Consider the following 57,039-nt stretch of genomic DNA (forward strand, 5'->3'; position numbering starts at 1 on the left):
AGCCGCAGTGCAGCGTGGAGAGCGCGATAATGCTCCGACTTCCACTTCGCCATCGGCCACGCAGCATGACGCACGAACAGTTCGCAGCCCTCCGGGCCGCATTCCTCGCCCATGCCGAAGCCTGTCCCGGCGAGCGCGCGGAGGCGGAGCTGTTCGTCGAACTCCTGCGCGAGGGTGCGCACGGCTTCGTGCGTGACCGCCTGGAGGGGCACTTCACCGCCTCGTCCTGGCTGGTCAGCGCCGACGGGCGGCGCGCGCTGCTGACCCACCATCGCAAGCTCGATCGCTGGCTGCAGCCCGGCGGCCATGCCGACGGCGACAACGACCTGGCGCGCGTGGCGCTGACCGAAGCGACCGAAGAAAGCGGCCTGCCGGACCTGCGCGTGGAGGGCGGGATCTTCGACCTCGACCGCCACTGGATCCCGGAGCGCAAGGGCGTGCCCGGTCACTGGCACCACGACGTCCGCTACGTGGTGCGCGCCGGCGCGAGCGAAGCCTTCGTGGTCGGCGAGGAGTCGCACGATCTCGCCTGGCTGGACGTCGAAGCCATCGCCGCCGACGAGGCCATGGATCCCTCGCTGCGGCGCATGGCCCGCAAATGGCTCGCCCGCTAGTAGAGGATGCGCGTGCGCAGGGTGCCCGGCACCTCGGCCAGTTCGGCGCGCAGCGCCTGCGCCTGTCCGGGCGTGGCGCCGACGTCGATGACCACGTAGCCGACGTTGGCGTCGGTGCGCAGGTACTGGCCGTCGATGTTGAGTCCGGCCTGCGAGAACACCTCGTTGATGCGCGACAGCACGCCCGGCACGTTGCGGTGGATGTGCAGGATGCGCTGGCTGCCCTCGTGGCCCGGCAGCGTGACCTCGGGGAAGTTGACCGCGGACAGCGTGCTGCCGTTGTCGCTGTAGCGCACCAGCTTGGCCGCGACCTCGAGGCCGATGTTGTCCTGGGCCTCGAGCGTGCTGCCGCCCACGTGCGGGGTCAGGATCACGTTGTCGAAGCGGGTCAGCGGCGACTCGAAGGCCTCGTCGTTGCCCTTGGGCTCGACCGGGAACACGTCGATGGCGGCACCGCCGACGTGGCCGCTCTCCAGCGCCGCGGCCAGTGCGTCGATGTCGACCACCGTGCCGCGCGAGGCATTGATGAGCTTCGCGCCGGGCTTCATCGCCCCCAGCTCGGTGGCGCCGATCATCATCCGCGTGGCCGGGGTCTCGGGCACGTGCAGGGTGACCACGTCGGCGCGCGCGAGCAGGTCGTCGAGGCCGGCGGCGGCGCGGGCGTTGCCCAGCGACAGCTTGCTCTCGATGTCGTGGAACAGCACGCGCATGCCCAGTCCCTCGGCCAGCAGTCCGACCTGGGTGCCGATGTGGCCGTAGCCGACGATGCCGAGCGTCTTGCCGCGTACCTCATGGCTGCCGGTGGCGGACTTCAGCCAGCCGCCGCGCAGGCAGGCGGCGTGGCGCGCGGGCACGCCGCGCATCAGCAGGATGATCTCGGCCAGCACCAGCTCGGCCACGCTGCGGGTGTTGGAGTAGGGCGCGTTGAACACCGGCACGCCGGCGCGCGCGGCGGCCTCGAGGTCGACCTGGTTGGTGCCGATGCAGAAGCAGCCGATGGCCATCAGCCGTCGGGCCTCCGCCAGCACCTCCGCGGTCAGCTGGGTCCGCGAGCGGATGCCGACGATGTGCGCCTCGCGGATGCGTTCGCGCAGCCGGTCTTCGGACAGGGAGCCGGCGTGGGTCTCGATGTCGGTGTAGCCGGCTTCCCGGAAGACGGCCACCGCGCTCGGGCTGAGGCCCTCCAGCAGCAGCACGCGGATGTCCTTGCGGGGGTAGGAGGTCGGCTTCATGGCGTCGGCACGGGGCAGGGGTCGCCGCCAGTGTGCCAGCGACGCCGCGATGTTGCACCGCAGCGCTGGACGCTCGCGCGCCGCGCTGGCAGGCTGCAGGCACCCCCACGGCGAGGCCGAGATGAGCGATCCCAGACTCGAGTCCCTGCGCGCGGCCGCGCCCGGCCTGCGCCTGGCCACGGCGCCCGACGAGCTGCTGCACTACGGCCGCGACTGGACCCGGCGCTGGACGCCGGCGCCGCTGGCCGTCGCCCTGCCCGCGACCGTGGACGAGGTCCAGGCGGTGCTGCGCTGGGCCAGCGCCGAAGGCGTGGCGGTGGTGCCCTCCGGCGGACGCACGGGCCTCTCGGGCGGCGCGGTGGCCGCGAACGGCGAGCTGGTGCTGAGCCTCGAGCGCATGCGCCGGGTGCTGGCCTTCGATCCGGTCGACCGCACGCTGACCGTCGAGGCCGGCGCCCCCCTGGAGACGGTGCAGGAGGCGGCGCGCCAGCACGGCCTGCAGTATCCGGTCGACTTCGCCTCGCGCGGGTCCTGCACCATCGGCGGCAACATCGCCACCAACGCCGGCGGCATCCGCGTGCTGCGCTACGGCAACACCCGCGAGTGGGTGGCCGGACTGAAGCTGGTCACCGCGTCCGGCGAGCTGCTCGACCTCAACCGCGGCCTGGTCAAGAACTCCAGCGGCTACGACCTGCGCCACCTGGCGATCGCCTCGGAAGGCACGCTGGGCGTCGTGGTCGAGGCCACGCTGAAGCTCGCGCCTCCGCCGCCGCCGGTGGCGACCCTGCTGCTGGCGCTGCCCTCGTTCGAGGTGCTGATGCAGGTGTTCCAGGCGCTGCGCGGGCGGCTGGCGCTGGAGGCCTTCGAGTTCTTCACCGGCACCTGCCTGCGCCACGTCGTCGCGCACGGCGCGCAGGCGCCGTTCGAACGCGAATACCCCTACTACGTGGTGCTGGATGCCGCCGCCGAGGGTCCGGACGACGAGCGCCTGCTGGAGGCCTTCGGCCACTGCGCGGAGCAGGGCTGGGTCGAGGACGGCGTGGTCGCGCAGTCGCAGGCGCAGGCGGCGCAGCTGTGGCGCCTGCGCGAAGGCATCACCGAGGCGCTGGCGCCGCACCTGCCGTACAAGAACGACGTCGCGGTGCGGGTGTCGGCGATGCCGGCCTTCCTCGCCGAGGCACAGGCGCTGCTGGCGGCGGAGTACCCGGAGTTCGAGGTGGCCTGGTTCGGCCACATCGGCGACGGCAACCTGCACATCAACGTGCTGAAGCCGACGGAGCTGGGGCAGGAGGCGTTCGTGGCGCGCTGCGCCGAGGTGACGGCGCACCTGGCCGGACTGGTCGAGCGCCACGGCGGCACGATCTCCGCGGAGCACGGGATCGGCCTGGTCAAGAAGCCATACCTTGGCTGTACGCGCAGCGCAGCGGAGATCGGGATCATGCGCGCGCTGCGCGCGGCGCTCGATCCGGCGGGTATCCTCAACCCGGGCAAGCTCTTCGATCCCCCGGAACGGTAACCGCGCATGATCCGTCTCGCAGTCGTCTTCGCGTTCGTGCTCGCCATGGCCCCGGCGGTTGCCGTCCATGCCTCGAGTTTCGCCGGCACCAGCGCCGGGGCGGGATCGGCCTCCAGCGGGGCGACATCGGGCTCGACCTCGGGCAACGACAAGGTGGTGCTGCAGGCGCGTGAGGATGCCGCGGGCTTCGTGGCCAGCGACGGACGGATCCGCGGTGCCCGGCTGGAGGCGGCGCTGCGGGCGCTGCGGGAGGATTCGGCACAGGCGCGCTCGGCGAGCGACATGGAGCTGGCGCGGGCGATCCTCGCGCGTTGAACAACTGCCTGGGCATGGCGGGGGCGGCGCTCCCGGTACGCTGCGTGGTGAGGCGGCGGCTCTTTGCCTGGGCGGTTTCGTGGCTGCTGCTGGCGGGATTCCTGCCCGCCGCACAGGCGGGGCTGCGGATCGAACTGGAGCAGGGCCTGTCCGCCGGAGACGAGAGGGCCGCGCGGGAACTCGTGGATGCGGTGCTGTGGCGGTTGCCACCGCGCTGGCGAGAGGAGGAGACCGTGCTGCGGCTGGGCTGGCGGGACGATCTGCCGTCCGGGGTGCATGGGCGGATCCGGGGCGGGCGGATCGGGCTGTCGCGGACCTTGCTGGACCGTGCTGCCGCGTGGCCCTCGGACGAGGCGGTGGCCGCGCTGGTGCATGAACTGGCCCATGCCCGGGACCGGACGCATGGGCTTTCGCGGGATCCGCGGCTGCTCGACCTGGCGGGATGGCAGGTGCGACCGCTGTGGCCCGGGCGCTCGGGCCGCAATGCCTTCGCCTCGCGCAGTCCGGACGTCTACGAGCTGCATTCGCCCGCGGAGTTCGTGGCCGTGAACCTGGAGCATTACCTGCTCGATCCCGACTACGCCTGCCGCAGGCCTGCGCTGCACGCATGGTTCGCGGAGCACTTCGGCCAAGCGCCCGGGGCGCCGGCATGCGGGAGTGCGCTGCCGTTCGTGGACGCGGGTGCGCTGTCGGACGCCGCCGCGGCGCCACTGCTGGAGCTCGATCCCGCACGCGTCGCCGGCGTGGACTATCTGCTGGCGGGCGAGGGCGACGCGGTGATGAGCCGCTGGGGCCACGGCATGCTGCGCCTGGTGGTCTGCGCCCCGGGCCGCAGCCCCGGACCCGACTGCCGGCTCGACCTCGACCACCACCGCGTACTCTCGTTCCGGGCCTTCGTCGACGACCTGCAGCTCTCGAACTGGCGCGGGCTTGCCGGTGGCTACCCCTCGCGGCTGTTCGTGCTGCCGCTGCAGCAGGTGGTCGACGAGTACACGCGCGTGGAGATGCGTCCGCTGGAGTCGATCCCGCTGCGGCTTTCGCCCGATGAGATCGGCGCGCTGCTGGAGCGCGCGGCGCGCGTGCACTGGAGCTACGACGGCCGCTATCGCTTCATCGACAACAACTGCGCGGTGGAAACCTGGAAGCTGCTGCATGACGGCCTTCCGCGCGCCGCGGCGGCCAGGCTCGACAGCATCACGCCCCGGGGTCTTTTGCGCCGCCTGCGCCGCGCCGGTCTCGTGGACGCCGCCGCCCTGCCCGCCGATCCCGGCGAGGCGCTCCGGCTGGGCTTCCGCTTCGAACCCTGGAGCGCGCACTACCAGGCGCTGTACGAGACCGCGCGTGCGGACCTCGGTCTGGCCTATGGCGATGTCGAGGACTGGCTGCGACTGCCACCCGCGCAGCGCGCGCCCTGGCTCCGGCGCGGCGACCTGCGCGCATCCGCGGCCCTGCTCCTGCTCGAGGAGGCGGCCCTGCGGCGCGAGGAACAGCGCGCTCGCGACATGCTCAAACGCCTGCTGTTCCGCCCCGGCGATCCGCTGCTGCCGATGTTCGCCGAAGCCCGGCGCGATGGCGCGGCTTTCGCAAGCCCCTCGTCCCTGCTGCCGCTGCCCGGTTATGGCCTGCCGCTGGCTGACGAGCGCGGCCAGGCCCGCGCCGGTGCCGGCGAGCACGCGGCGCGCACGCGCGCGCTCCACCGGCGCCTGCAGGCCGCGGCCCGCGACCGGCTGCCGCGGGCGACACGTGATTCGCTGGAGCAGGCGGAAGCCAACGTGGCCGCCCTGGGCGCCCACCTGCGTGAGCTCCACGAGGCGCGGGGAGGGCTGCGTTCCAGGAGCGCGGGGGCCGCGACAGTTCTCTGATGTCGCCGCGGCGATGATGCCGGGCTCAACGCGCGCAGGCGGCCGCATGAGCCCTTCCAGCCGAGACATTCGCGATCGCAGCGCATGGGGGCTGGCGCTGCTCTGCCTCGTGCTGGCGTTCGCGTTCCTCGGCAGCCGCGGCCTGTGGGATCCCGACGAGGGGCGTTACAGCAATGTCGCGCTCAACATGCTCGACAGCGGGGACTGGCTCAATCCGAAGCGCAGCAGCGACGTCGGCCACTGGACGAAGCCGCCGCTGACCTACTGGGTGATCGCCGCGAGCGTCGGCCTGTTCGGCAAGACCGCCGCCGCGGTGCGGCTCCCGGCGACGCTGTCCTACCTGGCGTGCATCTGGCTGGCCTGGCGCATCGCCCGGCGGCTGGTGCCGGGCGGCGAGCGCACGGCTGCGCTCGCCTACGCCACCATGCTGTTCCCGTTCGGGATGTCGCAGCTGGTCACGACCGACTTCCTGCTGGCGGCCTTCGAGACGCTGGCGGTCTGGGCCTGCCTCGAGGCGCGGCTGTCGGGCCGGCATGCGGGGGTCTGGGACGCCCTGATGTGGGTGGGGTTCGCCCTGGCATTCCTGACCAAGGGGCCACCGGGGCTGTTGCCCTTGCCCGTGCTGCTGGCGGCCGACTGGCTGGTGTGGCGTCGGCGCGCCCGGTTCGTGGTGCCGGGACTGCTGCTGTTCTGCCTGCTGGCGTTGCCCTGGTATGTCGCGGTCGTCGCGGACAACCCGGGCCTGCTGGAATATTTCATCGGCGACGAGGTGGTGCACCGCGTGGCCACGGACAAGTTCGGCCACAACGGGCAGTGGTACGGATGGCTGGCGGTCTATCTGCCCACCCTGGTGCTGGGGACGATGCCGTGGTCGCCCGCGCTGTGGCGCTGGCTGCGCGCACTGCCGCGCGATCTGCGACGCTGGCGCAGCGCCGAAGGCCGGCAGGCGGACGCGGCCGCGCTGTTCCTGGCGCTCTGGGTGCTGCTGCCGCTGCTGGTGTTCTGCCTGGCCAGGTCGCGGCTGCCGTCGTACCTGCTTCCGCTGTTCGTGCCCCTGGCGCTGCTGGTCGCGGTACAACGCCGCAGGGAACGACGGCCGTTGCCGCGGTGGCCGTGGCGGGCCGCCTGGGTCGTCGTGCTGCTGGCGCTCAAGCTGGCCGCGAGTGCCTGGCCCACGCACAAGGACGCGTCGCAGTGGGCGGTCGCGATCCGGGAGCGCACCGCGGTGCCGGTGCGCGAAGTGATCTTCGTCGAGGACATGACGCGCTACGGACTGCGCCTGCACCTCGATGCCGAGATCGAGAAGATCGGCCTGGATCCGGCTCCGGACGGGGTCGGTGCGCGCTTCAATCCGGTCAACGATGAGGACCTCGCCACCGAGCTGGCGGAGGCCGCCGACCAGGCGGGGGCGATCTGGATCTGCAAGCAGTCGCGATGGCCGGAGATACGCGGGCGGATCGAGGCGCTGGGTTTCGTGGCCACCCCGCTGGGGACGCCCTATCGCGACCGCATCATCTTCCAGACGCGTTCCGCCGCCGCTCCGCGGTGAGCGGCCGGCGCGCCGTCAGTCGGCCCGGCCCGAGAACTCGCCGCTGGTGGTGTTGACCAGCACCCGCTCGCCGTTGGCGATGTACTCGGGCACCTGGATCTCGATGCCGGTCGACAGGCGCGCAGGCTTCGGACGCTTGGTCGCGGTGCCGCCCTTCAGCTCCGGCGGGGTCTCGACCACTTCCAGCACGACGGTCTGCGGCAGCTGCACAGCCACCGGCGCGTCGTCGATGATCTGGACGAAGCAGCCGGCCAGGCCGTCGGTGATGTAGCCGGCGGCCTCGCCCACCACGTCGGCGTCCAGGGTGTACGGCGTGTAGTCCTCGTCGTCCATGAACACGAAGGCATCGCCGTCCCTGTAGGAGAAGCTGGCCTGGCGGCGCAGCAGCTCGACCTCCTTCAGCTCGTCGTCGGCGTCGAACGAGGCGTCGGTCTTGTTGCCGCCGGGCACGCTGTACATGGTGAAGCGGAAGCGCACGTTGCCGCCGCGGCCCTGCGGCGAGCTGCGCTCGATGTCGCGCACCTGGTAGACGGTGCCGTTGTGCTCGACCACGTTGCCCTTCTTGACGTCGTAAGCCTTCATCGGGTGTTCCTCAGCGGGGGGCCAGGCGCACGGCGCCGTCCAGGCGGATGGTCTCGCCGTTGATGTAGCGGTTGCCGGCGATGTACGTGACCAGGTCGGCGAATTCCTCCGGCCGGCCCAGGCGCGACGGGAAGGGGATCGAGGCCGACAGCGACTGCTGCACGTCCTCCGGCATGCCGTCGACCATCGGCGTCCAGAAGATCCCCGGGGCGATGGTGTTGACGCGGATTCCGAAGCGCGCGAGCTCGCGCGCCATCGGCAGGGTCATGCCGACCACGCCGCCCTTGGAGGCGGAATACGCCGCCTGTCCGATCTGGCCCTCGTAGGCCGCGACCGATGCGGTGTTGACGATCACGCCGCGCTCGCCGTCCTCGCCCGCCTCGTTGTGCTGCATCAGCGCGGCGCCGGCCTTGGCGACGTTGAAGCTGCCCACCAGGTTCACCATCACCGTGGTGGAGAACGTCTTCAGCGGCATCGGCGCCTCGCGGCCGAGCACGCGGCCGGCACCGAGGATCCCGGCGCAGTTGACCACCATGTTGAGGCCGCCGAGGAAGTCCTTCGCCGCCGCGACGTTGGCCACCACGGCGTCCTCGCTGGTGACGTCGGTGGCGAAGTAGCGCGCGTTCGCGTCGCCGAGCGCCGCGACCGCCGCCGCGCCCTTGTCGTCGTTGACGTCGAACAGCGCGACGCGGCCGCCGTCGGCGACGATGCGGCTGGCGACGGCGAAGCCGAGGCCGGAGACGCCGCCGGTGACGACGGCGCGGATCGAATCTGCTTGCATGGCGTTCCCGAGGGAGTGCGGAAAGCCCGGTATTTTACCGGTTTCCCTGTCCCGCGCCTCGCAGGCGATGGGCGAAGTCCGCCGGCGCCAGGCCGGGGGCGAACAGGAAGCCCTGGCCCACCCGCACTCCCAGCTCCAGCAGGAAGCGCCGGTGCGCCTCGGTCTCGATGCCTTCGGCCACCAGCCCCAGCCCAAGGCTGTGCGCGATGCCGGCCACGGCCCGGCAGACCGCGACGTCGGACGGGTTGCCGGGCACGCCGTCGACGAACATCTGGCTCAGCTTCAGGCCCTGGATCGGAAGCCGCCGCAGGTAGTTGAGCGCGCTGTAGCCCTCGCCGAAGTCGTCGATCGCGAGGCTGACCCCGAGCCCGCGCAGCGTCTCGAAGTTGCGCAGCGTCTCCGGCGCGTCCTCGATCAGCACGCGCTCGGTGAATTCCAGCTCCAGCGCTTCGCCGGGCAGGTCGAAGGCATGCAGCAGCCGGCGCACGGCGGCGGTCAGGTCGCTGGCCAGCAGCTGGCGGTAGGAGACGTTCACCGCCATGCGCACCACGCCCAGGCCCGCGTCGCGCCAGGCCGCGGCCTGCCGGCAGGCCTCGCCCAGCACCCAGTCGCCGATGCGCACGATGTCGCCGGTGCCCTCGGCCTGGGCGATGAAATGGTCGGGGCGCATCTCCCCCAGGCGCTGGTTGCGCCAGCGGATCAGCGCCTCGGCGCCCACGGTGCGGCCGGTGGCCAGGTCCACCTGCGGCTGGTAGACGAGGGTGAACTCGCCGTTGTCGGCGGCATGGCGCAGCTGGGTCTCGAACTGCAGGCGGTCGCTCTGCGACTGCTCCAGCGCGGGCGTGTAGGCGAGCCGGCCGTTGCGCGTGCGCCGCTTGCTTTCGTCCATCGCCGCGTCGGCGTGCTGGATCAGCAGGCGGGTTTCGGCGCCGTCCTGCGGCGCGCGCGCGATGCCGATGCTGGCGGTGACCGCGAACTCGTCCCGGTCGAAGCCGAAGCCGACCGCGAACGCCTCCAGGATCGCGTCCGCGAGCCGCTCCGGCCGCCCGGCGTCGTCGCCGCAGTCGCAGGCCACCAGGAACTCGTCGCCGCCGAAGCGCGCGATCAGGCCTTCGTCGCCGACCGCCGCGCACAGCCGCCCGGCGGCCGCGGCGAGCAGGCTGTCGCCCGCGGCATGGCCGAGCACGTCGTTGACCAGCTTGAAGCGGTCGAGGTCGATGTAGAGCACGGCGACCTGCCGCCGCCGCGGCGGGGCCAGGCACTCGTCGAGGTGCGCGAGCATCGCATCGCGATTGAGCAGTCCCGTGAGCGGATCGCTGCGTGCCCGCACGCGCTGGCTCTGTTCGCCGCGCTTGGCGGCGGTGATGTCCTGCAGGGTGCCGGTGATGCGGGCGTCGCGGGCCTCTCCGATCCCGCTGCCGCCGATCACGCGCACCCAGAAGGCACCGCCGTCGCCGCGCGCGCCCTGGAGATCGAGTTCGAAGCCGGTGCCGCCGCCGGCCGCGTCGAGCGCCGTCCGCAGGCGTCGGCCGTCCCCGGGCTGCAGGCAGGCGAGCAGGGCGTCCATCGAGACCGGCCGCCGCGCCTGGGCCAGGATGCGCGCCGCTTCGTCGGTGAGATGGAGATGGCCGCTCGCGCGGTCCCACTCCCAGCCGCCGATGCTGGCCAGGGACTGCACGCGGTCGAACAGCGCGCTGTCGCGCTTGAGCTCGGTGACGTCCGAGAAGATCGACAGCACCTGGTCGGGATGGTCGCCGTCGGGGGCGAAGTGCGGGACGGCGGTGACCGTCAGCCAGCGCAAGCGCCTGCGCGCGCGATGGTAGAGGCCGACCAGGGTGCTGCCCACCGGCCGTTGCTCGCGAAGCGCACGCAGGGCCGGGAATTCGGACCGCGGCATGGCGGTGCCGTCGGCGCGCAGCAGGGCCCAGTCGCTGGTCAGGTCGCCGTCGCGCGGGAAGCGGTCGCCGTGGGACGGGTCGAACATGCGCAGGGCCGCGCCGTTGGCATGCAGCAGGCTGCCGTCGGCGGACTGGATGACGACGCCCCGGTCGATCGCTTCCATCAGGTCGTGGCAGCGGGCCTCGGCGGCGGCGGCCCGGTGCAGCAGGGCGCGTGCGGTTTCGGGAAGCGAAGGGTCGAACGCTGCGACGCCGGGCCCCGCCAGGATCCGCGCAGCCTCGCCGCCGTCGGGCGGCTGCAGCAGCGGATCCGGCGGCGGCGATCCGGTCACCGCGAGGCCAGCGCCCTTCCGACCCTGCTGCCGCTCCCGCGGCCGAGAATGCCCGAGAGCCAGGTGCCGGTGTCGGCCAGCATCCCGAGGTCGACCCCCGTCTCCACCCCCAGGCCGTGCAGCATGTAGACCAGGTCCTCGGTGGCCAGGTTGCCGCTGGCGCCCCTGGCGTAGGGACAGCCACCGGTGCCGGCGACGGCGGCGTCGACCACGGCCACGCCTTCCTCGAGGCAGGCCAGCACGTTGGCCAGCGCCTGGCCGTACGTATCGTGGAAGTGCACGGCCAGCGCCGGCATCGGCACGTCCGCGGCCACGGCCAGCAGCATCGTCCGCGCCTTGCCGGGCGTGCCGACGCCGATGGTGTCGCCGAGCGAAATTTCGTAGCAGCCCATCGCGTGCAGCGCGCGCGCGACGCGCACGACGTCGGCGAGCGGGACCTCGCCCTGGTACGGGCAGCCGAGCACGGTCGACACGTAGCCGCGCACGCGCACGCCGTCGGCGGCGGCGCGCTCGAGCACCGGCGCGAAACGCTCCAGCGACTCGTCGATGCCGGCGTTGGTGTTGCGGCGGTTGAAGGCCTCCGAGGCCGCGGTGAACACCGCGACCTCGTCCGCGCCGGCGGCGCGCGCGCGCTCGTAGCCCTGCAGGTTGGGCACCAGCACCGGGTAACGGACGCCCGGGCGACGGTGGATGCCGGCATACACCTCGGCGGCGTCGGCCAGCTGCGGCACCCACTTCGGGCTGACGAAGCTGGTGGCCTCGATCGTCTCCAGCCCGGTGGCGGAGAGCCGGTCGATCAGCTCGATCTTGGCCGCGGTGGGAACCGTCGCGGCCTCGTTCTGGAGGCCGTCGCGCGGCCCGACCTCGACGATGCGGACCCGGTGTGGGATCGCCACCTCATTCCTCCAGGGTCACGAGCACGGCGTCGGCATCGACGAAATCGCCCTCCTTCGCCAGGAGTTCGGCCACCACCCCGTCACGCGGAGCCTTGAGCGCGAGCTCCATCTTCATCGCCTCCATCACCAGCAGCTCCTGTCCCTCGCCGACCCGGTCGCCGGGACGCACCCGGGTGACCACGATCCGGCCCGGCATCGGCGCCGCGACCCGGTGGCCACCCCCGGTGCTGGCCGTGGCCGCCGGTTCGTAGGCGGCGATCCGCTCGAAGTTCCAGCGCCGCCGGCCATCGTGGACGAGCACGGCGGAACCCTCGGCATCGATCCCGAAACGCAGACCCCGGGAATTGAAACGCGCTTGCAGGACGCCGCCGGCCATCGTGGCGCCGGCCACGTCCAGCGGCGCGGCGTCCTCGAATCCGATCCGGTAGTCGCCGCCTGCGCCGTGCGCAACGGCGATGTGGCGTGCGGCGCCCTCGCCGAGCACGACCCGGCGCAGGCCGGCGTGGCCCAGGCGCCAGCCGTCCGCGATCGCCCACGGCGAACCCGGGTCGGCGCTGGTCGCGGCGGCGGCGCGCGCCTCGGCCTCGGCCCGGAGCAGCATCGCCACCGCGGCCGCGGCCCGGGCTTCGGCATGGCCGTCGGCGTGGACGCCATCGCCGCCATCGCCGTCGCCGACGAATTCGTCGAGGTGGCGGTCGAGGTAGCCGGTATCGATCGTGCCCGCGACCACCGCCGGATGCCGCGCCAGGCGTTCGAGGAAGGCGATGTTCGACTTCGGCCCTTCGACCACGCATTCCGCCAGCGCCGTGCGCAGGCGGGCGAGGGCGGCGGGCCGGTTGCCGGCGTGGACGATGAGCTTGGCGATCATCGGATCGTAGAAGATGCTGACGGTGTCGCCCTCGACCACGCCGGAGTCCACGCGCACGCCCTCCGACGCCGCCGGCAGGCGCAGCCGCTGCAGGCGACCGGAGCCGGGAAGGAAGCCGGCATCGGGATCCTCGGCGTACAGCCGGACCTCGATCGCATGGCCCCGCTGCAGGATGTCCCCTTGGTCCAGCGGCAGCGGCTCGCCGGCGGCCACGCGCAGCTGCCACTCCACCAGGTCGAGGCCGGTCACCATCTCGGTCACCGGGTGCTCGACCTGCAGCCGGGTATTGATCTCCATGAAGAAGAAGCCGCCGTCGGGCGCGACGATGAACTCCACGGTGCCCGCGTTCTGGTAGCCGATGGCGCGTGCGGCCAGCACCGCGGCCTCGCCCATGCGCCCGCGCAGTTCCGGGGTCAGGAAGGGCGAGGGGGCTTCCTCCAGCACCTTCTGGTAGCGACGCTGCGCGGAACATTCGCGCTCGTCGAGGTGGATGGTGTTGCCATGCGAGTCCGCGAACACCTGGATCTCGATATGCCGCGGCGACCCGATATAGCGTTCCAGCAGCACGCGGTCGCGGCCGAAGGCGTTGCGCGCTTCGCGCTGGCAGCTTTCCAACGCCGGCAGGAAATCGTCCGCGGAGCGCGCGATGCGCATGCCCTTGCCGCCGCCGCCATGCGCGGCCTTGATCATCAGCGGATAACCGATGCGGTCGGCTTCGCGCTGCAGCAGCTCCGGCGACTGGTCCTCGCCGGTATAGCCGGGCACCACCGGCACGCCCGCGGCGGCCATCAGTTCCTTGGCGCCGGCCTTGCTGCCCATGCGACGCATGGAGTCCGCCTTCGGGCCGATGAAGACCAGGCCGGCGGCCTCGACCGCGTCGGCGAAGTCGGCGTTCTCGCTCAGGAAGCCGTAGCCGGGATGCACCGCCTGCGCGCCGCTGGCCAGCGCGGCCTCGATGATGGCGTCGCCGCGCAGGTAGCTGTCCTGCGGCCGGGGCCCGCCGATCGGCCAGGCCTCGTCGGCCAGCCGCACATGCTGCGCATCCGCGTCGGCCTCCGAATACACCGCCACCGTGGCGATGCCCAGGCGGCGGGCGGTGCGGATGACGCGGCAGGCGATTTCGCCGCGGTTGGCGATCAGGATCTTCGAGAACATTCTCTGGCCACGGATTTGCGCGGATGAGCGCGGATCTGCACGGATAAGCAGGGGAAGTCTAAGAGAAAACGCGGCGGCGGAATTCAGGGCGGGGACGCGGGTACGTTCCGCGGAAGTTCCCCGGAGTGCGGGCCGCCCGCGGCGGGCACGACCTTTGGTCGTGGTCGGGAAGAGGACCTTTTATTCAGGTTCTTCTCCAGACTCCGGGGGTGACGGCGTGCAGTTGGCGCGCTTCTGGCGCAGCGTCGCGCCCGGGAGTCGCCTCGTTGGGGTCCGCGCTGCCCGTCCCGCGCACAGGGGGTGTGCTCCCCCGGCAGTCTCCGCGTCCTGCTGCCACTGCCGGCCGCCGGCCATCCATGGCCGGCTGTCCGCACACCCCCTGTGCGCGGGACGGGCTCCGGCGTTCTCCGGCTTCGGGAGGGAAGATCAAGAGCGGCGGAGCCGGGCTGCTCCCGGTCATGACGCTCTCCGTTTGGACGTCGACATCGCTCTTGAAAATCTTCCCGACCGCGACCAGAGGTCGTGCCCGCCGCGGATGCAGGGGGGATGCCCAGAGCCGGCCATGGATGGCCGGCGGCCGGATCTGGGAGCAGGACGCGGAGAATCCGGCTGGGCATCCCCCCCTGCGTCCGTGGCGGGCGGCCAGGACTTGAACGGAGCGTCCCCTCGATCGGGAGAAGAACCTTTATTCAACCCACGAAGCCGGGCGCTTGTCGAGGAACGCGGCCAGGCCTTCCTGGCCTTCGGGGGAGACGCGCAGGGCGGCGATGAGGGCGGCGTTGTCGGCGTCCAGGCGGTCGCGGTCGGTGGCCGCGGCGACGTCACGGACCAGGCGCTTGGCGTCGGCCGAGGCGAAGGGCGCGGCCCGGAGGAGAAAGCCGACCTGGCGATCGACCGCGGCATCGAGTCCCTCCGCGGCCACCACCTCGTGCAGCAGCCCGATGCGCAGCGCCTCGCCGGCATCGAAGATCTCCGCGGACGCGAAGTAGCGCCGCGCGTTGCGCGCACCGATCGCGGCCACGACATAGGGCGAGATCACCGCCGGCAGCAGGCCCAGGCGGCTCTCGGTCAGGCCGAACTTCGCCTCCGGAACGCCGATGGCGATGTCGCAGCAGGCCACCAGGCCGACGCCGCCCCCGAAGGCCGCGCCATGCACCCGGGCGATGGTCGGCTTCGGCAGCTCGTCCAGGGTGCGCATCAGCCTGGCCAGGCGCAGCGAGTCCTCGCGGTTGGCCTCCTCGCTGGCCGCGGCCATGCCGCGCATCCAGTTGAGGTCCGCGCCGGCCGAGAACGAGGCGCCTGCGCCTTCCAGCACGACGACGCGCACCGCCGGGTCGCGGCCAAGCGCCTGCAGCGCATCGGTCAGGCCGGCGATCAGGGCGTCGTCGAAGGCGTTGTGCAGGGCGGGGCGGTCGAGGCGCAGGCGCGCGACCGCGCCCGTGCGGGACAGCGTGAGGTTTGCCGACATGGAGGGCCCCGGAGCGATGGAGGCCGAATGATAGCGCCGGCCTCAGTGGCGGGAGCGCGAGTTCGGGCGTTTGGGCATGCGCCGCATGTCGCTGGTCGGCATGACTTCGACGGCGAGGGTGAAGGTGCGCGCGTCGCCCGGATGGATGGCGCCGACGCCCACCACCTGGTGCGAGATCTCCGTGCCTTCGTCGTCGCGGATGGTCAGGACCACCGAATACTCCCAGGCGCCGCCCTCGAGCGGGTGGCGGATCTCGCCCTCCACCTGCAGCGCGCGGGTGACCTCGGCGGGGGCGGCCGCGTCGTCGAAGCGCAGGTAGTGGCGGCACGACGGGCAGACCGTCGCGCTGTCGAGGATCGTGGCCTTGCAGTGCGGGCAGGTGCGCGTGGCACCTGCCGCACCGGGACGGGCGCTCACGGAACGACGTCGAGGCCGGTCTTGTCCTTGCTGTCCTTCGCCCGGTCGCCCTTGCCCTGGGCGGCCGGCGTGGAGGCTTCGTCCCAGCCGCACTCGACGTGGCCGCGGATACGGGAGCCGGAGGACACGATCAGGGTGCCGGCCTTGACGTCGCCGATCAGCACCGCGGAGGGCTGCAGTTCGACGCGCTCGGCGGAGTCGATGTTGCCCTCGAGCTCGCCGGCCACGTTGACGCGCTTGGCGCGGACGCCGCCGTTGAGGCGGGCGCCGCCGTCGATGGTCAGGTCGCCCTCGACGTTGACATCGCCCTTGAACCTGCCGGCGATGCGGATGTGGCCGCTGCCGGAGATCTTGCCCTCGATGGTGAGGTCGGAGGCGATCACCGATTCCTTGGGCTGCGGCACCTGGGCCGGGGTGCGGGCCGGCTGGAACGGGACATCGGCGGGCTGGAAATCGGCGATGGCCGGGGTCGGCTCGCGCCCCGCGGGGCCGTCCTCCCTGGCGAAGGAGGGGGTGGCTTCTTTCCTGGCGGAGCTCTGCGGGAAGATGGACATGGCGCGCTGCGTTCCTCGGTGCGGACAGGGGGGCGGGGGAAGGCCGACCTTAGCACGCGGATACGTCCACACGCCTGTGACGCGGCTCACCGAATCCGAACCGCGACAATGACTTACGGCTGCAACCCGGCGGCGCTACGTCGCGCGGGGCCTACATCCGGAAGACGCCGAAGCGGGCCGCTTCGATGGGCGCGTTGAGCGAGGCCGATACCGCCAGCCCGAGCACCCGGCGGGTGTCGGCCGGGTCGATGATGCCGTCGTCCCACAGTCGCGCGGTGGCGTACCACGGGCTGCCCTGGTGCTCGTACTGCTCCCGGATCGGCGCCTTGAACGCCTCCTCCTCGTCCGCGCTCCACTCGCCGCCCCTGGCCTCGATGCCGTCGCGGCGCACGGTCGCCAGCACGCTGGCCGCCTGCTCGCCGCCCATCACGCTGATGCGCGCGTTGGGCCACATCCACAGGAAGCGGGCGCCGTAGGCGCGGCCGCACATGGCGTAGTTGCCGGCGCCGAAGCTGCCGCCGATGACCACGGTGAACTTCGGCACGCTGGAGCAGGCCACCGCGGTGACCATCTTCGCCCCGTCCTTGGCGATGCCGGCGTTCTCGTACTTCCGCCCCACCATGAAGCCGGTGATGTTCTGCAGGAACACCAGCGGGATGCCGCGCTGGTTGCACAGCTCGATGAAGTGCGCGCCCTTGAGCGCCGACTCCGAGAACAGGATGCCGTTGTTGGCGACGATGCCCACCGGGTAGCCGTGGAGATGCGCGAAGCCGGTGACGAGCGTCCTGCCGTAGCGCGCCTTGAACTCCTGGAACTCGCTGCCGTCGACGATGCGCGCGATCACCTCGCGGATGTCGAAGGGGCGGCGCGTGTCGCGGGGCACGATGCCGTACAGCTCCTCGGCCGCGAACCGCGGCTCGACCACCGGCCTGGTCGCCACCGGCAGCACCTTGCGGCGGTTGAAGCCGCCGACGATGTCGCGCGCGATCTGCAGCGCGTGGCGGTCGTCCTCGGCGAAATGGTCGGCCACGCCCGACACGGACGTATGCACGTCGGCGCCGCCCAGCGATTCGGCGTCCACCACTTCGCCCGTGGCCGCCTTCACCAGCGGCGGGCCGCCGAGGAAGATCGTGCCCTGGTCCTTCACGATCACGCTCTCGTCGCACATCGCCGGCACGTAGGCGCCGCCCGCGGTGCAACTGCCCATCACCACCGCGACCTGCGGGATGTTCTCCGCGCTCATCCGCGCCTGGTTGTAGAAGATGCGGCCGAAGTGGTCGCGGTCCGGGAACACCTCGTCCTGCAGCGGCAGGAAGGCGCCCCCGGAGTCGACCAGGTAGACGCAGGGCAGGTTGTTCTCGCGCGCCACTTCCTGCGCGCGCAGATGCTTCTTCACCGTCATCGGGAAGTAGGTGCCGCCCTTGACCGTGGCGTCGTTCGCGACCACCACCACTTCCTGGCCCATCACCCGGCCGATGCCGCAGACCATGCCCGCCGCGGGGGCGGCGCCGTCGTACATCTCCTCGGCGGCCAGCGGCGCGATCTCGAGGAAGGGCGAGCCCGGATCGAGCAGGGCGGCAATGCGTTCGCGCGCCGGCAGTTTGCCGCGCGACGTGTGCTTCTCGCGCGCCTGCTCACCGCCTCCGTCCGCGGCACGCGCCAGGCGCGCATCGAGTTCGTCGACCAGCGCACGGTGGAAGGCGACGTTGTCCTGGAATTCCGCCGAGCGCGGATCGAGGCTGGAAGCGAGTACGGGCATGCGGGGCGGCGGCAGTCTGGAAGCCGCCCAGCATACCGCTCAGTCGCCCTTGTCCTTGTCTTCGTCGTTGTAATCGCCCTCGAGCGCGTCGGCGGCCTGGGGAGCCCGGTCGTACGGATTCACGCTGTCGTCGCGGGTGGCGGCCTCGGCACCGGCCACGTCGGAGGCGGCGGCATCCCGGGCGCCCTGGCCGGTGGCGTCGATGGCGACGCTCTCGGCTTCGGTGGCATGGGGGCCGCTACCGGCGGTGCCCGCGGCAGGAACACCGGCGGTACTGCCCGTGGCGTCGCGGTCCTGGCCGCCAGTGGCATCGGCGGGCACCGTCGGCGCGTCGTCACCGACATCGCCGTCGGCGACCGGCTCGGGGTTGTTGCATGCGGCCAGGGCGAGGCCCAGCGGCAGCAGGAGCGAAAGCGGACGGATGTCCATGGTGTCGGGCCTCGCGACGGTCTGGCGCCTCAGTCGCGGACGTCTTCGGCAGCGCGATCGGCGGCTTCGGAAGTCTTCTCCAGCGCGTCGGACGTGGCCTCGCGGGTGCGGGCTTCGGCCTCGTCGGCGGCGGCGCGGGTCTCGTCCGCGGCCCTGCGCGCGGCGGCTTCGGCGTCGGCAGCGGCGGCCTGTGCCGCGGCATCGGCTTCGGCGGCGGCCTCGGCGGTGGCGGCGGATGCGGCTTCCCAGCCCGATTCGGCCGCTTGTCCTGCCGCAGCAGCGGCGTCGCGGGCCTCCTGCCCGGCCTGTTCCATCGCGGCGTCGGCCTCGGCGGCCTTCTGCTCCGCGGTGGCCGTGTCGTTCCGGCATCCGGCCAGGGCCAGGGCCAGGCTGCAGGCGCCAAACAGGAGGGCGGTCTTCGTCTTCATCGATCTGTCCTCATCGCGGAAAAAGGAAAAGCCGCTGGAATTCCAGCGGCTTTCCCCGTAACGCGTTGTGAAGCCAGGTTGCGGACCGGAGATTACTGGTCCACGGCCTCGTCGGCAGCCTCGGCAGCAGCCTCGGCGGCGTCGGCGGCTTCGCCGGCCACGTCGGCGGCGGCGTCGGCGGCGTCGCCGTCAACGGCAGCGGCGGCATCGGCAGCGGCGTCGGCGGCGGCGTCGGCGGCAGCCTCGGCGCTGGCGGCAGCGGCGTCGGCGGCGTCGGTGCCGGCGACCGCGGCGTCGGCGGCGGCCTGGTCAGCGGCTTCGGCGGCGTCGGCGGCGGCGTCGGCAGCCTGGTCCTGGTTCGAGCAGGCAGCCAGGCCCAGGCCCAGCACCAGCGCGATCAGCAGCTTGTTCATGCTCATTGATACGTTTCCTCGTCGTGGATAAAAGCAACGCACACACGTGCGCCGCGTAGATGATGACAAGCCCCGAACGACTGTCAAGCGGTAATTTGAATGGGCCGGTGTAAAAGGAGTGTAAACGGCTCAGGCCAGCTCCACGGCGAGCGCGGTGGCCTCGCCGCCGCCGATGCACAGCGCGGCAACCCCCCGCTTCCCGCCGCGCGCCTGGAGGGCGTGCAGCAGGGTCACCACCAGCCGGGCGCCGCTGGCGCCGATCGGGTGGCCGAGCGCGCAGGCGCCGCCGTTGACGTTCAGGCGGTCGTGCGGGATGCCCAGGTCCCGCATCGGCGCCATCGCCACGCAGGCGAAGGCCTCGTTGACCTCGAACAGGTCCACGTCCTCCACCTTCCAGCCGGCCTTCTCCAGCACGTTGGAGATGGCCTGCACCGGCGCGGTCGTGAACCACTCGGGCGCCTGCGAATGGGTGGCATGGGCGACCACGCGGGCCAGCGGCTCCAGGCCGCGGGCCCGGGCCTCGTCGGCCGACATCAGCACCGCGGCGGCGGCGCCGTCGGAGATCTTCGAGGACGACGCCGCGGTCAGCAGGCCGTCCTTGCCGAAGGCCGGGCGCAGGGTGGGGATGCGGTCGAGCGCGATCTTCCCGGGCTCCTCGTCGGTGTCGGCCACGACCTCGCCCTTGCGGGTCCTGACGGTCACCGGGACGATCTCGGCCTTGAACGCGCCGTCGGCGATCGCCTGCTGCGCGCGGCGCGCGCTCTCGGCCGAGAACGCGTCCAGCGCCTCGCGGGTCATGTCGTACTTCGCGCAGGCGGCGTCGCCGAACACGCCCATGGCCTGGCCGTCATAGGGATTGGTCAGGCCGTCCCAGGCCATGTGGTCCAGGAATTCCGCGGTGCCGTAGCGGATGCCGGTGCGCGAGCCGTTGAGCAGGTGCGGGGCGTTGGTCATCGACTCCATGCCGCCGGCCACGACCACCTTCGCCGAACCGGCCTTGATGATGTCGGTGGCGAACATGATCGCCTTCATGCCCGAGCCGCAGACCTTGTTGACGGTGGTGGCGCCCGCGGCGTCGGGGATGCCCGCCGCGCGCGAGGCCTGGCGCGCCGGGGCCTGGCCGAGGCCTGCCGGCAGCACGCAGCCCATGATCACCTCGTCGACCTGGTCGGCCGCGATGCCGCCGTGTTCCAGCGCGCCACCGATCGCGGCCGCGCCGAGGGTGGGGGTGGGGACGCCGGTGAACTGGCCGAGCATGGAGCCGATGGCGGTGCGCTTGGCACCGACGATGACGACGTCGGTCATGGGGGACCTCCGGTTGGGTATGTGCGGCCATTATCCCACTGCGGCGCGCCTCCGCCATCGGACGTTGGTCCGGGGCCGGACTGTGTCCCCGTCCGCGTTGCGCGCATCCGCCCCTTGGCCTTGCCATCGGTTTCGCGTAATCAATAGGGGGTCCACAGTCCGGGGAAGGCTGTCATGCCGCACACCATCGTCCGCGGAGCGGTCCGCGCGCCCGCCGCGTCCATCCTGGCCATCGCGCTGTCCAGCGCCCTTCTCGCGTCCTGCGGCGGCGGGGGCGGGGGAAGCGGCAACCTCCGTCCGGATCCGCCGCCGGCCGCACCTCCGCCGCCCCCGCCCGTGGTCGGTACTCCCGACCCCGCGCACAGCGCGCACCTGGCCAACACCAATACCGCACCGGCCCACGCGGCCGGCCTGACCGGCGCCGGGATCCGCATCGGCATCGTCGACAGCGGCGTCAACCGCAAGCATCCCGCCCTCGCCAACCGGGTCGTCGCCAACCTCACCTACATCAGCGCGAGCGGGAACAACCTGGCGGTGGACGACGTCGTCGGCCACGGCACGGCGGTGGCGCAGGCCGCCGCGGGCCGGCCCTTCGGCACCTGGCCCGGCGGCATCGCGCCGGGGGCGGAGATCGTCTCGGCGCGCATCATCAGCGACAAGCCGCCCAAGGACGACGGCTCGGGCCAGGGCAACGAGGTCAGCGGGCCGCTGGGCCTGGCGGGCATCCATCGCGACCTGATCAGCCACGGCGTCCGGATCATGAACAACTCCTGGGGCGGTCTGTACTGGACCAACCCGAACGCCACGGTCGGCATCGCCTCGGAGTACCGCCCCTTCATCCGCGACAACGACGGCCTGGTGGTGTTCTCCACCGGCAACTCGGGCTTCGCCGACCCGTCCGACATGGCGGCGCTGCCCAGCCAGCCCGGTCCCGAGGGCAGCCGCCCGGCCGCCGACCTCGAGCGCGGCTGGATCGCGGTGGGGGCGCTCGATGGGGATGACCCGACGCGGCTCGCCGAGTACTCGAACGCCTGCGGCATCGCCATGGCCTATTGCATGGTCGCGCCGGGCACGGTGGTGGTGACCGGCACCGACGATGCACCCGATGCGCCGAAGTACTGGCGCTGGTCGGGAACCTCGCTGGCGGCGCCGCTGGTGTCCGGCGCGGCGGCGCTGGTGTGGGAGGCCTTCCCGTACTTCGACAACGACGCCGTGCGGCAGACGCTGCTCGGCACCGCCACCGACCTCGGTGCGCCCGGCGTGGACGCGGTGTTCGGTCACGGTGCGCTGGACGTGGGCAAGGCGGTGCGCGGCCCGGCGCGCCTGGACTGGGGCGACTTCACCGCCAGCTTCGAGAGCGGGAGTTCGGCCTGGGGCAACGACCTCTCGGGCGCCGGTCGCCTCGTGAAGCGCGGCGCCGGCACCCTGGTGCTGGATGCGGATGCGGGCAACGCCGGCGGCGTGCGCGTGACCGGGGGCAGCCTGCAGGTGAACGGTGCGGTTTCCGGCGAGGTGCGGGTGGACGCCGGAGGCAGGTTCCTGTTCGGCACGGCCGTGGGCGGCAGCGTGGTCAACGCAGGCCGCGTCGACGTGCGCGCGCTGGAGAGCGGCGATACGGTCGGCACGACCACGGTGGGCGGCGACTACGTGCACCGCCAGGGTGCGACGTTCGCGTTCGACGTCGGCCAGCGCCTGCAGGTCGCCGGTACGGTCACCATCGAGGGCGGCGACCTGCACCTGCGCGGCGTCAAGACCGGCTACACGCACCAGCGCCGGGAAGAGGTCATCGTGGCCATGGGTGGCCTCACCGGCACCTTCAACGGGCTGACCACGGCCGGCAACATCCTGCTCGCAGGCACGCTGGGCTATGGGGCGCAGAACGTGTGGCTGGACATCGCGCGCCTGGACGTCGCCGCCGTGGCCGCCTCGTTCGCGGGCATCACCCCGATGGCGCTGTCTTCGGCCGAGCGCGTGGAGCGCGCCTTCCAGCGGCTCGATGCGCACCAGGACGGCGCGGGCGGCGCCGCGGGCGACGGCTTCCTGCGCCGCGCCGGCGAGCTGCAGCAGGTGGGCAGCGAGGCCGAGGCCGCGCGCGCACTGGCGAGCCTCTCGGGCGAGCTGCACGCGAACGCGGTGGCGATGACGCTCGACAGCATCGACATGGGCCGTCGCGCGCTGTCGGCGCGCATCGACGCCTTCGAGGGCGGCGTGCACGACGCCGGCGTCTGGAAGCGCGCGCTGGGACGCGGCGGCAGCGGCGGCTTCGCCGGCAACGGGTTCGCGCTGGACGGCTGGATGATCGGCCGCGACGGGGATCTCGGCGGCGGCCGCATGGCCGGCTTCGCCTTCGGCGAGACGCGCGCGCACGGCCGGGTCGATGGCCTGGGTGATCGCTCGCAGGACCGCCAGACCTCGGCCGCCGCGTATGCGGGATGGACGCGCGGCAATGCCCATGTGTTCGGCCAGGCCGGCACGGGCCGCTTCGATCGCGACGTCGAGCGGCGCCTGCAGGCAGGCGACGATCTGTCCAGCGTGGCCAGCCGCTATTCCGGCGACTACGCGAGCGCGAGCGTGGAGGCGGGCTGGCGCGTCCGCGCCGGCGGCATGGCGGTCACGCCCTATCTGGGTGCGGAACACGTGCGCCTGCGCAGCGAAGGCTTCCGCGAGGGCGGGGCCGACGGCTTCGGCCTGCAGGCCGCGGCCTGGGACGCACGCCGCAGCCAGGCCATCGCCGGCCTGCGCATGCAGGGTGGCTGGAAGGGGCTGGCGCTGTACGGCTACGGCGAGTGGCAGCAGACGCTGTCGGCCAGCGGCTTCGACCTGCAGGCGAGCTTCACCGGCGTCGAAGCCTGGTCGCCGCTGCCGGGCGGGCATGCGGCGCGCTCGGGCGGTGTGTTCGGCCTGGGCACGCAGGCCTGGCTGGGCCGCGGCGCGGCGCTGGGCCTGGGCTTCGACCAGCGCTTCGGGCCGCGCGGCAGCGACCGCATGCTGTCGCTGCGCTTCCTGCAGGAGTTCTGAGGGGCGGACCGGCCGGGGCGGGCGCTCGCGCCCCGGCGGTCGGTCCGTGTCGGGGCCAGCGCGCTCAGTCCCGGCCTTCGAACAGCTCGCGGCCGATCAGCATGCGGCGGATCTCGTTGGTGCCGGCGCCGATGGCGTAGAGCTTGGCGTCGCGCAGGATCCGCCCGGTCGGGTACTCGTTGATGTAGCCGTTGCCGCCCAGCGCCTGGATGCCTTCCAGCGCCACCTGCACCGCCGCGTCGGACGCATGCAGCAGGCAGCTGGCGGGGTCGATGCGCGAGCGGTGGCCGGCGTCGTAGTCGCGCGCGACCTGGTAGGCGTAGGCGCGCGAGGACTGCAGCGCGGTGTACATGTCGGCGATCTTGCCCTGCATCAGGCCGAAGGTGCCGATGGCGGCATCGAACTGCTTCCGCTCGCGCACATAGGGCAGGGCGGCGTCGAGCGCGGCCTGCATCAGGCCGATCGGCCCGCCGCTCAGCACCAGGCGCTCGGTATCGAGGCCGCTCATCAGCACCTTGACGCCCTGGTCGACCTCGCCGAGCACGTTCTCCGCCGGGATCTCGCAGTCCTCGAACACCAGCTCGCAGGTGTTGCTGCCGCGCATGCCGAGCTTGTCCAGCTTCTGCGCGGTGCGGAAGCCCTTCATGCTCTTCTCGACGATGAAGGCGGTGATGGAACGGCTGCCGGCCTCCCTGCCCGCCGTGCGCATGTAGACCACCAGCACGTCGGCCTCGGGGCCATTGGTGATCCACATCTTGCTGCCGTTGGCCACCCAGGTGCCGTCGCGCAGCTCGGCGCGGCAGGCCATCGAGCCGACCACGTCCGAACCCGCGCCCGGCTCGCTCATCGCCAGCGCGCCCTTCCATTCGCCGCTGCACAGCTTCGGCAGGTATTTCTCCCGCTGCGCCTGCGTGCCGTTGTGATGGAGGTTGTTGACGCAGAGGTTCGAATGCGCGCCATAGCTCAGGCCCACCGAGCCCGAAGCGCGCGAGATCTCCTCCATCGCCACCAGGTGGGCCAGGTAGCCCATGTCGCTGCCGCCGTACTCGGCGGGCACGGTCATGCCCAGCAGGCCCATCTCGCCGAGCTTCGGCCACAGGTCCTGCGGGAAGGCGTTGTCGTGGTCGATGGACTCGGCGCGCGGCGCGATCTCGGCGTCGGCGAAGCGACGGACCGCGTCACGCAGGGCGTCGAGTTCTTCTCCCAGCGGGAAGGTGCGCATGTCGGAACCTCCGGTCGTTGCGCCGGCGCCCTGCGCCCTGCGCGGAATCTTCAAACAACGACGGGGCCACAGGCCCCGTCGTCGGTGTGCATCGGCCAGCGCTTACGCGCCGCCGCGGATGCGGCCCTGGAAGCGCGGCACGGTGCGGCCCATCGGCAGCTTGAGCTTGCCCATGACCTCGATCCGCTCCTCGGCCATGCGGTCCGCGGCCTTGTACGTCGGGATGCCGTCGCGCTTGGCGATCTCGAAGATGCGCGTCAGGTTGTGGTAGATCGTGCGCATCTGGCGCATCGCGCGCTCGCGGTTGTAGCCGGTCATCTCCAGCGCCACGTTCATCACGCCGCCGGCGTTGACCGCGTAGTCCGGCGCGTAGAGGATGCCGCGCTTCTCGACCTCGTCGCCGACCGCGTTGGTCGACAGCTGGTTGTTGGCCGAACCGCAGATGACCTTGGCCTTCAGCCGCGGCAGGGTCTCCTCGTTGACGGTGCCGCCCAGCGCGCAGGGCGAGTAGACGTCGGCGTCGACGTCGTAGATCTCGTCCAGGCCCACGGCCTCGCAGCCGTACTCGCTCACCGCCTTGTCGACCAGCGCCTGGTTGATGTCGGTGACGAAGATCTTGGCGCCGCGCTCCTTGAGCAGCTTCACGTATTCCATGCCGACGTGGCCCAGGCCCTGCACGGCGTGGCTGTACTTGCCCACTTCCTCGTCGCCGAACTTCGCGTTCAGCGCCGCCATCAGGCCCTGCAGGGTGCCGTAGGCGGTGAACGGCGAGGGGTCGCCGGAGCCGCCGTGCACCTGGTGCACGCCGGTCACGAACTCGGTCTCGCGGTACACGTATTCCATGTCGTTGACGTCGATGCCGACGTCCTCGGCGGTGATGTAGCGGCCGCCCAGCGACTGAACGAAGTGGCCGAAGGCGCGGAACAGCGCTTCGGACTTGTCGGTGGCCGGGTTGCCGATGATCACGGCCTTGCCGCCGCCGATGTCGAGGCCGGCCACGGCGTTCTTGTAGGTCATGCCGCGCGACAGGCGCAGCACGTCGTTCAGCGCCTCCTGCTCGGTCTTGTACGGCCACATGCGGGTGCCGCCCAGCGCCGGCCCGAGCACGGTGTTGTGGATCGCGATGATGGCCTTCAGGCCGGCGTCCTTGTTGTGGCAGAACACGACCTGCTCGTGGCCGTAGGTGTCGAGGTGCTCGAAGATCATTCGGGACTCCGCAGCCGGCGGCCAGGGTCGCGCGGGGCGCGGCCGGCGGCCGGTGGTATGGGTTGGGTGGCTGGTTGTGGGGTGCCGCAGGGGCCGCCGGCGGGAGCACGGCGGCAGGCGCGGCATTCTACGCCGCCGCGGTGGCGAATGCAGGGCAGGCCATGCCGCAACGCAGCATCCGCCGGCCTCCCCGGACCGCTCCTACAGCTGGGATTCGACCGGCAGCCAGCGGAACACGGTGGCCTGGATGCGGCGCCAGAGGCTCGCCGCGGGCTCCCTGCGCAGCAGCTGGGGCTCGGGGCCGGCCGCGTCCAGCCAGTAGAGGTCGCCCCCGGCGTCCAGCCCCACCTTCCAGCTCATCGCCGGGCCGGCCAGGTGCAGGTATTCCGCGCGCAGGTCGGCGGCGAGGCCGGGGTCGTCGAAGAACACGCCCATTTCGGTATTCAGGTACGCCGAGCGCGGATCCAGGTTGTAGGAGCCGATGAAGCCGCGCGCGCCGTCCACCAGGAAGGCCTTGGTATGCAGGCTGGCGCCGCTGCTGCCGGTCGGGCCGGCGCGCGTGCGCATCTCGCGGGCGTGGCGGGCGCCGCCGGTGGCGCCGTCGGCGGCTTCCGGCCGCAGCTCGTACAGGTGCACGCCGCCGGCCAGCAGGCGCTTGCGGTAGCCGGCGTAGCCGCCGTGCACCGCGACCACGTCGTTGGCCGCCAGCGAATTGGTCACCACGCCGACGAGGGCACCGCGACCGGCCAGCCCGGTCAGCAGCGCGCTGGTGTCGTCGCCGGGCACGAAGTAGGGCGACACCAGCAGCGCCGATGTGCGCGCGCCGCGCAGGGCACCTTCGATCCGTTCGACCAGCCAGCCCGTGGTGTCGTCACCGGGGCGCTTCAGCGGCGGGTCGGAGACGATGCGGATCCGGTCGCTCCAGCGCGGCGACAGCGACTGCCGCAGGTAGGCCTGCACGCTGGTCGAGGACTCCACGCGCTCCAGATAGCGCCGCGCATCCGCGGAGCCGGCCTCGTCGCCGATGCGCCCCACGATCGCGCGGATGTCGTCCATGTCCAGCCGCCGCAGGTCCGACAGCGGCACCACCGCCCCGCTGTTCCAGAAGGCGTCGAAGATCGCGCCGGCCTGCGCCACTTCCGGCCCGAACAGCAGCAGGTCGAGGTCGTGGAAGTTGCTGCTCTCCGAGGCGCTGAAGTATTCCAGCCCGACGTTGCGCCCGCCCACGATCGCCACCCGGCCGTCGGCGATCCAGGCCTTGTTGTGCATGCGGTGGTTGAGGCTGAAGCCGCGCTGCAGCATTTCCAGCAGCCGCGCGATGCCCTCGCGGTTGCGGAAGGGGTTGTACAGCCGGACCTCGATGTTGGGATGGCCGTCGAGCACCAGCAGCGGCCGGTCCTTGCCGCCGGCGTTGATGTCGTCCAGCAGCAGCCGCACGCGCACGCCGCGCTCGGCCGCCAGCCAGGCCTCGCGCGCCAGCAGGCGGCCGGTGAGGTCGTCGTGCCAGATGTAGTACTGCAGGTCCAGGCTGCGCCCGGCCTGGCGCGCCGACATCGCGCGCGCGGCGAAGGCGTCGATGCCGTCGACCAGGGTGATGGCGCCGGTCATGCCGGGATTGCGCGCGAGCAGCGGGGCGAGTTCGCGGTCGAGCGGCGTGTGGTCGTGCGCGACCGGCAGCGCGTACGAAGGCGTGCCGGTATTGGGCGGCGTCAGGCGGTCGGCCAGCAGCAGGCCGCTGGCGACCAGCGCCACCACGGCGAAGCCCCCCCAAAGGACGATGCGTCGTGCGCGGCCGATCACGTCCTCCCTCCCTGCATGTCGTTCCCGCCCCCGCTCCCCCCGCCCCCCAGCATTGTAGGAGCAACTGTCTTTTTTCAGACCGAGGCTGGCTGCCAGGGTTTGCCATCCCTGAGCATGGCGTTGATCTGCCCGAGGAAGGCGCGCATGCAGGCAACCAGGGCCACCTTGGCGCATTTGCCGCGGCTCCTTAGAGCCTCATAGCGTCGCTTCAGGGCGGGCTGGGCGCGGATGGCGCTCCATGTGGCCATGTACAGCACGCGCCGGATTCCGGCACGGCCGCCCTGGATGCGCCGCAAGCCGCGCTTGCCGCCGCTGTCGGCGTTGTAGGGAGCAACGCCGACCAGGGCGGCGATCTGCCGGCGTTCGATCTGCCCCAGCTCGGGCAGGAAGGCGATCAGGGTGGCGGCGGTCACCGGGCCGATCCCGGGTACGGCCCGCAGTTGGGCGGAACGCTCGCTGTCGGCGTCAGCCACGGCTTGGGTGATGGCCTTGTCCAGCAGCGCGATCTCCGCCTGCTGCGCGCGCAGCAGGCGCTTCAGGCTGGCCACCACCAGCGGCTGGCCCTGTACCTGCTGCAGCCGACGCCGATCGTCGTCGCGTTGCTGCACCACCTGCGCACGGCGTTGCACCAACGCCTGCAGCCGCTGCTGTTGCGGCGTTTCCGCAGCGGCCGGCGGCATTTCGGTCACCTCCGCCATATGGGCCAGCATGGCCGCGTCGATCGGGTCGGTCTTGGCGGTCCGGCCCATCGCAGTGGCAAACGAGCGCGCCCGGTGCGGTGGCACGCGCACCACCGGCCATTCATCCTGCAGGGCAGCCATCACCGCCCGCTCGTAGCCGCCGGTCGCCTCCAGCAGCACCCGTTCCACCGGCAGCTTCCGCAGCCGCTGCGCCAGCGACCGGTGCCCGGCCGAGCTGTTGGCCACCTCGAACACCTCTCCGTTGGGCCGCAGCGCCACCGCCAGCGTGGCCTTGGCCACGTCGATCCCCACGAACACAGACATCTGCTTCTCTCCTAGACTGGACGGGAGAGCACTCTTGCCGGCCCATGCTTGTGCAGTGCGAGCTGCTGACTCGTTCAACTGTTCGGGCTCTGGCAAGAGCGTGGAGTGCGGGCGCCCTGGCTCCTACACGTGCTTCAGGGCACCCCAGCTTGTCGGCGTCCCGCACTCCGCTCTCACCTGCACGCTAGGCCAAAGCGAAGACACAAGCAGCTACAGCTGCGACCACGCGCCTGCGGCAACAGGACGTCGTGAATCGCGGCCCGGCTACATGGCGGGTCGCAGCTGTAGCTGCTCCTGCAGGCGGGCCGGGCGGGCCGGGCGGGCCGGGCGGAGGGGCGGGGTACAATCGCGAGGAGTCCGTTTTTTGCCCTGGAACCGCCCCATGAGCGTCCCCGCAAGCCACCCGATCGCCCCCGCCCGCGACGCCGCCACGCCGCTGCGCTTCGTCACCGCCGCCAGCCTGTTCGACGGCCACGACGCCGCGATCAACATCATGCGGCGCCTGATCCAGGCCCAGGGCGCGGAGGTCATCCACCTCGGCCACAACCGCTCGGTGGAGGACGTGGTGCGCGCCGCGCTGCAGGAGGACGCCGACGGCATCGCGCTGTCCAGCTACCAGGGCGGCCACGTCGAATACATGAAGTACATGGTCGACATGCTGCGCGAGCGCGGCGCCGGCCACATCCGCGTGGTCGGCGGCGGCGGCGGCACGATCACGCCGGAGGAGATCCGCGAGCTGGAGGCCTACGGCGTCGAGCGCATCTACCACCCCAACGACGGCATGAAGCTGGGCCTGGTGGAGATGATCGAGGACGTGGTGGCGCGCGTGGCGAAGGCGCGCGATGCCCGCGCCGCCGAGGCCCGCCAGCCGGCCAGCACCCGCCCGGCGCTCGAGGACGAGATCGCCATCGGCCGCGTGCTTTCGGCGATCGAGGACGGCACCTACGGCGAGTCCGAGCTGGCCATGCTGCGCAAGCAGTGGGCCGCCGGCGCCGCGGGCCACGACGGCCCGACCCCGGTCATCGGCATCACCGGCACCGGCGGTGCCGGCAAGAGCTCGGTGACCGACGAACTGCTCAACCGCTTCCTCGCCAACTTCCCGCAGATGCGCATCGCCGTGATCTCGGTCGACCCGACCCGCCGCCGCACCGGCGGCGCGCTGCTGGGCGACCGCATCCGCATGAACTCGCTGCGCTCGCACCGCGTCTACATGCGTTCGATGGCCACCCGCCGCCAGAACGTGGCGACCAACGCCGTGCTGAAGGACTGCATCGGTTTCCTCAAGGGCCTGGGCTACGACCTGGTGATCGTGGAGACCGCCGGCATCGGCCAGTCGGATTCGGAGATCGTCGACCTGGTCGACTTCCCGATGTACGTCATGACCAGCGACTACGGCGCCGCCAGCCAGCTCGAGAAGATCGACATGATCGACTACGCCGAGCTGATCGTGCTCAACAAGTACGACAAGCGCGGCGCCGAGGACGCCCTGCGCGACATCCGCAAACAGTGGAAGCGCAACCGCGTCGCCTTCAAGGTCGCCGACGAGGACGTCCCGGTCTACCCGACCATCGCCAGCCAGTTCAACGACCCCGGCATCAGCTGGATGTTCGCCAACCTGTGCCGCCTGCTGCGCGAGAAGGTGCTGGGCGATACAACTGCCGGGGCACCTGTAGGAGCGGCTACAGCCGCGAACCAATCTGGCCAGAACATCGCGGCTATAGCCGCTCCTACAGGGGCCGGCGTCCGTTGCGACTTCAAGCCGGACATCGACACCAGCCTCCGCGAGCCCCGCGCCACCGTGCTGATCCCCGGCGCCCGCGTGCGCTACCTGGCCGAGATCGCCGAGCAGGGCCGCGCGATCAACGCCGGCATCGACAAGCAGGCCGAGGCCGCCGACCGCGCGCAGTCGTTCTGGCAGTCGCTGCAGGAGCTGCAGGACCCGAAGCTGCCGAAGGCCCTCGACCTCTACGGCGCCGAAGACCTCCTTCCCCCCAGCCCCCGCCCCCCTGTAGGAGCGGCTACAGCCGCGAAGGGACCTGGCGAAGGCTTCGCGGCTATAGCCGCTCCTACAGCCGCGAATACCCCCGACCGCACCCTGCTGACCCTGCGCCAGCGCTACAACGACGCCGTGCAGGCCCTGACCAGCGAGAACCTGCGCAACCTGCGCGAATGGCCGGCGCGCCTGAAGTCGATCACCGACGAGGTGACTGAGTACCAGGTGCGCGGCAAGTCCATCCGCGTCGAGAACTACCGCGAGTCGCTCAGCCACCAGAAGATCCCGAAGATCGCCGCGCCCGCCTACAGGAGCTGGGGCGAGCTGCTGACCTTCCTCGGCAAGGAGAACCTGCCGGGCCATTACCCCTACACCGGCGGCGTGTACCCCTACCGCCGCACCGGCGAGGACCCGATCCGCATGTTCGCCGGCGAAGGCACGCCCGAGCGCACCAACCGCCGCTTCCATTACCTCTCGGTCGGCCAGCCCGCCGCGCGCCTGTCCACCGCCTTCGACAGCGTCACCCTGTACGGCGAGGACCCCGCGCCGCGCCCGGACATCTACGGCAAGATCGGCAACTCCGGCGTCAACATCCCGACGCTGGACGACATGAAGAAGCTGTACTCCGGCTTCGACCTGTGCGCACCCACCACCAGCGTCTCGATGACGATCAACGGCCCCGCGCCGATCATCCTCGCGCTGTTCATGAACACCGCCATCGACCAGCAGGTGGAGAAGTACCTGAAGGCCGACGAAGGCCGCTGGGCCGCCGCGCAGAAGACCATCGATGCCTTCTTCGAAGGCCGCGAGCGGCCGAAGTACCACGGCGAACTGCCGCCCACCAACGACGGCCTCGGCCTGGCCCTGCTGGGCATGACCGGCGACCAGCTGGTGGACGCCGACACCTACGCCCGCATCAAGGCCGAGACCCTGGCCACCGTGCGCGGCACCGTGCAGGCCGACATCCTCAAGGAAGACCAGGCGCAGAACACCTGCATCTTCAGCACCGAGTTCGCCCTGCGCATGATGGGCGACATCCAGCAGTACTTCGTGGACAACAAGGTCCGCAACTTCTATTCGGTGTCGATCTCCGGCTACCACATCGCCGAGGCCGGCGCGAACCCGATCAGCCAGCTGGCCTTCACCCTCAGCAACGGCTTCACCATCGTCGAGTACTACCTGGCGCGCGGCATGAAGATCGACGACTTCGCGCCCAACCTGTCGTTCTTCTTCTCCAACGGCATGGACCCCGAGTACACCGTCATCGGCCGCGTGGCCCGCCGCATCTGGGCGCGCGCCATGCGCGAGCGCTACGGCGCCAACGAACGCAGCCAGATGATGAAGTACCACATCCAGACCAGCGGCCGGAGCCTGCACGCGCAGGAGATCCAGTTCAACGACATCCGCACCACGCTGCAGGCCCTGTACGCCCTGTTCGACAACTGCAACTCGCTGCACACCAACGCCTACGACGAAGCCATCACCACGCCGACCGAAGAGAGCGTGCGCCGCGCCGTGGCCATCCAGATGATCATCAACAAGGAGCTGGGGCTGAACTTCTGCGAGAACCCCTGGCAGGGCAGCTTCATCGTCGACCAGCTGACCGACCTGGTGGAAGAGGCCGTCTACAGGGAGTTCGAGGCCATCAGCGAGCGCGGCGGCGTGCTGGGCGCCATGGACACCATGTACCAGCGCGGAAAGATCCAGGAAGAGAGCCTGTACTACGAACACAAGAAGCACGACGGCTCGCTGCCGCTGGTGGGCGTGAACATGTTCCTGCCGAAGGAGCACGCCGGCGAGATCGCGACCGAGATCGAACTGATCCGTTCCACGGAAGAAGAGAAGGGGCAGCAGATCGAGAACGTGCGGCTGTGGCAGCAGTCACGCAACGTGCTGGCGCCGGTCGGGGAGACCGAGCATGGGCACGTGGTAGAGGACCAGGCCGCGGCGGCGACGGAGCCGCATGACGGGCATGGGCTGGGCTACCTGCAGAAGACGGCGCGGGAGCGCAGGAACGTGTTCGAGGCGCTGGTGGAAGCGGTGAAGACGCATAGCCTGGGGCAGATCAGCCATGCGCTTTATGATGTGGGTGGGGAGTATCGGCGGAATATGTAGCGGTCCGAACCTGGACTACAGCACGTGCCGGGATGGCCCTCTAGTTCAAATTTCAAGAAGGGTAGGCGTAATAGTTTGGTGAGCAGCCCCTTTACTGCCAGCCGCGTATTGAGATCGGTGACGTTAATGGCCTGTCAGGAAGTTTCGCAGCCGACGATTGGCAAAAAGCTCTGAAGTTGCGCCTTTTTAACGGGATTCAATCGCTTTATCGGGGGTGTGCCCATGTGGGTCAAGCGCATTGAAATAAGTGGTGTAGGCGGAATTCAAGAACTGCTGCTTGAATTCGACGACCACATAAACATTCTGTGTGGACCCAACGGGATCGGAAAGACCACAATCCTTGAGTCGGTCGCGCACGCATTCTCCGCTGGACAAACAACCATCCTCAAACGCCATGCGAAGAGCGAGTCGAGCAAAATTGACGCTACCGTGTGCGTAGATAGTCAAGATCACACTGTTGTCATTGTGTTCAAGGAGTTCGTGCCCAGTCAGCATGCACAGATACACGCATTGCACCAGCTCTCCGCAAAATTAATCTCTCTGAAGGTTAATAGAACTCTCGACTATCGTCCGCTCAACTCTATCGAGAAAGATACCAAGAAGGAATTGCCGCAGACATATGCGGAAGCGCGGCAGGGGGTGTCGCTGGCTGATGTGAAGAACTGGTTTGTCAACCGTTACCTGTTCTCGAAGCACGCAAATCTAAGTGACAGCCAGTTCGCCAACTATGAGCTTGCGAGGTCTAGCTTTTCCGCGCTAAGCAAGGATTTTACGTTCAGCCGTGTCGACCCTTCAACATTGGAAATACTGGTCAACTCACCCAGCGGCGAGATCTACTACGAGTATCTGTCATCGGGATTCAAATCCTGCTTGTCGATAATATTTGGGATCATCAAGGAGCTTGAGTTTCGCTTTCCAAGCCCGGGCATAGTGGCCGGCGAGTTCGACGGTGTTGTGCTAATTGATGAGGTGGAGTTACACCTTCATCCGGAGTGGCAAGCCACTGTTTTGCCGGTGTTGTCGCACAAGTTTCCAAAGGCGCAGTTTATCTGCAGTACACACAGCCCACACGTTATTCAAGCCGCTCAGCGTCACCAAATTATTGCCATCGAAGGGGAGCAGGGCGTTGTCCGGCAACGACCATTGCCGAACTCGCCGTTCGGCTTCAGGGGTTGGACTATTGAAGAGGTGCTCGTTGATGTTATGGGAATGAGCGATCTGAGGACATCGGAATACCGAGCCGCCACTCGGGCTTTTGAGAGAGCAATTGACTCGGAAGATCGAGTTGCCGCGGAAGAATCCTTCAAAGTTCTAGACGAGATGCTTCATCCCGAAAGTCACCTAAGAAAGATGTTCTTGCTCCAGCTCTCCGCCGTCGCCGGTGTGCCGTGATCAAGCTAAGACGCCTACCTCCGCCGGCCTACCTGACAGCCGCGCGAGTAGATGAGCTAACCGAAGAGTTCAAATCCAAGAGTTCGAGGGTATGGAATCATGACGCCATTAAGAAACAGCTACTCGATTCCTCTAACTCGAAATGTGCGTACTGTGAGTCGCGGTTAGACGAAGAAAGTAAGTATATGGAGGTCGAGCACTTCGAGGATAAGGACACGTATCCGGAGAACGTGGTGAGGTGGGAGAACCTCTTGCCGTCCTGCAAGCGATGTAACGGTGCGAAAGGTACTCATGACGTGCGCGCCGAGCCGATCGTCAACCCTTATGTAGAGGATCCCAGTGCGCACCTTTATTTGAAGGCGTTTCGTTTTCGACCACGGTCTCCTCTAGGTCGCAGCACTATTGGCGTTGTAGATCTAAACAACTCTGCAAGAATTGTCTTGAGAAGATTTGAAGTTGGCGAGGCAGTGATCGCTGCGATTGCCGTCGCCAGCGATCGGTATGAACAATGGCGAACGTCGGGAAGTACGCGCAGCAAGAATATTCTAGTCGGTTGCCTAGAGGCTCTTTTGCTTGAATGTCAGCCACCGTCAGAGTACGCGGCGACAGCCGCAACGGTTCTGCATGACGACGACGACTACGAGGACCTAGTGGGCAGGATGCAGAGCAGCGGTATGTGGTCGGACGAACTTGCGGCTCTTCACGCTTCGTCTAGAGCGCTAGTTCTGCTTTAGCGTAAGCTGCCCGGTCAAACAGGCATCTTAACGATAGAGCCTTCGGCGGCTTGACGAGACTCGGCCGGCGTGAGGTCGCGGGCATGAGGGGCGCGAGGTCGCTGATGACGATGGTGGGGCGTGATTGCAGGGGCTTTCTATTAGGCACCAATGGCCCAAAGCGACCGTTCACCGAGCAGCTGGGGTGCAATGCGTTGTATGTCGCGTCGATTCCCGCCGCAATTCAAGGGATCGCTGCGCCGAAGCTGGCAAATAGATCACCGGGAAGCTCGTTCGAAAGACGCCAGGTGATGGCCATTGGTCGCTCGCCCTCGTGGCTCACGTAGGTGGCCGTCCCCAGCAGCCAGAAAGCCCGATCGTCGGTCGTCAGTCGGGCAAAAGGCAGCACCACGCTGCCATTGGCCTCGTGGGTCTGATAGCGCTGTCCTGTCTCGCTCGTTTCACGAGCTCCAGACTGGCTTTCCCAATGAAGGAGCGTGGGGCTGATCGCATAGTCGCGATAGCGAGTCGTAGGCGAAAAGCGGCCGCTGGTCTTGTCCAAAGTAAACGCCAATAAATCGACGCGCGCCTCGGGAAGCCAGCGCACGCCTTCCCGCCACTCGGGCACCTTGAGGTCATCTCCGCTCGCGAATGCGGCCAGCGTTTCTCGGCGGGTGTACCTGGCGTGGACGCAGAGGGGAACGTCAGGGTGCGTCGAAAGAGGTAGCTGCACATGGTCGACCCGGTCAGCCAACACATCCAGCAGCTGGCACAGCTCGGCCAGGACTTGCGGATGTGCCCAGATGAGGTCGGCGGCTTCCTGTAGCGTCTCGTCACCTTTCAGCACGGTCTCGGTGAGGACGGTTGCGAGCATGTGGAACAGTCGACGCGTCCGAATGTCCAGTGCGGAAACGTCAAGGGCCGCCGGGGCTTCGGAGAAGGTCCGGTAGTGTTCGATGCGCAGAGCGTCGTCGACATGAAGCAGGCGCCCGAGCGCCCGGCGCAGCAGTGCTTCATGTGGTCCGGCAGGAAGCGTGGCCACGCCACCGGCTTCGAGAAGATCGGACCAGCTCCTGTTGTTGGCGTAAACGTCCTCCAGCTCGATGCCGGTCTGGTTGAGGAAGTTCTTCAGCGTGACCGTCGGGTCAGCCTCGGCGACGCGCCGCAGTTCCTGCGCCCGGCCCGGCCAGGTGTTCGGGAGGCTCTGGCGGATGTTCTCCAGCACGTGCTGCGAGGCCACGGCGTCGAGCTGCATATGGCAGCCGCTCGGCAAGTACGGGAAGCCGTCCTCAATGGTGCGCTCGATCTGTTTCCGGCTCCCGCCAAGCAGGGCGGCGTAACGGCGGTGCATCCGGAACTCTTTGCGGTGCTGGCCGACAAAGTCCAGCACGGTGCAGACGTTCTTGCCGGGCTCGCGCCGCAGCCCGCGCCCCAGCTGCTGCAGGAATACGGTGGGACTGTCGGTCGGCCTCAGTAGTAGCAAGGTGTCGACCGAAGGAACGTCGACGCCCTCGTTGAAGAGGTCCACCGAGAAGACGATACGGATCTCCCCGGCGGCCAGTGCCTGCAGCGCCTGCCGCCGCTCTTCGCGCGGGGAGTCGGCCCAAACGGCCACGGCGGGGAGGTTGGCGGCATTGAACTGCTCCGCCATGAACCTGGCATGCGCCACGGAGACGCAAAAGCCGAGGGCGCGCATGGTCTCCGGATTGGGGACCGTCTGCAGCGCGTTGGCGATGATCCGCCGCGCCAGCACGTGGTCGCCGGTGACGAGCTCGCTGAGCTCCTGTGGATCGTAGCCGCGCCCTCGGCGCCAGCTGACGTTTCGATAGTCGGCGCCATCGGCGATCCCGTAATAGGCAAACGGCACCAGGCGGTGCTGGTCGATCGCATCCCAGAGCCGCAGCTCCGCGGCAATCCGGCCGCCAAACCATTGCAGGATAGGTTCGTCGTCGCCGCGCTCGGGCGTTGCGGTCAGGCCGAGGAGCTCTCGCGGCAGCAGGTGGTCCAGGAGTGCCTTGTAGGTGGGCGCCGCCGCGTGGTGGAACTCGTCGATGATCACGACATCGAAGTGATCGGCCGGCAGGTTGTCGAGTCCGCGGGCGCTGAGGCTCTGGATCGACGCAAAGACATGTTCGAAGCGGGCAGGGCGGTCGCCGCCCACCCATAACTCGCCAAAGGCCGCATCCCGGAGCGCATGCCTGAAGGTGGCCAGGCTCTGGTCGAGGATCTCCTTGCGGTGGGCAACGAACAGCAGCCGTGAGCGCGGCAGGCGTTTGCGCAGCCGCTGGTAGTCCAGGGCGGCCATGACCGTCTTGCCGGTTCCGGTGGCCGAGACCAGCAGGTTGCGGTGGTGGCCCTGCAGTCGGGAGAGCTCAATCAGCTCCAGCAGGCGCGACTGGAACGGCTCGGGGCGGATCTCGACGGGGCTCAGGTAGACCCGGGGGCCTTCTGCTCGCGTCTGGGTGAGATCGCGGAATTCCTCCGAATCAAAGTCGCGGAAATCGTCGTTTTGCCAATAGCTCTCGAAGACCGCAGAGAACTTGTCGATGACGTCCGGGTTGCGGGCGCCTGACACCCGGACGTTCCACTCCAGGCCGGTGACCTGGGCCGAGTAGGTCAGGTTGGACGAGCCGATGTACGCGGTGGAAAACCCGGTGTGGCGGTGGAACAGCCAGGCCTTGGCATGGAGCCGGGTGCTGGAGGTGTCGTAAGACACCCGGATCTGGGCGCCAAGGTCGCGCAGCGCTTCGAGCGCGGCGAGCTCGGTGGAGTTGGTGTACGTGGTGGTCAGGAGACGCAGCGGCCGGCCGCCGTCGACGTGCCGGCGCAGCAGGTCGAGCATCGGCCGGATGCCCGTCTGGCGCACGAAGGCCATCAGGACGTCGATGCGGTCGGCCGACGCGACTTCCGAGTTGAGCTGGAAACCGATACGCGGCTCGCCCGGTGCATTCGTCAGCAGGGTGGTGTCGAGGAGCGGCGTGGCCGGAAGCGGAACGTCCTCGGGCTGGCCGTCGGGGCGGAGGGCGGCGATGGCGCGGAGGACGTCCCCGGCGGTGGAGAGGGCATCGGTGGCATCGACGCCCTTGCTCTCGGCCGCCAGCAGCCGAGTCACCTCACGCGCGAGCCGGGCGCCGACTTCCGTGCGCTGGCGGGCATCGAGCGCGGCTACGCTGCGGCGGACGAGGGCGGCCAGGTGGAAGGCGATGCGATCGGCGGCCTCCTCTGGATGGAGACCGGCACGCTGGGCTCGATGCTTCGGGTCCAGCGCCGACAGGGCCTCTTCGAGCCCTTCGGTGACCAGTTGTTCGTAGAGTCCGCGATTCAGTCCCGACATAGGGTCGCCAGGCTAGCAGGTTCGGAACGAGAATCTTCGAGTCCCCTCGCAGGTTGTGAGACCCACGGTTCTTAACCTCCTTCCGCCGGCAGAACCTGGGAGGAGGTCTTCATGGAAGGGCAGTTCACCGTGTTTGAGTACATGTATCGCGACGCGGGCAACTTCAAAACCGTGGGGCGGTTGTTGCTCTCGGGGCGCGACGCTAATGCCGAAGCCGCGATCAGGGCCTGCCTGGAATGGTCAGACCAATTCGTGGCCGAGCAGATCGGCGTCCCGACTTTGTGCGAGGGACACTGGGAGTCAGTGGGCGAAGGCCCCTCAGACCTCGACCACGCCTTTCACGATTTCCGAGGGCTGCGGCGGGCCAAGGAAGAGGACTTGACCCTCGACGTGTGGGGCTCACTGGAGTCGATGGTGAAACGAATGCAGACAGCGGCGCGCAAGTGGGACGTCACGCTGTCTCCGAACTGCGATCCGTAAGCGTCGTCGCTAGTCCACTGTGGGATATCGCAAGGCAAGTGCCTTGGCGATGAGCGTGCGAACCCCAGGTTGCAGTACCTCCTCCCCGTAGGAGAACCATTCGTACGCCCGGCCCATTGGCGTGAAAACAAAAACGTCTGCGGATTTTGCGTCAGCGGTCTTCTCGATAAACCAGCCCGGGAGCGACACCGCTGGTGTGACGGGAATCGAATCCCCAAGACTTTCCCTGATGAGCGAAGCCAGGAATTTTGCCTGCCGCCGTGCTTGCTCGATCGGCGCCTTCGTCGTGAAATCACTGAACTTCAGCGTCGCGCCGTCGAACTGGACCTTGTGGGGATCGGCCGCCGAACCAGATTTCGGTTTCCGGAACGACTTGGTTTCAATCGCGTAGACGCCACGCGGCGCGATTACCACGTGGTCGATATTGAAGTCCCCGCACGGGAGGTCGTGCAGCACGAGGCAGCCATTGGCGACGAGGCGGTTGAGCTGCATCCCAGTCACGCGCTCGGCAAGCAGGCCGTCCCGGGCCTTCTCCTTGCGTAAGGCGTGGCGTCTGTACTGCCAGAATCCGTAGGCGAATATCAGGAGCCATCCGGCGAAGAAGGCGGCCTCGGCCGCGCCGAACGTGACTGCCTGCCATTCAATGCGCATCGATGCCCAGACCAGAAAGAGCATCGGCAGCGCCATTATCATGACGTCGTAGCCGAATGTGGCTTCGCGATCCGCGTGGTCAATTCTGTCGAGGAGCTGCTGGCCAGGAACGTGTCCGATCTGCTTCCCGTGGAGCGGCGAACGCCGCTGGCGGACAGCGCGGAGGACCTTGAACAGAAGGATGATGAGAGCGGTCACAAAGAGTGAGCTCAGAAACACGGCATGACTGATGAACATGTGCCACTTCATGCTGAGGCCTCCCCTCTAACAGCCTGGGCGCTGGTCCTGGCGCGGCTCGGTTGACGTTTCATATCCAAGATCCCCTTGACCAGGGCAAGCTTAGCCGCAGCAACTGCTTGCCGCTGCGGGCTGGTTCACCCTTCGTAATGAGGGTGGCATGGTGCGGGGGCTGCGTAAGCTTCCCCGTCAAGCAGACATTTCAAAAGTTGAATTTCCGGCGGTTTGACGGTACTCGCCGGCGTCATGTCGCCGAGCGAGTCATGGGGACGCTCCTCGTTGTACTCGAGCATCCACCAGTACGCGGCCTGGCTTGCCCGGCTGGATGTATCGGATTGCCATGCCGTTGAGCTTGGCCCACTGCACGAAGGCCTCACCCAGGAACTCCGGGCCGTTGTCGGTGCGCAGGACCTGCGGCAGGCCGTGGTCGCGTTTGAGCTGCTCGAAGATGCGGATCAGGCCTGCGTCCCCTCGTTGAAGGGGACGACGGCCTGAAGGTCTGGGGCTCCCTCGATGAGCTTCTGGCGCGAATGCGCGCAGCTGCAGGCAAATGGGATGTGCAGATGTCGCCCAATTGCGCCTTTTAGCTGGGAATCGCGTTGACCCCGAACATCTTGCCGTTACAGACTCCGATACAAGGAGCGTCGAAACTCCTCACAGAGCGGTACCCACTTCCGACAACCTGGTGGGTTTTTCGTGCCTGCGTGACTTGCAGGCGCAGCCGACGCGACCTGCGTCGGGAGGGCGGCTAATACAACACCCGCAAGGGGAATACGCCCGCCGGCTCTGTGCGGTTTCGAACCTCCCGACTTCCCGTCCGCCATCCCGGCGGGCGGCCGCTTCATGGAGGAACAGGCGATGACGACTCGGCGGAACAAGGGCGATCTTGACAGCAGCCATGCGGGTCCGGCGGAAGAAGGGATGAACCATCAGCCCGGCGGCGGCGCGGAAGATGCGTATGCCTACGGGATCGCTGTCAGGCAGATGGATGCGCTGGACCAGCTGCTCCGGATGCTCGCGGCCCACGGCGACCTGTTGGCCACGACGCAGGCGACCGATCTGGCCGAAGGAACGCTCCCTGCGATCGGCGAGGCGCTCCACATGCACGCGCTCGCCATGCGGGACATCCTCGATCAGGTGGAGACGCAGCGGTTGCGAGAGGCTCCCGACAAGCAGGACGGGGTGGAGGAACGGCTCGCGATCTACGCCGTGACCCCGCTCCGCATGGCGGCGTTCCACTGAGCCCGGGAGGTGCCGGTCCGGCAGGGGGCAACCTCGCCATTCGCGGCGCCGCTTGCCCCGACGCGGCGTTGGTCGGCTAACCGGCGGCCCGGAGTCTTGGATTTTGAGACTGGGGTCACGTAGTCTCGCGCCACCGCCATGGAGCGGGGGAGGCGCCCCAAGCGCCGCCAGCGCAAGACCACAGGGGACATCATGAAGAACATCCTTGCCGTGACTGCTGCCGCGGTCGTGATCTCTGCCGGCGTGCTCGCCTCGGGCGCCGTCCACGCACAGACCAAGCCGATCCAGGCGCCGCCTCCGCCGGCCCGCGAGATGGATCCGGCGAAGCGCATCCCGCCGCCGCCCGCGCCGGACGCGCCGGACGCACCAGTTGCCGGCCAGGCCACGCCTGGCGCACAGGCTCCCGTCGCACCGCAGCACGGGCAGCCGTCATCCGCTTCCCATGCGCAATACACCGCCGTTCCCTCCTGGCAGGACACGGAGCGGGGCGGGCTCTTCCTGGGTATCCAGGGTGGCCGCGGCTGGGTATACGACGACGTGGACCAGACCGCGCTGGCCATCAGCGCTGGCTACCGCTGGCAGGCGGGCGCGGTGAGCCTGCTCGGCATCGAAGTGGCTGCGGGCCGGCTCGACGCCACCACGGACGACGGATGGGAATACTCGAAGGTCGAGTACGCCAGCATCGGCTTCAACGGTCGCTTCAACTTTGGCGCCACGAGTCCGGTGTACGCGCTGGTCCGTACGGGCTACTTCAGTGCCGACGAGGAATATGCCGGCAGCGCCGATGGCGGATATGTCGGCGTTGGCCTGGGGATGGACTTCAGCCGCAATTTCAACATGAGCCTGGTGTACACCAATTACGTGTACTTCAACGAGCTGTACTGGTACGAGGGCGACCTGTACTACGACGCCGGCCGCGCCGATACGCTGATGCTCGGAGCGGAAGCCCGGTTCTGAGGGTTCGCGCAGCTCTGATCGGCCATCGCGTCGCGAGCTCCGCGCACGCACGCCACGGTCACCGGTATCTCAGACAGCACGAGACGGTCATTAAACTGCAAAAATTTGCAAAACATCCGCACTAATCGACATTTATTTACTACAAGGGCGCTACGGTCTGCCGGCGGGGCCTGCGCCGAAGGCCGCCGGTGGCACACCATCTGCTAAGGGGGCAAGAAAGCGGGGATGCCGGCAATGCGACTGAAACGCGTCAAGGAACGGCGGGACGATGCACTGGCCGGGGAGGGCTGGGCACGGGTCGAACAGCTGCTGGCGGATCACTACCGCGGCGAAGGCTATGCCGTGGAGCACTGCGGCACCGGCGGCCGGGCTGCCCGGTTCGACGGCGGAGTCGATCTCCGGCTCCGGCGTGACGGCGAGACCATCCTCGTCCAGTGCAAGCACTGGAATGCCTACCAGGTCCCGCACAATGACGTGCACCAGCTGCTCGGCATCATGGTGAACGAGCAGGCGACCGGCGCGATCCTGGTGACAAGCGGCGAGTTCACGCGCGCGGCCATCGAGGCGGCCACGAGGCACGGCCATGTGCAGCTGGTGGATGGTGATGATCTGCGCAGGATGCTGGGAGCGCGGTTCAGCCAGCTCGGCGGCGATAGCAAAGGGAAGGGCCGGTGGGGTAACCGCTGGGAAGGAGCGGCCGGCTCCTTCGGTTCCTGGGCAGCGGAGCGGCTGGTGTCGGCGGCCGAGGACCGGATCCGTGGCGGCGGAAGGCGACGCGCCAGGTCGATTGTTGCCGCCGGCGTGTGGTCCGGACTCGTCGCGATCCTGATCAAGTTCGCTCTGGCGCTCGCGCTGCTCTACTTCATGGGCTCGGCGCTCCAGCGCGCCATCCGGAACATCGGGTCGCCGCGACCGCCGGCTGTCCAGACCCGTGTGGCCCAACCCCCGGCAACGATCGCCGTTGAGCCGACGCACGAAATCCCCATCCAGTCGCCCCCGCGCTCCGTGATCCACGTGCCGACGCAGCAGGAAATCGAGGAGCGGCAGCGGCGCAACGCGGAAGCGATGGAGATCCTGCGGGACTCGACGCCGGAGCTGCCGGTCGATCCGCGGACGCGTAGCGTGCTCGAGTAGCAAGAAACTTCAACAGCCCAAGGTCGATGCGATCGCCGAAGCGGCCAAGGCGCCCTTGGGACTTGGTCGGGATTTTCCGCCTGCTCACGGGGAAGGTCGTCAGCTGATGCTGCGGGACGATGTCGAAGCGGAGCACCACGCGGGCAGTGTCAGTCCGACGATCGGCCTGGCGGTGTGCCCGACTTGCGTGCTCGACGCCGGACGCTTGACCACCCTGCTACGGCAAACGTAGCGTGTCCGGAGCTACGGTGAACGTAGCGATTGACCGGCCGTTATCCGCCCTTTCCCGCAGTGGAACGGGTGCGAACGGCAAGGGGAGCTCGGATGCCGGTGGCGTCACCGGTGCCCTCGTGAACTGACGATCCGGCCACAGCTGGCCGCGGGCCCGTGCCTGCGCGGATTCCCGGTTCGCGAACGAGTGCCCCGCCGCAGGCCGGCGCGGAACCGCCGCCGACAACCGGAGAAATCGCATGTCGAATGAAAGGGAACTCGTCGTGGGCCCGTCGGCCCGCGGAGAGATCATGGAAGAGCCCGCGGGACGGCGGCGGAGCCGCCCCGGACCGCCCCTGGTGCGCAGTGTCCTTGCCGCCGCGCTCGCATCCCTGCTGCCGATGCACGGCGCAGCGGCGCAGACCGCACCGTCGGAAGGCGAGGTCCCGGAGAGCCCGCCTGCGGACACGGCCGAGTCCGGCGCGCCGGCGGTCGAACTCGAAACCATCCAGGTCACCGGCACCCGCATCCGGGGCGGCTCGGTTCCGTCGCCGGTCCTCGCGATCGATTCCGAACAGATCCGCGAAGAAGATTTCAGCGACCTCGGCGACGTCATCCGCAGCATTCCGCAGAACTTCTCCGGCGGCCAGAACCCCGGCGTGATCAGCGGCAACCTGGCGGGCGCGGGCAACGCCAACCAGAACATCACCGGCGGTTCGGGCCTGAACCTGCGCGGGCTCGGTGCGGATGCCACGCTGACCCTGCTCAACGGGCGCCGCATGGCCTACGGCGGCTTCACCCAGTCGGTGGACATCAGCGCCATCCCGGTGGAGGCGGTTGAGCGCATCGAGATCGTGGCCGACGGCGCGTCGGCCATTTACGGCTCCGATGCGGTGGGCGGTGTGGGCAACGTGGTGCTCAAGCGGGAGTACCAGGGCGTGGGCGCCGGCGCGCGCTTCGGCAAGGCCACGCAGGGCGGGCTGGCCAGTCGCGAGTACCACCTCACCGCGGGCACGACCTGGAGCAGCGGCGGGTTGATCGCCACCTTCAAGGATGTTTCTGTCGACCCGATCTTCAGCGACCAGAGGTCCTATACCGAGCAGCTTGTGGATCCGTCCACGCTCTATCCGGGCAGCGACGTGCGCAGTGGACTGCTGAGCGTCCACCAGGCGCTGGGTAGTGCCGTGGAGCTGCGCCTGGATGCGTTTCGCACCGAGCGCGACCAGCGGCACCTGTACAACTGGGCCGGGCGCAACAGCCTGCTGACGCCGGACACCACGATGACCTTCGTCTCGCCGGAAGTGGAGGTCTGGCTGCCGAACGGCTGGGCGCTGTCGCTCGGCGGAGCCATCGGCCGCGACCGGCATAACCAGTACCGCCTGGAGACCATCACCGCGACCGGGATGCAGATCGTCAGCGACGTCTGCTACTGCAACGAGAGCCTGACCTGGGAACTGGGTGTCGAGGGACCGCTGTTCGCCCTGCCAGCGGGGGACGCACGCCTTGCTGCCGGCATCGGCTACCGGCGCAACGAATTCATCAACACGAACCATGCGACCGGAGTCGACACCATCGACGGCCGCGAGAGCGCCCGCTTTGGCTACGCCGAGGTCGACGTGCCGCTGGTCGGAGCGGGACAGGGCATCCGCGGGGTGGAGCGCCTGTCGTTCACCGCGGCGTTGCGCAGGGAGGACTACAGCAGCTTCGGCGGCGTCAACACGCCGAAGCTTGGCCTGATCTACGGCCCGAATGCCGACTTCACGCTGAAGGGGTCCTGGGGCAGGTCGTTCAAGGCGCCGACGCTGTTCGAGCGCCACTACTCGACCGACGCCTGGCTGTATTTCCCGAGCAGCTTCGGCGGGGCCGGCTACCCGGCCGATGCGACGGTGCTGGCGCTGGCTGGCGGCAATCAGGACCTGGAGCCGGAACGCGCGAACACCCGCTCGGTGTCGTTGGCCTGGCACCCGGAGTCGCTGGAAGGCCTGGAGGCGGAACTGACCTGGTTCAGCGTCGACTATCGCAACCGGGTGATCCAGCCGGTCGCCAATCCGACGCAGGCACTGAGCAACCCGATCTATGCGCCCTTCATCGACCTGACGCCCACGGCCGAAGAACTGGCGGCGGCCATTGCGCGGGCCCGGAACTTCCAGAGCGTGATCGGCGTTCCGTACGCCCCGGACAAGGTGGCGGCGATCATCTACCTGCAGTACGTCAACGTGGCCCGCCAGGAAATCCGGGGCGTGGATCTGTCGGGTTCCTACCGGGCCGGGCTGGCGGAGGGAACGCTGACCTTGCGTGGTTCGGTGAGCTGGCTGGAAAGCACGCAGCAGACCCTGCCGGCCCTGGAGCCGTTCGACCTCGCGGGGACGCTGTTCAACCCGCCGAAGGTCCGTGCGCGGCTGGGTGGGGTGTGGAAGCGGGGCGGGCTGACGGCATCGGCGTTCGGCAACCACCACGGCGCAGTGACCAATCGCCTGGATGGAGTGGAGTCGACGTCCTTCACCAGCCTGGATCTGGCGCTGCGCTATGCCACCGGGCCGCGCGGGAATGCGTGGTCGGGCATGGAGTTCGCCCTGTCCGTCGATAACGCGTTCGACCGGGACCCGCCGTTCTACACGGTTTCGGCGCCGCTGTACGTGGCGCCTTACGACTCGACGAACTATTCGCCGATCGGCCGCTTCCTGAGCCTGTCCGTGTCGAAGCGGTGGTAAGCCCTTCGGGTTGATCGCGCTGCCCGCTCCGCGGGCGGCAGCGGAGGAGAAGCTCATGCTGGAACTGATGTGGAGGCGCCTGCTGGCGGGCGCCATGGTGTGCGTCTGTGCCTGTGGTTCGTGGGCCGAAGCGGTTTCGCCACGGCAACTGCTGGAAGTGGCGGAGATCGGCAGCCCGGTGATCTCTCCGGATGGGCGCAGCGTGGCGTTCCGCGTCGAGCGCGCCTCGGTCGAGCGCAACACCTGGGGTTCGGTCTGGTACGTGCAGGGTCTGGACGAGGCCGCGCCGCGGCGCGTGGCAGAGGGCGGGGTGCCGCTGCGGGATTCGGCGGGAGTATCCCTGCCGGTGGCGGCGCTCTGGTCGCCCGACGGCCGATGGATCTACTACCGGGCATTGCTGGACGGGAGGGTCGACGTTTGGCGGGCGGCGGCGGACGGATCGCAGGCCGGGCGGGTCACTCGGGACTCGGCCGACGTGCGGGACTTCTCGTTGTCTGGCGATGGCGGTTCGATCCGCTACAGCGTAGGCGCGACGCGCGAGGAGGTGCTGGCGGCCGAGCAGGAGGACTACGAGCGCGGCACCCACATCGATGGCACCGTGCCGATCGGGCAGGGGTTGTTCCGCTCGGGCAACGTGGAAGGGCGCCTGGCAACGCAGCGCTTCGGCAGCATCTGGTTCTCACGCATGCCGCTGCTCGGAGAAACCCCGGACCGCTGGTACGAGATCGACCTTGCGACGGGTGCGAAGCGGGCGCTGGCCGCCGCGGAAGTGAAGGGTCCGCCGCCGACGGCGCTGGGCTTGCCGGAAATGGAAGGGGATCCCTGGCAGCACGCCCGGAATGCGGGAGGCCAATGGGTCGCCATCCTGACGCGCGTCGGTGATGGCACCGGGCAGCTGGAGCGGCCCGACGTGCTGCTGTCGGTGCTGCCTGCCGGGGATGCCGCGGGTGCTGTTCACTGCCGTGCGGAGCTGTGCACGGCCAGGGCCATCAGCGGTATCCAGTGGCGGCCTATGCACGACGAGGTCGTGTTCACCGTCACTGATCCTGCGGAAGGACTGGCTCAGTCGATGTACCGGTGGAACGTGCGCGACGGTGGGGTCTTCGAGGTTGTTCGTGCGCAGGGGCTGCTGGGCGGCGGGCGTGATCCTTCGTCCCGCTGCGGCATTTCGCCCGCGCATCTGGTGTGCGTGGCGGCCGAGGCCGATCGTCTGCCCAGGCTGGAACGGATCGATCTTGAAAACGGAACGCGCCACGTCCTCTTCGAGCCGAACGAGGCGCTGGCAAAGGACCTGGCCCTGGAGGCGCCGGCGCGGCTGCTGCGGTGGGCGGATGCGCAAGGCCGGCGGTTCACCGGGCAGTTCTACGCCGCGCGCCACGTTGGCGGCACTCCGCCACCATTGTTCGTCACCTATTACAGCTGTCCGGGTTTCGTGCGCGGCGGGGTCGGGGACGAGTGGCCCCTGGCCTCGCTGGCGCAGGCCGGAATTTCGGCCCTGTGCATCAACCGCCTGCCGGGATACACGATGGACGCGGTGGAGCGGCACGGGGAAGGCATGGCGGCCGTCGAGAGTGCCGTCGACATGCTGGCCGCTGAGGGCGAAATCGACCAGGCGCGAGTGGGCATGGGCGGCCTGAGCTTCGGCGGCGCCGTGACGCTGTGGACTGTCACGGGCTCGGACGTGCTGGCTGCCGCGTCGGTCGCAAATCCCGTCGTGTCGCCGCTGTATTACCTGATCGGAAGCATGAATGTCAACGCCGACTGAAATCTGACCCACTTTGGCCCGTTATCGCCGATTGAAATCTGACCCACCTCGGGCGCTCAAGTGGTGCTTTGCGGCCGGATGGTTCCGGCCTTTCTCTTGTCCTTCAGCCTGTAGCTGTCGCCGGTGATCTGCACGATGTGGGCGTGGTGCAGCAGCCGGTCCAGCAGGGCCGCGGTCAGCGTGGCGTCGTCGGCCAAAGCGCCGGCCCACTGCGGGAACGGCAGGTTGCTGGTCAGGATCATGCTGCCGCGCTCATAGCGCTTGGCGACGACGTTGAAGAACAGGCTGGCTTCCTCGCGGCCGAACGGCAGGTAGCCGAGCTCGTCGACGATCAGCAACCGTGGCCCCAGCACGGCGCGGTTGAAGTACTCGCGCAGCCGCCCTTGGCCGTTGGCCGATGCCAGCTGCAGCATCAGGTCGGCGGCTGACAGGAACCGGGTCTTGATGCCGGCGTGGACGGCGCGCATGGCCAGCGCGATCGCCAAGTGCGTTTTGCCCACGCCAGACGGGCCCAGCAGCACCACGTTTTCGGCCCGCTCGATGAAGGCCAGACTGGCCAACTCCATGACCTGGGGCTTGGAGACGCCGGCTGCGAAGCCGAAGTCGAACGCCTCCAGCGTCTTGACCGAGGGCAGAGTGGCCAGCTTCTGCAGGGTCTGGCGGGTGCGCTCGGTGCGGGCCGCCATCTCGGCCTGCAGCGCCTGCTCCAGGAAGTCCCCATAACTGGCCTCGTTGGCGACCGCATGTTGGGCCAGGGCTGGCCACTGGGCGGCGATCGCCGGCAAGCGCAGTTGCTCGCACAGCGCCTGCACCGTGTCGTGCTGCAGGTTCATGCCATCGCCTCCATCAGCTCGCCGTAGACCGACAGCGGGTGCTGGATCGACGGGAACGGGAGCACCCGGGCGGTCGGCGGTGGGGGCAGCACCCTCGACATCACAGCCTCTGGCAGCGGCTGCAAGTGTTGGTGCTCGTGCACCAGCAGGTCGCAGGGACGGGCCTGGGTGGTGCCGTGGGTCCGACGGTTGGCTACGTCATCCAGCCAGCGGCGCACCTCCCGGTTGGCTGTGTGCACGTCCAGCACCAGTCCGCCGCTGCGCAGAGTGGCCGTTAGCGGGACCACGAAGCTGCCCTTCAGGTAGCCGTTGAAGCGCTCCACCTTGCCCTTGGTGCGGGCACGGTAGGGCCGGCACGCGCGAGGGGTGAAGGCGCATTGCTCGGCCAGATCCAGCATCTGCGGGTTCCAGCGATGCTGGCCAGGGCCGTACACGTCGCGATCCAGCAGCACCGGCTTGGCGTTGTCGAACAGGACGTGCTGTGGCACGCCGCCAAAGTAGTCGAACGCGCCGACCAGCCCGGCCTCCCACGCCGGGAAACTCTCTTCTTCGCCAAAGCGCACGTAGGTCGTGCGGCTGTAGCCGAGCGTGGCCACGAAGGCCACCAGTCGGTCACGACCGCGCCGCACGGTGGTGAAGTCCGCCTGCATCTGCTCGCCCGGCGCCGTCTCAAAGCGCACCACCGGGTCGGCTGCTGCACGACGCAGCGGCGCCATGAACGCCTTGAGCTGGCTGATGCCGCCGGTGTAGCCCTGCTCGGCCAACTCGCGCATCAGCACCGTCGCCGGGATCACATCCGGCTGGGCCGCGGCCAATCGTGCCCGGACGTAGTCCTCATACGGCGCCAACTTGGTCGGCCGCTTGGGCCGTGGCGTGTACTGCGCCTGGGCGCCTCGCAGGTACCGCCGAACCGTGTTCCGAGACACCCCTAGATCGCGTGCGATCTCCCGGATCCCCTTGCCCTGACGGGCCATCACTCTGACTTCCACTGCTTCCTCCTGGGCTAACATCCAGGCGGCCTCCAAAAGACCGCCATCCTCGCCCGGGTGGGTCAGATTTACATCGGCGCGGGTGGGTCAGTTTTACGTCGGCGGTGACAATGAAGGGCGAGATGTTCTTCGGCAGCCTGCGGGATATGTGGGGTCTGGGGGATCCCGAAGAAACTCCGGAGCGGTGGCGGGAAATCTCACCCGCGTTAAAGCTGGACCGTGTGCGTGCGCCGATCCTCTTCCAGCTGCCGGAGCAGGAATACATGTACGCCCTGGATTACGTGATCCCGCTGATGCGGACGCACCGAGCCGATGTCTACGTGTTTTCCCACGAGCCCCACCAGAAGTTCCAGCCGAGACACAAGCTGGCCGCGTACGAGAGGAACGTCGACTGGTTCAGGTTCTGGCTGCAGGGGTATGAGGACGGGGCGGCGTCGAAGCAGGCCCAGTACGCGAGGTGGAGGGAGATGCGGGCGGAGTCGGGGAAGAGTGCGGCGGATAAACCCTGACTTCGCGACCGGCTTCAGTGCTGGGTCCTGGCCTGGTGGCGGACCCAGTTCTCGACCTCGCACAGGTCGAAGATCCGCATGAAGGCGTCGCCCTGGGTGTCGGGGTTCTGGTTGAAGAAGGCGTGCAAGGCATCCGTGTCCAGGAATCCGCGACCGGAAAGTTCACCCGCGAGGAGATAGTCACGGAGCCGGCGCCTGTTGTGGCGGTACACCGCGCCGGAGTAGTTCATGAAAGTGCCCTTGCTGCGGCGGTACAGGATGTCCGGTGGCAGGAGGTCCACGAACGCGTCGCGGGCGATGGCCCTGTTGCGGCCGCCCGTGAACCACATCCAGCTGGGCACCTTCAGGCAGGCCTCCATCACCGGCTGGGAGAGCAGGGGCATGCGCAGGTGCCTTCGTCCGCCCCGGGCGGCGCCGTCCCGGAAGCCCTGGTTGCCGGCGAGATCGAAGATGCGCTCACGGTCTCCGGAAAGTGCGCCGGCCGGGGCATCGAACCACGGGTGCAGCGTCGATGCGTCCAGATCGATGGCATGACGCAGGAACGAGTGGTCGGGTTTCCGCGGAGGCTTCGGTGGCCCCCTGAGCTTTCTTGCCGCCAGCCGTGCGACCTTCCAGACGGTACATTGATGCAGTTCGGCCAGGTCGCGGATGGTCCGGATTCCGGCACGGAAGCCGCGCTCACGGAACGCATCGGCCGCCGGGGCGGCTGTCTTGGTGTAACCGAAAACCGTGTCCCCACCGCCACCTGAAAAGTAGCTGTTGACGTCGAGCTGGCGGCCGATAGTCTCCTTGAGCCGGTTGGATGCATGCTGGAGGAACCAGGTGCTCGGCACCGCTGCATGGGAGGGTGGCGGGAACTCGAACTCCGCGTCTTCGATGCGCAGCGATCGGACGTGGATCTCGAAGCCAAGCAGATCGGACATCAGTCCTGCATATCGCCGCTCATCAGCACCGGGCACGGGCGTGACGAGATTGCAGCAGTTCACCTCGGAGTCCGCCTCGAGCAGGCAGGCGGCAACGATGGAGGAATCCAGTCCTCCGGACAGCTCCAGCAGCAGTGTGCGATCGGTCTCGGCCCAGGTACGGACCGCTGAACTCACCACTTGGCGAACGTCTTCCTGGGCGTCCCGGGGATGTCGATAGCGCTGGTGGGCGGCAACAAAGTCCCAGGGTGTCCAGGATTCCGCCGTGGCAGCGCGCCGGTCCAGGATATTCAGCACGCGGCCTGGAAGTAGTTCCTGTACCCCGGAAAGGCCGGTCCGTCCCGTCTTGAGATGGGGATAGGCCAATGTCTCGGAGATGAAGTCCCAGTCGATGCTCCCGCCATGGATTCCGGCGCGGATGGCCAATGAAATGTCCGAGGTCACGAAGCCGCCCTCGCAGGAGTAGTAGCAGCCAGCGCCACCCGAAGGGTCGCGCAACGCGGAAAGAGCGCCCCCGTCCCCGTCGTGCAGCAGGATGTACTCTCCCCAGCATTCCTCGATCAACCGATTGACGAGGCGTTCGAACTCCACGTTCTCGAAGCATCCGGAATCGCCAACAGGCGTTCCGCTGCTGCGCCAGAAAACATGGCCGACAAGCACGGCGTTGGGTCGGATGTGAAGGAGCGGCGTGCCTGGAGCAACGATCACCGTGTGCGACGCGAGTGCCTGTGCATTGTCCAGCCCCGCCTGACGCAGCCGGTCGATGACGGCGACATCGCCGCCGTTCGCGCCGTCTGTGTGGGGCAGGGCAATGTAGCGATACATCAGACGACCCGGATCGGAATGTGGGAGGCGACATTCCCCAAGGTGTCGTTCAGGACAAGGTCTCCTGCCTGTACCCAGCAGTGGGCGGAAAACGGGTCGATGGCGACACCGAAGACGATGTTGGCGTGCAGTTTTCGTTTCTGCAGAAACTTCACAAGCGCCAGGGAGTCGATCAGGCAGCGCATTCCCACTGGCACGAACAGCCGGACTTGCCGGAACACCGCTGCTGCACGAATGAGGCGATCCTCTTCGGGGGCGGGAGATGAAGCGTTCCAGACGCCAGCGCTGCGTCGGCCCCGGGCCACCCTGTCGAGAACCTGCGCGAACGGAAGCAGCTCCAATCTGAGCTTCGCTGCGAGAACGATCGCAACGACTTCCGTGTAATGACCCAGCGGTTTCTGCACAGGTCAGGCCGCTAAAGCATAAGCCTCGGCGGGGGTCTTCATGCCCAGCGCCTGGTGCGGGCGCCGGTGGTTGTAGAACTGGATCCAGTCGCCAATGACGCGGCTGGCGTGCTGCTGGCTCTCGAAACGGTGGCGGTGCGCGCACTGCTCCTTCAGCGTCCGGATGACGCGCTCCACCATGCCGTTCTGCTGCGGGCAGTGCGGGGTGATGAACTCCTGCCGCAGGCCGTAGCTGCGCACGAGCCGCGTGTAGTCGCGGCTGGTGAACACCAGGCCGTTGTCCGAGCGCAGCAGGAAGGGACTCTGCACCCGCCCGAGGGTCCCGAAGCGGGTGATCAGCGCCTGCTCCAGTGCCGCGGCCGCGGTGCTGGCCTTGCCGCTGCGCGAGAGATGCCAGCCGAGCAGCTGCCGGGTATAGCAGTCGATCACCAGGGCCAAGGTCAACCAGTTGTCGCTGCCACCCCAGATCCGGCACAGGTCGGTCGCCCAACGTTCGTCGGGCGCTTGCGCCACCGACGGCAACGCCTGGATCCGGGGGCGACAGCCAACAGACCGTTTGCGGACCTGCCAGCCCATCAGCTGGAAGATCCGCTGTACCGTGTTCTTGTTCATGTCCAGGAGCCCCGCCACTGTCCGGTAGCCGAACGACGGCTCGGCCTCGATCAGTGCCTTGATCGGCTCCGCCAGCTCCGGCCGGACCTTGGGCGGCGCCTTGGTCGGCTGGTAGTACACGGTCCGCCGCGCCACGCCGAACCACCGGCACAGCTTCACCATCGAGACCTCGAACCCATCGTCCCGCAGTCCCTGCTGGATCGAGACCATCAGGTCTCGTCCTTGCCCAACAGGGACGCCAATTTTTTCGGGCGCGCAGCTCCAGCATGGCTTCGCCGTAGGCTTCCTGGAGGTCCTTGAGCTGACGCTCGTACTGTTCGCGTACGTCCTCGGGCTTCGCCCGCAGGGCGTTCTCCATCCCCCGCTTGCCGTCCTCGACCCAGCTCTCGATCTCGGACGGCGTCAGGTCGAACTGCCGGCTGGCCTCGGCCACTGTCGTCTTGCCCTGGATGATCTCCAGAACCAGCGCCGACTTCCGCCGTGCCGTCCAACGCTTGATCTCTTCTTCCATCACTTGGCTCATCGTGCTCTCCGTGAAAAGGTAGCACCTGAGCAGGAAATCACTGGGTCATTACATCCGCTGCGTCCCGAAGACGGGGCGGGGAATCCGGGATCGGGATCTCCATGGCGCTGCGAGCGGGCACGGCGGCTTCGGGTGAATCGTCCACGACTCGATCGGGCCGCTTTACCAGTACGTTGCCTGCGACGAGTGCGCTCACGTCGATGCCGACTGCAGGGCCGGCATCGAGGTACGCGATCAGTGCCCGTTCCTGTGCGGGTGGAAGCGTGAGGTAGCGATCAGCTTCGACGTCGAGGAAGATCAGCCTGCCGCCCGCATGGCAGAACGAAAGGCTGGGCCGCAGCTGGTAGCTGGTCATGTCAATCTCCAGAGAGAAGAAGGGGCGCACCGGTGCGCCCCTCCACGCTCAGTCCTGAGCGATTCCGAAGGACCAGAAACCGCCCATGTCCTCGCCGATCAGAGTCCCTCCTCTGGTTTCGACGCTGGCAACGGCCAGGATGCAGCGGGCTTCTTCCGTGGCCTCCACTGGGAGGCTCTCGTTCCACGTGGTTTCCATGGTGACTGTCTCCTGTGCAGGAATGCTTCGAAAGTGCAGAAGCTTTCCTCATCAATCCTCGGAGATCCCGGGGATGTAGGGATTGCCGACGTCCTCGCCAACGAGGGCGCCACCCTTGGTGTCGAGGCTCGCGACACCGAGCGGGGTAGCTTCTTCGTGCGTATCGGTGCACGGAATGACGTTCGCGTTCATTGCTGTCTCCTTGTTCGCCATGGATATTCATGGCAGTGACAAGGCTGCACGCACGAAAATTTGATTATCAAGTAATTAATGCTGTGTTCTTTGATGATCAACTGCGGATCGAGGTCGGCATCACGACCGGAATCAGGCCGGAGCCGTTCCCTTGCACTGCGGGAATCGCGCGCAGCCCAAGAACCGTTCACCGGTCCGGCGGTTGCGCCGCTCGACCATCGCGCCTGAGCAGAGAGGACAGGCCAGCGTCTGGCTGGTCGCAGGCGAGATCGCTGGCTCGCCCATACGAGCGATTTCCTGCGCCATCCGGATCCGCTCGATCAACTCGCTTCCGGTCACCAGATAGATGGGCTTTCCACGGGCAAAGCGCGCCGCATCAGCGGTGAAACCACCGGCGCTGACGATGTGCACCGCATCCGCGCGGTGGTGGTCGACCAGGCCCCACATCTCACGTACGGTGGAGGCGTTCACCTGGCGTCGCTTCCATTGCTTGCACTGCACGAGTTCGCGACGACCGTCCCTGGACAGGATGAGGTCGATGCCGCCGTCCTTTCCGCCCAGTCCGTTCTCGACGACCTGGTAACCCTGGCGACGATACGACTCGCCGACCAGCATCTCGAACTCACGCCACGAGATGTCGGCCAGACTGTCGAGGCCGGTGCGGGTGTCGTGCAGGTTGCGTCGCCGTTGTGCGTTCGCCCAGGACCCGCCGGCGGCGGCCCAGCAGGCCAGCATCACGATCCACGCCAAGGGCGCCAGCACGGCTCCGATCTGTTGTCCCACGGGGCGAAGCAGCGGCCCGCCCGCCGACAGATAGGCGCCTATCCCGTAGCGGATGACCACGAAAGCGACGATGCCAGCCAGGATCCCCAGCGGCCATGGCCATGATGCAACTTCATCCAGACCGCTTTTCTTTCGACGTCGCATACGATCCTCCTTGTGAGGACGCGTGGCTCGCACGTCAGGGCGCGTCGTTCGGCTCCGCTGCAAGCATCTCATCAGCCCGCGTGTCCGCCGCTGTGTCACGGGATATCTCGCGCGGCGTCGCGGCCCGCAGCCTGGAGGTCATTTCCGCGACAAGTTCGCTGACCACCTTCTTTTCGTCCTGGAAACCATGAAAGGCGGAGTTCTTCCAGTCACCGGTGACGAGCAGGTCGCCGTTTCGCGCGTCGAAGATCTTGATCGCCACAGAGTGCAGGTACATCACGATGTCCCAGCGCCAGACATCCACGTAATTCACGATGCCGTCGACTTCGCCGGACTGGCGAGTGCCCGCGGGCAGCGGTGCGCGGACGGTAAAGCCGTTCTGGACCAGCGCATTCCGCAGCGCGCCGTCCATTGCCTCGGAGTTGCCATCGTCCGGAACCTGGGCAATGGACACGATGGACGGCGGCACGGATTTCGCCAGCATTACATCCTGGTGGGTGGCGCAGGCGGACAGGAACAGGGCGGCCGCGATGGCGGCGCCGCGAACGAGAAGTTTCATGGTGTCTCCCCCTGTGGAGCAAAAACTATAGGCGATCGGAAGCATGCGACGAAGTCGGGGCCAGTGAGCGAGCAGCGGCTGGAAACGAGGGTCCTGAGCCGGGTGCCCACTGACAAGGAATGTCACCCGCAGTCGAAACGGGAAGGCGACCCGTGTTTCGGCGTGGCCAATCGGCAGCCGGTTCCTGCTGATCGTTGCCGGCGATGCGCTGGACCCTCGCGCCCTGCGGCTCTCGCAGGCGAGGTGACCGACGCCAGTGATGGCGCGCTGCATTGGGGCCAACTACGCCCCGGCACAGCGGTCCTCAGAAACGCTCGCCTACGGGCAGATAACGCCACTCGCCCACCGGCATCTTCGCCAGCGCCACCTTGCCGATGCGGATGCGCCGGATCGCCACCACGTCCAGGCCCACCTGCGCGCACATGTGGCGCAGCTGGCCGCCCTGGACGCCCTTGATCGCGAAGCGCAGGCGGACCTCGTTCTGCCAGCTGACCTTGCACGGGGGCAGGGCGCGGCCGCCGTAGGAGAGGCCGTGCTGCAGGCGGGCCAGTCCGTAGGGAGCGATCTCGCCGGCGACCTCGACCACGAACTCCTGTTCGATGTCGTCGCGGTCCTCGGTCAGCCGCCGCCACACCCGGCCGTCCTGGGTCAGCACCATCAGGCCGCTGGCCTCGGCGTCGAGCGGCATCAGCGGCGTCAGGCGATGGAAATGGCGCTGCAGCAGGCGCACGCCCGAGGGATCGTCGGCCCAGCGGCTGTCGCGTGCCACCAGGTCGGCCGCGGGCCGGGGACCGCTGATCGCGTCATGGCCGACGGGCTTGTGCAGCAGGATGGTGGCCGGTTCGATCGCCTCCTGCCGGGCGGCCGGATCCAGCACGATGGTTTCGCCGGTGACCGGGTGCGCCGGGTTCTCGACCACGCGTCCGTCGACCGACACCCAGCCACCCTTGATGTACTGCTCGGCCTCGGTGCGCGAGCAGCCGGTGAGGGCGATGAGGCGTTTCGCCAGTCGGACCGGATCGGACATGGGCAGGGGCGTCGGACGGGGGGCCGGCAGTGTACCCGCTGGCCGGTGCACCCCCGGCGGGCATCGATGGAGCGCGCCCGGTCAGGACGCACGCGGCTTCCGCGGGCGCGCCAGGCTCAGCGCCACCGTGCCGGCCAGGATCACCGCCACCACGCCCAGCGACCACAGCACGGGGATCTTGTACAGGTCGATCAGCAGCATCTTCGCGCCGATGAACACCAGCACCACCGCCAGGCCGTAGGGCAGCAGGTGGAAGCGCTCGGCCATGCCGGCCAGCAGGAAGAACATCGCGCGCAGGCCCAGCACCGCGAACACGTTCGAGGTCAGCACGATGAAGGGGTCGGTGGTGATGGCGAAGATCGCCGGGATCGAGTCCACCGCGAAGATCACGTCGGTGATGCCGATCATCACCAGCACGATGAACAGCGGGGTGAACTTGCGGCGGCTGCCGCGGCCCAGCCACAGCGCGCCGCCGTGGTAGCGGCGCACGAAGGGGACGTGCGAGGTCATCCAGCGCAGCACCGGATTTTTTTCGAGGTTTGGCTCCTTGCCCGCGGCGAACCACATCTTGACGCCGGTCAGCAGCAGGAAAGCGCCGAACACGTA

Annotated in this window: 48 protein-coding genes and 2 pseudogenes (1 of these 50 running past the window's edge); 16 read left to right on the forward strand and 34 right to left on the reverse strand. The window is 68.7% G+C overall.

Annotated features, from left to right (window positions below; translation table 11 throughout):
* Positions 1-65: 65 nt before the first annotated feature.
* Complete coding sequence (locus FPZ22_RS12020) at positions 66-614, forward strand: NUDIX hydrolase (RefSeq protein ID WP_144893277.1); 549 nt, start codon at positions 66-68, stop codon at positions 612-614.
* On the opposite strand, the gene serA is transcribed toward FPZ22_RS12020, so the two are convergent.
* Positions 611-1,846 carry a phosphoglycerate dehydrogenase gene (gene serA / locus FPZ22_RS12025; RefSeq protein WP_144893279.1) on the reverse strand — a complete coding sequence of 412 codons (1,236 nt, stop codon included), beginning with the start codon at positions 1,844-1,846 and terminating at the stop codon, positions 611-613. The two genes, FPZ22_RS12020 and serA, sit on opposite strands and share 4 nt — an antisense overlap.
* Before the next feature lie 121 nt (positions 1,847-1,967).
* Between serA and FPZ22_RS12030 the strand changes: the two genes are divergently transcribed.
* Genes FPZ22_RS12030 through FPZ22_RS12045 form a run of 4 tightly spaced genes read left to right on the forward strand, consistent with a single transcriptional unit; the run spans position 1,968 to position 7,088 of the window.
* Entirely contained in the window at positions 1,968-3,362 is a 1,395-nt protein-coding gene (locus FPZ22_RS12030) for an FAD-binding oxidoreductase (RefSeq protein WP_144893281.1), read from the forward strand.
* Between the two features lie 6 nt (positions 3,363-3,368).
* Positions 3,369-3,677, forward strand: a complete 309-nt coding sequence (locus FPZ22_RS12035; protein WP_144893283.1) for a DUF2388 domain-containing protein — start codon at positions 3,369-3,371, stop codon at positions 3,675-3,677.
* Between the two features lie 14 nt (positions 3,678-3,691).
* Complete coding sequence (locus FPZ22_RS12040) at positions 3,692-5,539, forward strand: DUF7844 domain-containing protein (protein ID WP_144894170.1); 1,848 nt, start codon at positions 3,692-3,694, stop codon at positions 5,537-5,539.
* Between the two features lie 46 nt (positions 5,540-5,585).
* Complete coding sequence (locus FPZ22_RS12045) at positions 5,586-7,088, forward strand: ArnT family glycosyltransferase (RefSeq protein WP_144893285.1); 1,503 nt, start codon at positions 5,586-5,588, stop codon at positions 7,086-7,088.
* 15 nt (positions 7,089-7,103) lie between these two features.
* Here FPZ22_RS12045 and yeiP read toward each other — a convergent pair whose 3' ends face one another.
* From yeiP to FPZ22_RS12110, 13 genes are all read right to left on the reverse strand, one after another.
* Positions 7,104-7,670, reverse strand: coding sequence for an elongation factor P-like protein YeiP (gene yeiP / locus FPZ22_RS12050; RefSeq protein WP_144893287.1), 567 nt, complete (start codon positions 7,668-7,670; stop codon positions 7,104-7,106).
* Between the two features lie 10 nt (positions 7,671-7,680).
* Positions 7,681-8,451, reverse strand: a complete 771-nt coding sequence (locus FPZ22_RS12055) for an SDR family NAD(P)-dependent oxidoreductase (protein WP_144893289.1) — start codon at positions 8,449-8,451, stop codon at positions 7,681-7,683.
* 34 nt (positions 8,452-8,485) lie between these two features.
* The gene (locus FPZ22_RS12060; RefSeq protein WP_144893291.1) at positions 8,486-10,681 is read right to left on the reverse strand and encodes a putative bifunctional diguanylate cyclase/phosphodiesterase; all 2,196 of its coding nucleotides are present in this window, start codon (positions 10,679-10,681) and stop codon (positions 8,486-8,488) included.
* Positions 10,678-11,571: a hydroxymethylglutaryl-CoA lyase gene (locus FPZ22_RS12065; RefSeq protein ID WP_144894172.1), complete on the reverse strand. Its 894-nt coding sequence runs from the start codon at positions 11,569-11,571 to the stop codon at positions 10,678-10,680. Before FPZ22_RS12065 ends, FPZ22_RS12060 begins: the two co-directional genes overlap by 4 nt.
* Before the next feature lie 7 nt (positions 11,572-11,578).
* Positions 11,579-13,600 carry an acetyl/propionyl/methylcrotonyl-CoA carboxylase subunit alpha gene (locus FPZ22_RS12070; RefSeq protein WP_144893293.1) on the reverse strand — a complete coding sequence of 674 codons (2,022 nt, stop codon included), beginning with the start codon at positions 13,598-13,600 and terminating at the stop codon, positions 11,579-11,581.
* Positions 13,601-14,285: 685 nt separating this feature from the next.
* A complete protein-coding gene (locus tag FPZ22_RS12075; RefSeq protein ID WP_144893295.1) occupies positions 14,286-15,068 on the reverse strand; it encodes an enoyl-CoA hydratase-related protein in 783 nt (260 codons plus the stop codon).
* 42 nt (positions 15,069-15,110) lie between these two features.
* A complete protein-coding gene (locus FPZ22_RS12080; protein WP_144893297.1) occupies positions 15,111-15,485 on the reverse strand; it encodes a hypothetical protein in 375 nt (124 codons plus the stop codon).
* Positions 15,482-16,039: a bactofilin family protein gene (locus FPZ22_RS12085; RefSeq protein ID WP_144893299.1), complete on the reverse strand. Its 558-nt coding sequence runs from the start codon at positions 16,037-16,039 to the stop codon at positions 15,482-15,484. The genes FPZ22_RS12080 and FPZ22_RS12085 overlap by 4 nt, the downstream gene beginning before the upstream one ends.
* Before the next feature lie 151 nt (positions 16,040-16,190).
* Positions 16,191-17,798, reverse strand: coding sequence for a carboxyl transferase domain-containing protein (locus FPZ22_RS12090; protein ID WP_144893301.1), 1,608 nt, complete (start codon positions 17,796-17,798; stop codon positions 16,191-16,193).
* A 39-nt stretch (positions 17,799-17,837) separates the two neighbouring features.
* Positions 17,838-18,227: a hypothetical protein gene (locus tag FPZ22_RS12095; protein ID WP_144893303.1), complete on the reverse strand. Its 390-nt coding sequence runs from the start codon at positions 18,225-18,227 to the stop codon at positions 17,838-17,840.
* 29 nt (positions 18,228-18,256) lie between these two features.
* Positions 18,257-18,655, reverse strand: a complete 399-nt coding sequence (locus FPZ22_RS12100) for a hypothetical protein (RefSeq protein ID WP_144893305.1) — start codon at positions 18,653-18,655, stop codon at positions 18,257-18,259.
* A 92-nt stretch (positions 18,656-18,747) separates the two neighbouring features.
* Positions 18,748-19,074, reverse strand: a complete 327-nt coding sequence (locus tag FPZ22_RS12105; protein WP_144893307.1) for a hypothetical protein — start codon at positions 19,072-19,074, stop codon at positions 18,748-18,750.
* A gap of 123 nt (positions 19,075-19,197) precedes the next feature.
* Entirely contained in the window at positions 19,198-20,373 is a 1,176-nt protein-coding gene (locus FPZ22_RS12110) for a thiolase family protein (RefSeq protein ID WP_144893309.1), read from the reverse strand.
* Between the two features lie 174 nt (positions 20,374-20,547).
* Here FPZ22_RS12110 and FPZ22_RS12115 point away from each other — a divergent pair, with 174 nt between their 5' ends.
* The gene (locus FPZ22_RS12115; RefSeq protein ID WP_144893311.1) at positions 20,548-23,391 is read left to right on the forward strand and encodes an autotransporter serine protease; all 2,844 of its coding nucleotides are present in this window, start codon (positions 20,548-20,550) and stop codon (positions 23,389-23,391) included.
* A gap of 64 nt (positions 23,392-23,455) precedes the next feature.
* Here the strand turns inward: FPZ22_RS12115 and FPZ22_RS12120 are convergent, their stop codons facing one another.
* From FPZ22_RS12120 to FPZ22_RS12135, 4 genes are all read right to left on the reverse strand, one after another.
* Complete coding sequence (locus tag FPZ22_RS12120; protein WP_144893313.1) at positions 23,456-24,613, reverse strand: isovaleryl-CoA dehydrogenase; 1,158 nt, start codon at positions 24,611-24,613, stop codon at positions 23,456-23,458.
* Between the two features lie 102 nt (positions 24,614-24,715).
* Complete coding sequence (locus FPZ22_RS12125) at positions 24,716-25,819, reverse strand: Glu/Leu/Phe/Val dehydrogenase dimerization domain-containing protein (RefSeq protein ID WP_144893315.1); 1,104 nt, start codon at positions 25,817-25,819, stop codon at positions 24,716-24,718.
* 201 nt (positions 25,820-26,020) lie between these two features.
* Complete coding sequence (locus FPZ22_RS12130; RefSeq protein WP_246120732.1) at positions 26,021-27,619, reverse strand: phospholipase D family protein; 1,599 nt, start codon at positions 27,617-27,619, stop codon at positions 26,021-26,023.
* 74 nt (positions 27,620-27,693) lie between these two features.
* Positions 27,694-28,623, reverse strand: coding sequence for an IS110 family RNA-guided transposase (locus tag FPZ22_RS12135; RefSeq protein ID WP_144890969.1), 930 nt, complete (start codon positions 28,621-28,623; stop codon positions 27,694-27,696).
* Between the two features lie 382 nt (positions 28,624-29,005).
* Here FPZ22_RS12135 and FPZ22_RS12140 point away from each other — a divergent pair, with 382 nt between their 5' ends.
* From FPZ22_RS12140 to FPZ22_RS14450, 3 genes are all read left to right on the forward strand, one after another.
* On the forward strand, positions 29,006-32,731 hold the full coding sequence (locus tag FPZ22_RS12140; RefSeq protein ID WP_144893320.1) for a methylmalonyl-CoA mutase family protein: 3,726 nt from the start codon (positions 29,006-29,008) through the stop codon (positions 32,729-32,731).
* A 222-nt stretch (positions 32,732-32,953) separates the two neighbouring features.
* The gene (locus FPZ22_RS12145) at positions 32,954-34,123 is read left to right on the forward strand and encodes an AAA family ATPase (RefSeq protein ID WP_144893322.1); all 1,170 of its coding nucleotides are present in this window, start codon (positions 32,954-32,956) and stop codon (positions 34,121-34,123) included.
* 185 nt (positions 34,124-34,308) lie between these two features.
* Complete coding sequence (locus FPZ22_RS14450; RefSeq protein WP_425463005.1) at positions 34,309-34,857, forward strand: hypothetical protein; 549 nt, start codon at positions 34,309-34,311, stop codon at positions 34,855-34,857.
* A gap of 223 nt (positions 34,858-35,080) precedes the next feature.
* On the opposite strand, the gene FPZ22_RS12155 is transcribed toward FPZ22_RS14450, so the two are convergent.
* Positions 35,081-38,170, reverse strand: coding sequence for a DUF3427 domain-containing protein (locus tag FPZ22_RS12155; protein ID WP_144893326.1), 3,090 nt, complete (start codon positions 38,168-38,170; stop codon positions 35,081-35,083).
* A 111-nt stretch (positions 38,171-38,281) separates the two neighbouring features.
* On the opposite strand from FPZ22_RS12155, the gene FPZ22_RS12160 reads away from it, so the two are divergent.
* Positions 38,282-38,650, forward strand: coding sequence for a hypothetical protein (locus FPZ22_RS12160; RefSeq protein WP_144893328.1), 369 nt, complete (start codon positions 38,282-38,284; stop codon positions 38,648-38,650).
* A 9-nt stretch (positions 38,651-38,659) separates the two neighbouring features.
* Here the strand turns inward: FPZ22_RS12160 and FPZ22_RS12165 are convergent, their stop codons facing one another.
* Both FPZ22_RS12165 and FPZ22_RS12170 read right to left on the reverse strand, forming a co-directional pair.
* Positions 38,660-39,550, reverse strand: coding sequence for a nuclease-related domain-containing protein (locus FPZ22_RS12165; RefSeq protein ID WP_144893330.1), 891 nt, complete (start codon positions 39,548-39,550; stop codon positions 38,660-38,662).
* Between the two features lie 177 nt (positions 39,551-39,727).
* A pseudogene (locus FPZ22_RS12170) lies at positions 39,728-39,997 on the reverse strand (integrase core domain-containing protein); the annotation flags it as partial.
* Between the two features lie 384 nt (positions 39,998-40,381).
* On the opposite strand from FPZ22_RS12170, the gene FPZ22_RS13810 reads away from it, so the two are divergent.
* From FPZ22_RS13810 to FPZ22_RS12195, 5 genes are all read left to right on the forward strand, one after another.
* Positions 40,382-40,780 carry a hypothetical protein gene (locus tag FPZ22_RS13810; protein WP_210412670.1) on the forward strand — a complete coding sequence of 133 codons (399 nt, stop codon included), beginning with the start codon at positions 40,382-40,384 and terminating at the stop codon, positions 40,778-40,780.
* A 192-nt stretch (positions 40,781-40,972) separates the two neighbouring features.
* Positions 40,973-41,737 carry a porin family protein gene (locus tag FPZ22_RS12180; RefSeq protein WP_144893334.1) on the forward strand — a complete coding sequence of 255 codons (765 nt, stop codon included), beginning with the start codon at positions 40,973-40,975 and terminating at the stop codon, positions 41,735-41,737.
* A 234-nt stretch (positions 41,738-41,971) separates the two neighbouring features.
* Positions 41,972-42,871 carry a restriction endonuclease gene (locus FPZ22_RS12185; RefSeq protein WP_168198999.1) on the forward strand — a complete coding sequence of 300 codons (900 nt, stop codon included), beginning with the start codon at positions 41,972-41,974 and terminating at the stop codon, positions 42,869-42,871.
* Positions 42,872-43,440: 569 nt separating this feature from the next.
* Positions 43,441-45,792 carry a TonB-dependent receptor plug domain-containing protein gene (locus tag FPZ22_RS12190; RefSeq protein ID WP_246120734.1) on the forward strand — a complete coding sequence of 784 codons (2,352 nt, stop codon included), beginning with the start codon at positions 43,441-43,443 and terminating at the stop codon, positions 45,790-45,792.
* A gap of 55 nt (positions 45,793-45,847) precedes the next feature.
* A complete protein-coding gene (locus FPZ22_RS12195) occupies positions 45,848-47,557 on the forward strand; it encodes an Atxe2 family lasso peptide isopeptidase (RefSeq protein WP_144893338.1) in 1,710 nt (569 codons plus the stop codon).
* Positions 47,558-47,613: 56 nt separating this feature from the next.
* Here FPZ22_RS12195 and istB read toward each other — a convergent pair whose 3' ends face one another.
* Positions 47,614-48,390, reverse strand: coding sequence for an IS21-like element helper ATPase IstB (gene istB / locus FPZ22_RS12200; protein WP_144891716.1), 777 nt, complete (start codon positions 48,388-48,390; stop codon positions 47,614-47,616).
* Positions 48,387-49,400, reverse strand: coding sequence for an IS21 family transposase (istA, locus tag FPZ22_RS12205; RefSeq protein ID WP_144891714.1), 1,014 nt, complete (start codon positions 49,398-49,400; stop codon positions 48,387-48,389). Before istA ends, istB begins: the two co-directional genes overlap by 4 nt.
* Before the next feature lie 89 nt (positions 49,401-49,489).
* Between istA and FPZ22_RS12210 the strand changes: the two genes are divergently transcribed.
* Positions 49,490-49,888 (forward strand): hypothetical protein, encoded by a 399-nt coding sequence (locus FPZ22_RS12210; RefSeq protein WP_210412671.1) that lies wholly within the window; start codon positions 49,490-49,492, stop codon positions 49,886-49,888.
* A gap of 14 nt (positions 49,889-49,902) precedes the next feature.
* Here FPZ22_RS12210 and FPZ22_RS12215 read toward each other — a convergent pair whose 3' ends face one another.
* From FPZ22_RS12215 to FPZ22_RS12260, 11 genes and pseudogenes are all read right to left on the reverse strand, one after another.
* Entirely contained in the window at positions 49,903-51,636 is a 1,734-nt protein-coding gene (locus FPZ22_RS12215; protein ID WP_144893340.1) for an asparagine synthase-related protein, read from the reverse strand.
* The gene (locus tag FPZ22_RS12220) at positions 51,636-52,040 is read right to left on the reverse strand and encodes a lasso peptide biosynthesis B2 protein (RefSeq protein WP_144893342.1); all 405 of its coding nucleotides are present in this window, start codon (positions 52,038-52,040) and stop codon (positions 51,636-51,638) included. Before FPZ22_RS12220 ends, FPZ22_RS12215 begins: the two co-directional genes overlap by 1 nt.
* Positions 52,041-52,043: 3 nt before the next feature.
* On the reverse strand, positions 52,044-52,862 hold the full coding sequence (locus tag FPZ22_RS12225; protein WP_168198922.1) for an IS3 family transposase: 819 nt from the start codon (positions 52,860-52,862) through the stop codon (positions 52,044-52,046).
* Positions 52,862-53,175, reverse strand: a pseudogene (locus tag FPZ22_RS14245) (DUF1153 domain-containing protein). Before FPZ22_RS14245 ends, FPZ22_RS12225 begins: the two are co-directional and overlap by 1 nt.
* Before the next feature lie 37 nt (positions 53,176-53,212).
* Complete coding sequence (locus tag FPZ22_RS12235; RefSeq protein ID WP_144893361.1) at positions 53,213-53,530, reverse strand: hypothetical protein; 318 nt, start codon at positions 53,528-53,530, stop codon at positions 53,213-53,215.
* Between the two features lie 48 nt (positions 53,531-53,578).
* The gene (locus FPZ22_RS13815; protein ID WP_210412672.1) at positions 53,579-53,728 is read right to left on the reverse strand and encodes a hypothetical protein; all 150 of its coding nucleotides are present in this window, start codon (positions 53,726-53,728) and stop codon (positions 53,579-53,581) included.
* A 51-nt stretch (positions 53,729-53,779) separates the two neighbouring features.
* Complete coding sequence (locus FPZ22_RS12240) at positions 53,780-53,920, reverse strand: benenodin family lasso peptide (RefSeq protein WP_144893363.1); 141 nt, start codon at positions 53,918-53,920, stop codon at positions 53,780-53,782.
* Between the two features lie 132 nt (positions 53,921-54,052).
* Positions 54,053-54,847 (reverse strand): restriction endonuclease, encoded by a 795-nt coding sequence (locus FPZ22_RS12245; RefSeq protein WP_144893365.1) that lies wholly within the window; start codon positions 54,845-54,847, stop codon positions 54,053-54,055.
* 34 nt (positions 54,848-54,881) lie between these two features.
* Entirely contained in the window at positions 54,882-55,406 is a 525-nt protein-coding gene (locus tag FPZ22_RS12250; RefSeq protein WP_144893367.1) for a hypothetical protein, read from the reverse strand.
* 304 nt (positions 55,407-55,710) lie between these two features.
* A complete protein-coding gene (locus FPZ22_RS12255; protein ID WP_144893369.1) occupies positions 55,711-56,433 on the reverse strand; it encodes an rRNA pseudouridine synthase in 723 nt (240 codons plus the stop codon).
* 81 nt (positions 56,434-56,514) lie between these two features.
* Positions 56,515-57,039 carry the 3' portion of a TerC family protein gene (locus tag FPZ22_RS12260; protein WP_144893371.1) on the reverse strand. Its footprint extends 432 nt past the window's final position, so only the last 525 of its 957 coding nucleotides appear in the window; the start codon falls outside the window, past its right edge; its stop codon occupies positions 56,515-56,517.

Origin of the sequence: Luteimonas granuli, from assembly GCF_007795095.1 — a bacterium.
In the GTDB taxonomy this organism is placed as follows: Bacteria; Pseudomonadota; Gammaproteobacteria; order Xanthomonadales; family Xanthomonadaceae; genus Luteimonas; species Luteimonas granuli.

Coding starts and splice junctions, on each gene's coding strand:
- FPZ22_RS12045 (WP_144893285.1), top strand. CDS start 5,586: ATGAGCCCTTCCAGCCGAGACATTCGCGATCGCAGCGCATGGGGGCTG.
- FPZ22_RS12240 (WP_144893363.1), bottom strand. CDS start 53,920: ATGAACGCGAACGTCATTCCGTGCACCGATACGCACGAAGAAGCTACC.
- FPZ22_RS12035 (WP_144893283.1), top strand. CDS start 3,369: ATGATCCGTCTCGCAGTCGTCTTCGCGTTCGTGCTCGCCATGGCCCCG.
- istB (WP_144891716.1), bottom strand. CDS start 48,390: ATGAACCTGCAGCACGACACGGTGCAGGCGCTGTGCGAGCAACTGCGC.
- FPZ22_RS12255 (WP_144893369.1), bottom strand. CDS start 56,433: ATGTCCGATCCGGTCCGACTGGCGAAACGCCTCATCGCCCTCACCGGC.
- FPZ22_RS12145 (WP_144893322.1), top strand. CDS start 32,954: ATGTGGGTCAAGCGCATTGAAATAAGTGGTGTAGGCGGAATTCAAGAA.
- FPZ22_RS12105 (WP_144893307.1), bottom strand. CDS start 19,074: ATGAGCATGAACAAGCTGCTGATCGCGCTGGTGCTGGGCCTGGGCCTG.
- FPZ22_RS12185 (WP_168198999.1), top strand. CDS start 41,972: ATGCGACTGAAACGCGTCAAGGAACGGCGGGACGATGCACTGGCCGGG.
- FPZ22_RS12055 (WP_144893289.1), bottom strand. CDS start 8,451: ATGCAAGCAGATTCGATCCGCGCCGTCGTCACCGGCGGCGTCTCCGGC.
- FPZ22_RS12110 (WP_144893309.1), bottom strand. CDS start 20,373: ATGACCGACGTCGTCATCGTCGGTGCCAAGCGCACCGCCATCGGCTCC.
- FPZ22_RS12090 (WP_144893301.1), bottom strand. CDS start 17,798: ATGCCCGTACTCGCTTCCAGCCTCGATCCGCGCTCGGCGGAATTCCAG.
- FPZ22_RS12210 (WP_210412671.1), top strand. CDS start 49,490: ATGAAGGGCGAGATGTTCTTCGGCAGCCTGCGGGATATGTGGGGTCTG.
- FPZ22_RS13810 (WP_210412670.1), top strand. CDS start 40,382: ATGGAGGAACAGGCGATGACGACTCGGCGGAACAAGGGCGATCTTGAC.
- FPZ22_RS12225 (WP_168198922.1), bottom strand. CDS start 52,862: ATGGTCTCGATCCAGCAGGGACTGCGGGACGATGGGTTCGAGGTCTCG.
- FPZ22_RS12125 (WP_144893315.1), bottom strand. CDS start 25,819: ATGATCTTCGAGCACCTCGACACCTACGGCCACGAGCAGGTCGTGTTC.
- FPZ22_RS14450 (WP_425463005.1), top strand. CDS start 34,309: ATGGAGGTCGAGCACTTCGAGGATAAGGACACGTATCCGGAGAACGTG.
- yeiP (WP_144893287.1), bottom strand. CDS start 7,670: ATGAAGGCTTACGACGTCAAGAAGGGCAACGTGGTCGAGCACAACGGC.
- FPZ22_RS12165 (WP_144893330.1), bottom strand. CDS start 39,550: ATGAAGTGGCACATGTTCATCAGTCATGCCGTGTTTCTGAGCTCACTC.
- FPZ22_RS12120 (WP_144893313.1), bottom strand. CDS start 24,613: ATGCGCACCTTCCCGCTGGGAGAAGAACTCGACGCCCTGCGTGACGCG.
- FPZ22_RS12140 (WP_144893320.1), top strand. CDS start 29,006: ATGAGCGTCCCCGCAAGCCACCCGATCGCCCCCGCCCGCGACGCCGCC.
- FPZ22_RS12095 (WP_144893303.1), bottom strand. CDS start 18,227: ATGGACATCCGTCCGCTTTCGCTCCTGCTGCCGCTGGGCCTCGCCCTG.
- FPZ22_RS12245 (WP_144893365.1), bottom strand. CDS start 54,847: ATGCGACGTCGAAAGAAAAGCGGTCTGGATGAAGTTGCATCATGGCCA.
- FPZ22_RS13815 (WP_210412672.1), bottom strand. CDS start 53,728: ATGGAAACCACGTGGAACGAGAGCCTCCCAGTGGAGGCCACGGAAGAA.
- serA (WP_144893279.1), bottom strand. CDS start 1,846: ATGAAGCCGACCTCCTACCCCCGCAAGGACATCCGCGTGCTGCTGCTG.
- FPZ22_RS12030 (WP_144893281.1), top strand. CDS start 1,968: ATGAGCGATCCCAGACTCGAGTCCCTGCGCGCGGCCGCGCCCGGCCTG.
- FPZ22_RS12215 (WP_144893340.1), bottom strand. CDS start 51,636: ATGTATCGCTACATTGCCCTGCCCCACACAGACGGCGCGAACGGCGGC.
- FPZ22_RS12020 (WP_144893277.1), top strand. CDS start 66: ATGACGCACGAACAGTTCGCAGCCCTCCGGGCCGCATTCCTCGCCCAT.
- FPZ22_RS12115 (WP_144893311.1), top strand. CDS start 20,548: ATGCCGCACACCATCGTCCGCGGAGCGGTCCGCGCGCCCGCCGCGTCC.
- FPZ22_RS12040 (WP_144894170.1), top strand. CDS start 3,692: ATGGCGGGGGCGGCGCTCCCGGTACGCTGCGTGGTGAGGCGGCGGCTC.
- FPZ22_RS12235 (WP_144893361.1), bottom strand. CDS start 53,530: ATGACCAGCTACCAGCTGCGGCCCAGCCTTTCGTTCTGCCATGCGGGC.
- FPZ22_RS12135 (WP_144890969.1), bottom strand. CDS start 28,623: ATGTCTGTGTTCGTGGGGATCGACGTGGCCAAGGCCACGCTGGCGGTG.
- FPZ22_RS12075 (WP_144893295.1), bottom strand. CDS start 15,068: ATGTCGGCAAACCTCACGCTGTCCCGCACGGGCGCGGTCGCGCGCCTG.
- FPZ22_RS12155 (WP_144893326.1), bottom strand. CDS start 38,170: ATGTCGGGACTGAATCGCGGACTCTACGAACAACTGGTCACCGAAGGG.
- FPZ22_RS12195 (WP_144893338.1), top strand. CDS start 45,848: ATGCTGGAACTGATGTGGAGGCGCCTGCTGGCGGGCGCCATGGTGTGC.
- FPZ22_RS12160 (WP_144893328.1), top strand. CDS start 38,282: ATGGAAGGGCAGTTCACCGTGTTTGAGTACATGTATCGCGACGCGGGC.
- FPZ22_RS12070 (WP_144893293.1), bottom strand. CDS start 13,600: ATGTTCTCGAAGATCCTGATCGCCAACCGCGGCGAAATCGCCTGCCGC.
- FPZ22_RS12100 (WP_144893305.1), bottom strand. CDS start 18,655: ATGAAGACGAAGACCGCCCTCCTGTTTGGCGCCTGCAGCCTGGCCCTG.
- FPZ22_RS12085 (WP_144893299.1), bottom strand. CDS start 16,039: ATGTCCATCTTCCCGCAGAGCTCCGCCAGGAAAGAAGCCACCCCCTCC.
- FPZ22_RS12180 (WP_144893334.1), top strand. CDS start 40,973: ATGAAGAACATCCTTGCCGTGACTGCTGCCGCGGTCGTGATCTCTGCC.
- istA (WP_144891714.1), bottom strand. CDS start 49,400: ATGTTAGCCCAGGAGGAAGCAGTGGAAGTCAGAGTGATGGCCCGTCAG.
- FPZ22_RS12250 (WP_144893367.1), bottom strand. CDS start 55,406: ATGAAACTTCTCGTTCGCGGCGCCGCCATCGCGGCCGCCCTGTTCCTG.